Origin of the sequence: Flexithrix dorotheae DSM 6795 (assembly GCF_000379765.1) — a bacterium.
Lineage (GTDB): Bacteria > Bacteroidota > Bacteroidia > Cytophagales > Flammeovirgaceae > Flexithrix > Flexithrix dorotheae.
The window spans coordinates 1-57671 of sequence record NZ_KB903442.1 but is presented as its reverse complement, the minus strand read 5'-3'; the positions used below and the strand labels follow the sequence as shown (position 1 = coordinate 57671).

General features: G+C 35.4%; 37 protein-coding genes and 1 pseudogene (1 of these 38 running past the window's edge). 17 read left to right on the top strand and 21 right to left on the bottom strand.

Features of this window, described 5'->3' with window-relative positions; all coding sequences use genetic code 11:
- The 3 genes from A3EM_RS0115135 to A3EM_RS42515 form a co-directional block, all read left to right on the top strand.
- Positions 1-890, top strand: the 3' portion of a protein-coding gene (locus A3EM_RS0115135; RefSeq protein WP_020529069.1) for a sulfatase family protein. The gene continues 523 nt to the left of window position 1, outside the view; 890 of the gene's 1413 nt are visible here — the last part of the coding sequence; its start codon lies off the left edge, out of view; the stop codon is at positions 888-890.
- Between the two features lie 30 nt (positions 891-920).
- Entirely contained in the window at positions 921-2873 is a 1953-nt protein-coding gene (locus A3EM_RS0115130; RefSeq protein WP_083925240.1) for a sialate O-acetylesterase, read from the top strand.
- A 76-nt stretch (positions 2874-2949) separates the two neighbouring features.
- Positions 2950-4860: an MGH1-like glycoside hydrolase domain-containing protein gene (locus A3EM_RS42515; protein WP_020529067.1), complete on the top strand. Its 1911-nt coding sequence runs from the start codon at positions 2950-2952 to the stop codon at positions 4858-4860.
- Between the two features lie 194 nt (positions 4861-5054).
- Here the strand turns inward: A3EM_RS42515 and A3EM_RS0115120 are convergent, their stop codons facing one another.
- On the bottom strand, positions 5055-8633 hold the full coding sequence (locus A3EM_RS0115120) for a M1 family aminopeptidase (RefSeq protein WP_020529066.1): 3579 nt from the start codon (positions 8631-8633) through the stop codon (positions 5055-5057).
- Between the two features lie 50 nt (positions 8634-8683).
- Entirely contained in the window at positions 8684-9574 is an 891-nt protein-coding gene (locus A3EM_RS0115115) for an ABC transporter ATP-binding protein (RefSeq protein ID WP_020529065.1), read from the bottom strand.
- A gap of 53 nt (positions 9575-9627) precedes the next feature.
- On the opposite strand from A3EM_RS0115115, the gene A3EM_RS48045 reads away from it, so the two are divergent.
- Genes A3EM_RS48045 through A3EM_RS0115100 form a run of 3 tightly spaced genes read left to right on the top strand, consistent with a single transcriptional unit; the run spans position 9628 to position 11636 of the window.
- Entirely contained in the window at positions 9628-9774 is a 147-nt protein-coding gene (locus tag A3EM_RS48045; protein ID WP_157637906.1) for a hypothetical protein, read from the top strand.
- Positions 9775-9819: 45 nt separating this feature from the next.
- Complete coding sequence (locus tag A3EM_RS0115105; RefSeq protein ID WP_020529063.1) at positions 9820-10938, top strand: sensor histidine kinase; 1119 nt, start codon at positions 9820-9822, stop codon at positions 10936-10938.
- On the top strand, positions 10935-11636 hold the full coding sequence (locus A3EM_RS0115100) for a LytR/AlgR family response regulator transcription factor (protein WP_020529062.1): 702 nt from the start codon (positions 10935-10937) through the stop codon (positions 11634-11636). Before A3EM_RS0115105 ends, A3EM_RS0115100 begins: the two co-directional genes overlap by 4 nt.
- A 622-nt stretch (positions 11637-12258) precedes the next feature.
- Here the strand turns inward: A3EM_RS0115100 and A3EM_RS0115095 are convergent.
- The 5 genes and pseudogenes from A3EM_RS0115095 to A3EM_RS0115080 all read right to left on the bottom strand — a co-directional run bounded on the left by A3EM_RS0115095 (position 12259) and on the right by A3EM_RS0115080 (position 19991).
- Positions 12259-12945 carry an SDR family NAD(P)-dependent oxidoreductase gene (locus A3EM_RS0115095; RefSeq protein ID WP_020529061.1) on the bottom strand — a complete coding sequence of 229 codons (687 nt, stop codon included), beginning with the start codon at positions 12943-12945 and terminating at the stop codon, positions 12259-12261.
- 123 nt (positions 12946-13068) lie between these two features.
- A complete protein-coding gene (locus tag A3EM_RS0115090) occupies positions 13069-13962 on the bottom strand; it encodes a helix-turn-helix domain-containing protein (protein WP_026210312.1) in 894 nt (297 codons plus the stop codon).
- 75 nt (positions 13963-14037) lie between these two features.
- Positions 14038-15513 (bottom strand): efflux transporter outer membrane subunit, encoded by a 1476-nt coding sequence (locus tag A3EM_RS48510; protein ID WP_425402062.1) that lies wholly within the window; start codon positions 15511-15513, stop codon positions 14038-14040.
- Between the two features lie 15 nt (positions 15514-15528).
- A pseudogene (locus A3EM_RS42510) lies at positions 15529-18657 on the bottom strand (efflux RND transporter permease subunit); the annotation flags it as partial.
- Between the two features lie 104 nt (positions 18658-18761).
- Positions 18762-19991, bottom strand: a complete 1230-nt coding sequence (locus A3EM_RS0115080) for an efflux RND transporter periplasmic adaptor subunit (protein ID WP_020529058.1) — start codon at positions 19989-19991, stop codon at positions 18762-18764.
- 478 nt (positions 19992-20469) lie between these two features.
- On the opposite strand from A3EM_RS0115080, the gene A3EM_RS48505 reads away from it, so the two are divergent.
- Positions 20470-20604 carry a helix-turn-helix domain-containing protein gene (locus A3EM_RS48505; protein WP_425402061.1) on the top strand — a complete coding sequence of 45 codons (135 nt, stop codon included), beginning with the start codon at positions 20470-20472 and terminating at the stop codon, positions 20602-20604.
- Between the two features lie 88 nt (positions 20605-20692).
- Here A3EM_RS48505 and A3EM_RS0115075 read toward each other — a convergent pair whose 3' ends face one another.
- Complete coding sequence (locus A3EM_RS0115075) at positions 20693-23665, bottom strand: CheR family methyltransferase (protein WP_020529057.1); 2973 nt, start codon at positions 23663-23665, stop codon at positions 20693-20695.
- 335 nt (positions 23666-24000) lie between these two features.
- Between A3EM_RS0115075 and A3EM_RS42505 the strand changes: the two genes are divergently transcribed.
- Together A3EM_RS42505 and A3EM_RS0115065 are read left to right on the top strand one after the other, a co-directional pair.
- A complete protein-coding gene (locus tag A3EM_RS42505) occupies positions 24001-24408 on the top strand; it encodes a response regulator (RefSeq protein WP_083925238.1) in 408 nt (135 codons plus the stop codon).
- 307 nt (positions 24409-24715) lie between these two features.
- Entirely contained in the window at positions 24716-28330 is a 3615-nt protein-coding gene (locus A3EM_RS0115065; RefSeq protein WP_020529055.1) for a chemotaxis protein CheB, read from the top strand.
- A 241-nt stretch (positions 28331-28571) separates the two neighbouring features.
- Here the strand turns inward: A3EM_RS0115065 and A3EM_RS0115055 are convergent, their stop codons facing one another.
- The 11 genes from A3EM_RS0115055 to A3EM_RS0115005 form a co-directional block, all read right to left on the bottom strand.
- Positions 28572-30068, bottom strand: coding sequence for a nucleoside hydrolase-like domain-containing protein (locus A3EM_RS0115055; RefSeq protein ID WP_020529053.1), 1497 nt, complete (start codon positions 30066-30068; stop codon positions 28572-28574).
- A 2-nt stretch (positions 30069-30070) separates the two neighbouring features.
- Positions 30071-32254, bottom strand: coding sequence for a hypothetical protein (locus A3EM_RS0115050; protein ID WP_063745019.1), 2184 nt, complete (start codon positions 32252-32254; stop codon positions 30071-30073).
- 32 nt (positions 32255-32286) lie between these two features.
- Entirely contained in the window at positions 32287-33663 is a 1377-nt protein-coding gene (locus tag A3EM_RS42500; protein WP_020529051.1) for a BNR repeat-containing protein, read from the bottom strand.
- A 28-nt stretch (positions 33664-33691) separates the two neighbouring features.
- The gene (locus A3EM_RS0115040) at positions 33692-34813 is read right to left on the bottom strand and encodes a glycoside hydrolase family 88/105 protein (protein ID WP_020529050.1); all 1122 of its coding nucleotides are present in this window, start codon (positions 34811-34813) and stop codon (positions 33692-33694) included.
- Between the two features lie 35 nt (positions 34814-34848).
- Positions 34849-35862, bottom strand: a complete 1014-nt coding sequence (locus tag A3EM_RS0115035) for a hypothetical protein (protein ID WP_020529049.1) — start codon at positions 35860-35862, stop codon at positions 34849-34851.
- A gap of 151 nt (positions 35863-36013) precedes the next feature.
- A complete protein-coding gene (locus A3EM_RS0115030; protein ID WP_020529048.1) occupies positions 36014-37798 on the bottom strand; it encodes a RagB/SusD family nutrient uptake outer membrane protein in 1785 nt (594 codons plus the stop codon).
- A gap of 12 nt (positions 37799-37810) precedes the next feature.
- Positions 37811-41263, bottom strand: coding sequence for a SusC/RagA family TonB-linked outer membrane protein (locus A3EM_RS0115025; protein ID WP_245576511.1), 3453 nt, complete (start codon positions 41261-41263; stop codon positions 37811-37813).
- A gap of 185 nt (positions 41264-41448) precedes the next feature.
- Positions 41449-42462 carry a FecR family protein gene (locus A3EM_RS0115020; protein WP_020529046.1) on the bottom strand — a complete coding sequence of 338 codons (1014 nt, stop codon included), beginning with the start codon at positions 42460-42462 and terminating at the stop codon, positions 41449-41451.
- A 46-nt stretch (positions 42463-42508) separates the two neighbouring features.
- Complete coding sequence (locus A3EM_RS42495) at positions 42509-43153, bottom strand: RNA polymerase sigma factor (RefSeq protein ID WP_157637905.1); 645 nt, start codon at positions 43151-43153, stop codon at positions 42509-42511.
- Positions 43154-43447: 294 nt separating this feature from the next.
- Positions 43448-46192 carry a carbohydrate-binding protein gene (locus A3EM_RS0115010; protein WP_020529044.1) on the bottom strand — a complete coding sequence of 915 codons (2745 nt, stop codon included), beginning with the start codon at positions 46190-46192 and terminating at the stop codon, positions 43448-43450.
- 883 nt (positions 46193-47075) lie between these two features.
- The gene (locus A3EM_RS0115005) at positions 47076-47483 is read right to left on the bottom strand and encodes a winged helix-turn-helix transcriptional regulator (protein WP_211211974.1); all 408 of its coding nucleotides are present in this window, start codon (positions 47481-47483) and stop codon (positions 47076-47078) included.
- A 58-nt stretch (positions 47484-47541) separates the two neighbouring features.
- On the opposite strand from A3EM_RS0115005, the gene A3EM_RS0115000 reads away from it, so the two are divergent.
- The 4 genes from A3EM_RS0115000 to A3EM_RS0114980 all read left to right on the top strand — a co-directional run bounded on the left by A3EM_RS0115000 (position 47542) and on the right by A3EM_RS0114980 (position 52420).
- The gene (locus A3EM_RS0115000) at positions 47542-48369 is read left to right on the top strand and encodes an alpha/beta hydrolase (RefSeq protein WP_020529042.1); all 828 of its coding nucleotides are present in this window, start codon (positions 47542-47544) and stop codon (positions 48367-48369) included.
- A gap of 460 nt (positions 48370-48829) precedes the next feature.
- Positions 48830-51265, top strand: a complete 2436-nt coding sequence (locus A3EM_RS0114990) for a TonB-dependent receptor (RefSeq protein ID WP_020529040.1) — start codon at positions 48830-48832, stop codon at positions 51263-51265.
- Between the two features lie 26 nt (positions 51266-51291).
- On the top strand, positions 51292-51795 hold the full coding sequence (locus tag A3EM_RS0114985) for a DUF4625 domain-containing protein (RefSeq protein ID WP_020529039.1): 504 nt from the start codon (positions 51292-51294) through the stop codon (positions 51793-51795).
- A 127-nt stretch (positions 51796-51922) separates the two neighbouring features.
- A complete protein-coding gene (locus tag A3EM_RS0114980) occupies positions 51923-52420 on the top strand; it encodes a DUF4625 domain-containing protein (RefSeq protein ID WP_020529038.1) in 498 nt (165 codons plus the stop codon).
- A gap of 39 nt (positions 52421-52459) precedes the next feature.
- Here A3EM_RS0114980 and A3EM_RS48500 read toward each other — a convergent pair whose 3' ends face one another.
- Positions 52460-52600 (bottom strand): hypothetical protein, encoded by a 141-nt coding sequence (locus A3EM_RS48500; protein ID WP_020529037.1) that lies wholly within the window; start codon positions 52598-52600, stop codon positions 52460-52462.
- A 988-nt stretch (positions 52601-53588) separates the two neighbouring features.
- On the opposite strand from A3EM_RS48500, the gene A3EM_RS0114965 reads away from it, so the two are divergent.
- The 4 genes from A3EM_RS0114965 to A3EM_RS42485 all read left to right on the top strand — a co-directional run bounded on the left by A3EM_RS0114965 (position 53589) and on the right by A3EM_RS42485 (position 57213).
- Positions 53589-54440, top strand: coding sequence for an AraC family transcriptional regulator (locus A3EM_RS0114965; protein ID WP_020529035.1), 852 nt, complete (start codon positions 53589-53591; stop codon positions 54438-54440).
- A gap of 436 nt (positions 54441-54876) precedes the next feature.
- Positions 54877-55785, top strand: coding sequence for an NAD(P)/FAD-dependent oxidoreductase (locus A3EM_RS0114960; protein ID WP_020529034.1), 909 nt, complete (start codon positions 54877-54879; stop codon positions 55783-55785).
- 11 nt (positions 55786-55796) lie between these two features.
- Entirely contained in the window at positions 55797-56393 is a 597-nt protein-coding gene (locus tag A3EM_RS42490) for a class I SAM-dependent methyltransferase (protein WP_020529033.1), read from the top strand.
- 241 nt (positions 56394-56634) lie between these two features.
- The gene (locus A3EM_RS42485; RefSeq protein WP_020529032.1) at positions 56635-57213 is read left to right on the top strand and encodes a Crp/Fnr family transcriptional regulator; all 579 of its coding nucleotides are present in this window, start codon (positions 56635-56637) and stop codon (positions 57211-57213) included.
- A gap of 311 nt (positions 57214-57524) precedes the next feature.
- On the opposite strand, the gene A3EM_RS42480 is transcribed toward A3EM_RS42485, so the two are convergent.
- On the bottom strand, positions 57525-57671 hold a 147-nt coding region (locus A3EM_RS42480), incomplete at its 5' end, for an ATP-binding protein (RefSeq protein WP_020529031.1).

The window sequence follows — 57671 nt, the reverse complement described above, 5'->3', positions numbered from 1 at the left end:
AATACCCACCACTTCCTTTAATGGAAAATAAAAAGGTGATTGCACATGTAGGCGGAGATCAAAGTCAATTAACCACACAATATACAGAAAAGGCTAAAGCATTTATTAAAGCACAAGAAGACAAACCGTTTTTCCTGTATTTAGCCCATTCTATGCCACATCTTCCTCTATTTGTCTCTGATAAGTTTAAAGGAAAAACCGACCGGGGTTTATATGGTGATGTAATTGAGGAAATTGATTGGTCGGTTGGTGAAATCATGAACACGCTTAAAGAAGAAGGAATTGAAGATAATACACTCGTAATTTTCACCTCAGATAATGGGCCATGGTTAGTAAGGGGCTATGAACACGCAGGTTTGGCTGAACCACTAAGAGATGGGAAAATGACTGTTTACGAAGGCGGGTACCGGGTGCCTTGTATCATGAAATTCCCCAAACAAATTCCTGCCGGAATAGCAAACCATGAGGTTGTTTCAAGCATTGATTTTTTACCGACAATAGCAAATCTGACAGGGGCAAAATTACCAGAAAAAGAAATAGACGGAAAAGATTTTATGCCAACTATAACGGGTAAAGGGAATTCTACAGCACTTCACGAATATTACTATTATTTCCTTTGGGATCAGCTATTTGCGGTTCGCCATGGCAAATGGAAACTTATATTTCCACACAATAGCCTGGGAACAAAAAAAGATGAAAATGGTAAGTACATACCCGATTTCGGACCGGTTGATTGGCAACTCTACGATTTGGAAAATGATATATCGGAAAGTAAAAATCTTGTAGATGAATACCCCGATGTAGTAGAGAAAATTAAAACCCAGGGGGAAAGCTTTTTTGCCGAAATTAAAAATGATATGCGGCCATGTGGGGTATATCAAGAAAATTAAACGAGGTAGTTGCTATAGCATTAAAAAACTATGATGATAAAAAATATATTTTTTGCAGGCTTACTTCTAATTATCCAGTTATCGGCTAATGCACAACTGAAAGTTTCAGGAATGTTTTCTGATAACATGATATTACAAAGAGAGCAGAAAATACCTGTTTGGGGATGGGCGAATGCCGGGAATTTAGTGGAAGTAAAACTTAAAGGAGAAAGTTTCCCTACCATTACAAATAATGAAGGAAAGAGGATGGTTTGGTTGCCCCCTCAACCAGCAACCGAGCAACCATTAAAATTAGAGATAAAAAGCGATGGTCAATCTATCGAATTTAGCAATGTATTGATAGGGGAAGTGTGGTTTGCTTCAGGGCAATCGAACATGAATTTTCAGGTAAAAAAAGCCGATAATGCCGAAGTTGAAATTGCCAATGCTAACTTTCCTGCCATACGCATTTATACTGTGCCAAATGTAGTTAGTAAAACACCTAAAGCAGATGTTGATGGAAAATGGCTTGAATGCCATGCTAACACCATTCCTGAGTTTTCAGCAGTCGCTTATTTTTTCGGAAGGGAAATTCATAAGTTGGAAAATGTACCTGTAGGGATCATTAAAAGTGCCTGGGGAGGAACACCCTCTGAACCCTGGACAAGCCTGGAAATTATGGGCAATCATCCTGATTTTAAAGAAGAAATTGAAAGCATTAAGCATTCGCAGGATGATTTTATGCAAAAGTACCTGGAACAGGATATGCATTACAAAAGCCTAAAAGAAATCATTGCAAAAGTGCTTGAGGAAGACAAGAATACTTATGCCACCTTAAAATACAATGATGCTGACTGGCTGGAAATGGTGGTGCCTATCCATTTTCATAATACAGAAATTAAGGGATTTCACGGAATTGCATGGATGCGCAAACATTTTCATTTGACAAAAGAGCAAGCACAAAAAGACATTGCACTTACTTTAGGTAAAATAGAACAAACAGATAAAACCTACGTAAATGGCAAACCCATTGGAGAGGGCAATTATACACACAAACAAAGGGATTATCTTATCCCGGCTGCTTTGCTTAAGGAAGGAGATAATGTAATTGCTATTCGGATAAAACATATGCGCATTGGTGGTGGAGGTATTTATGCCAGACCTTTGCAAATGGTTCAGGATAAAAAGGTGATTTTAAACCTTGAAGGAAAGTGGAAATACAACCCTTCGCTGGAACATGAGTCAAAGCCTTTTTCCACAGTTTATCAGTATTTACCCGGGGCATTGTTCAATGGTATGGTTGCCCCGGTTATTCCTTATGGGATAAAAGGGGTTATCTGGTACCAGGGTGAAAGCAATGTCAGCAGGGCTTATCAATATAGAGAGATTTTCCCGCTATTAATCAATGACTGGCGAATCCACTGGAAGCAAGGAAATTTCCCATTTCTATTTGTTCAGCTTGCTAATCATAAAAGTCAACCTATAGCTCCAGTAAGCGATAAAACAGCCGAATTAAGAGAAGCTCAAAGTAAAGCACTTAGCCTTCCGAATACTGGAATGGCAGTAGCCATAGACATAGGTGATGCCAATGATATACACCCCAAAAACAAGCAAGAGGTGGGAAAACGGTTGGCACTAGCAGCCGAAAAAATTGCCTACCATAAGGACATTGTGTTTGCAGGACCAACTTTTAAGCATTACCAAATTAAGGAGGGAAAAATAGCAATTAAGTTCGATAATGTAGGTGCGGGATTAACCACAAATGGAGATGCAGAATTAAAAGGTTTTGCCATTGCCGGAGATGATGGAAAATTTGTATGGGCAAAGGCTTCCATAATCGATAAAAATACAGTAGAAGTATTTAATGAAAATATCGAAAATCCAAAAATGGTACGGTATGCCTGGGCTTCTAATCCTGTCTGTAACCTTTATAATGAGGAGGGTTTACCCGCAGTTCCTTTCCGGACTGATGATTTAAGAGGGGTGACTTACGGAAGAAAATAACCGCAACTTTATCAGTAGAGCAAAAATTTATAATGAAGGGTGGAAAAAAGCCCTTCCACAATAACTATTTACTATAATGAATATCAGATTATTAAACTTTATTTTATTGATGGTTTTTACATTGTTTTCATGTAATGAACCAAATACTGAAAAACCAGCTGAATCAGCAACCGCTTCAAATCCGGTTAGCCATATAAAAACCTCTATTCTTTCGGGCTGGAATAATTGGAACAATCCCAGTGTATTGTCTTATGTACACATGCCAGATGGATTAAACCTCCAGTTTAAAATGAGGAAAAAAGGTAAAGGACCTTACTGGTTGGATGAAACTTATGTGGCCAGCCCTAAATATAATTTTAAGGAGAAAATTAAACCAAAGGAACATGCTTATGATGGCAGTTATTCAGCCCTTCATTTGGAATGGGAAGGAACAAAAGCAAATATTGAGTCTGCTACTGATGGAGAGGATTTTGTGTTGCTTTATACTCCGGATTCTACTCAGGAAAATGTGCATATTTTAGTATTGGAAACAGGATTTTTATGGAACAAACCCGGAAGTTTAATGCTGGATAGCGAAGGTATAAAGGCTGAAACTGCGAATAGCAAATACCTTATTCAGGCTATAGGCCAACAGACGAGTATGCCTTTACCTATTTCTACACCTTATTTCACCTTCGATTCTGACAGGCAGGTTGCGATTTTTACCGGCAAGAAAAGAACCCTTCAGGAGGTACAGGAGATTGTGAAAAATCAGAAAAATAACTTAAAATCAAATGCTCAGAAATATGGAGATTTAGCCCCTGTTTATGAAGGTATTCAATCTCTGGTGGCCTGGAATCAGTTTTATGATGCTTTTAATGACCGTGGGATTTCTTCTGTCAGCCGAATTTGGAATGAAGCCTGGGGAGGTTACATCATTTTCGATTGGGATACTTATTTTATCGCCCTGGTAGCAGCTATTGAAAACAAGGCACTCGCTTACAACAATGTATTCGCCATCACCAAAAGCATTACCGATGGTGGTTTTATTCCCAATGTGGCTGCGACTTATAAAAAATCCAATGACCGATCTCAGCCACCTGTGGGTGCTATGACGGTAAAAATGATTTATGACCAATACCAGGAAAAATGGTTTTTGGAAGAAGTTTATGATGAGCTTTTGACCTGGAACAGATGGTGGGCCAAGAACCGGGATAATCAGGGATATTTGTCATGGGGTTCACATCCTCATCCAGAAGGAATGGAAGCTAATACATTGCAGGCTGCCAAATGGGAATCCGGCCTGGACAATTCCCCTATGTTCGATGAAGCCGTTTTTAATGAAGAAACCCATATGCTGGAATTGGCTTCTGTAGGCTTAATGGGAATGTATATTGCCGATTGCAAATACCTGGCGGCTATTTCAAGGGAATTAGGGAAAGGAAATGAGGAAAGGGAATTACTGGAAAGAGCAGAAAAATATGCCAAAAAGTTAAATGAGCTGTGGGATGAAAATTTGGGCATTTACCGGGATAAAGATCTGGTAACCGGGAAGTTTACAAATCATTTATCACCCACACACTTTTATCCATTATTGGCGGCAGTGCCCAATCAGCAACAAGCGGAAAGAATGGTAAACGAACATCTGATGAATCCCAAAGAATTTTATGGCGATTATATGATCCCTTCTATTTCCAGAAATGATTCTGCTTACCCCGATAACAGCTATTGGAGAGGAAGAATTTGGGCACCGATGAATTACCTGGTTTATATGGGATTAAGAAATTATGATTTGCCGGAAGCCAGAAAAACCATGGCTGAAAAATCTACCAAATTATTGATGCAGGAATGGATGGAAGAAGGCCACATTCATGAAAATTACAATGCAGAAAATGGAGAAGGGGATGACATGCGGAACAGTGACCCCTTTTATGCCTGGGGAGGATTATTAGGATATATTCCTTTGGTTGAGAAAGGTTTTATTGAAATTGAGACTTTAAAAAAGTAAAGACAACCAATGCAAAGGTTTAATATCATTTGATTAGCCCGGAACTGGCAAAAACTTGTATCAAGACTTCAAACCCTACTTTGATAAGATTAAGGTGGGATGTTGGATTACGTAAGATGTCTAAAGAAAATCCCTATACGATTATTTAATCACTTCCTGTAATTTATCCATATAACACCTTAGTGAAATTGAAATTATTGAATTTCAATTTCAAACACATTATCTCTTCGGTTTTTATCTATTCTGGTTCCAAAAGGATCTATGCTTATAAATTTTGGGTATGTATCTACAATTAAACTAATATCAGTGACATTTTTTTTAATCTTGTGAGGGGTCAGGGTTATAATGGCGTTTGGATCTTTTACCTGATTTGGATGAACAGAAAATAAGCCTATCGGAATAGCCTCATTAATTGGAATTTCTTTTTCTTCTCCATTTTCAACTTCAAACCTTTTAGCGAATACAGTAAACTTTACCTCATATCTTTGATTGCCTAATGCTTGAATGGCCACATTTTCAATCTTCAAACGATAGGTGATTACACGTTTGAACCAGTCGTTGATTAAATCATGATCAGCAGGGGAAGTAGTTTTATAAATTTCCTCCAAAAATTCAAGGGCTGTTACATTTGGTATCGGATTTTTTCGATGTCTCTCCAATAAAATTTTGATTACATGATTTACTTTTTCCTCACCAATCAGATCTCTAAGCGCTAGCATGACCGTGAAATTTTTACCATAGGACAAATAGTTTTCACCATTTGAAAAATACAAAGGGGGCTCTGGTTCACTGGCAAATGCCCTACCTTTAAAATATCTTTCCTGAGCCGATTCGCTTAATTGCCACACAGCCTTTTTACCAAATTGTTTATCCATTACCACCGCTTCTGTATATTTGGCAAAACCTTCGGTAAAAAGGCTTCCACCCTCTACGGATTTTGGAGCCAATAAATGACCAAACCACTGGTGGGCTACTTCATGGATGGTACGTTTGGCCACAAGATCAAATCCCCCTGGATTGGAATTGTCTATTAAATATAAATTATCCTCTACCATGGTGATGGTACCTGGTTGGGCATGACCGCCAAATGGCCAGTAATTTGGAATCTCTACTACCCGGACTTGCTCAAAAGGATATTTCCCAAAATTTTTGATACAATAATCCAATGCCCATTCTGAGCTTTGAAAAATTCTGGCAATATTTTCATCATGTGTGGGATGGAAACATTGCTCAATCAGGATTCCTTTATACTCTTTGGTTTGTCTGGCATACCGGGCAGATTCATACCCGATTATGGGAACAATTCTGACTGGTGTTTTGTATTGGAAATAATTCCTGCCATTTGATGACCATTTATCGATGAGGTCTCCTGGAGCAATGGCGACCTGATCAGTTGAAGTCGAAACTAAAGTTTCGAAATTAACCTTTTTATAATTTCTGGATTGATCAAAAAGCATGTGTTCATCACTTTTAGGCTCTTCCAGCCTTGCGGGTAATCCCCGTTTTTCCCTTTCAAACCGATCTTTTATTTCCAGACTTTTTCTATAGCCTAACACCGGTTCAAAATCCTGGAGTAGTATAAAGGAGCCATTCCTGGTTAGGGTTTTGTCAATTTCAAATCCTTTCTTTTTCTTATCAATTTTAAAAGAAAACGCCACTTTCTGATTTGGGGATATTGGAGAATTAAAAGCATAGAGAAAAGTATTAAATATGCTGTCGTGCTCAATAAGTTGTGCGTTCTCTATTGCTATGGAGGTTATTTTTTCCCTTTCAGAAATAAGTATGGTATCAATAGGACGATCACTAATATTTTCTAAAATATATTTTCCCTGAAATACATATTTTCCCTTCTCGGGATAAATATCCATTTGGGTTTTCAGATCATTTTTCGCCAATCTTTGGAGAGTCTCGTAACGCTTAAATTTTTTTTCATAACCTTCTTGAAAATCAAGTTTTTCACTTCTGGTTTGGTAATCATTCAGTACATTGGTATTATAATAAATAAGGCTTCCCATTCCTGTGAAAACCAAACCAGAAATCCCCAGGAAAACATTAAGCAAAGGAGTTTTGGCAAACCACAATTGTTTCATTTTAAATTTCAATTGATTTGTTGTTCCTCGTTGCCAGACTTTAAAGGAAAGCAAAGCCAGTATTAATCCTACAGAAGTCCAGTAAAGAGCGAAAAAATGAAAAGGATAAGAAAAGTCTCCGTAACCAGCCATGTTACTCAATTCAACTGTCGGCAATCTTCCAATTTTTAATAAAGGATGGTCAATGCCAATTAAACTGGTTAGGGGACTTCCAAAGAGGGCAATGATTAGCCCGGTAATTATCATTCCTGCATATTTATTAGGAGATAAACTCTGGATAAAAAAGGCTAATGATGTATAAAATACAAATCCGAAACCCTGAAAATAAAACATGGATAAATATTGGAATAGCTCAAATTCATCATACCCTTTTACCAACTGAAAACCCATTGCCATAACTATACTTGTAGCGATTAGCAAAATAGGAAGCAATAAAAAAGCTGCTAATTTTGATAAAAAAAACAAACTGTTTGGGGTAGGAGTAGCCGCTATAATTTCATTAAATTTCAAAGCATAATCCCGCCAGATTATTTCTCCACTGTAGTAGACCACCAGAATTAATCCGATAACTGGAAGTGGGTCTTTTATGAGCCAGATTAATATATCGGTTGAGGGATATAAACTATCATTATAGGCTCCTCCACTATAAATTCTGGAATAGATTTCTGTGAAAATGATAACTATCCAGACCAACAAAATGCCAATGAAAGGCAAACTTTTGAATACAGAAGTTAATTCTAATTTGAATAGGGATTTGAAGCTTTTCCAATAAGAAAATGAATAAAAGTTTAATCCATTTAGAGTTTGGTATTGATACTCTTTGTAGGCATTTTCCTCCGGTTTTGATTTTTTTCCAATCTGGTGTTTGATTTTTCGGAATGAAAATAATCGAAAAGTGACAAAGAGAATTATAAAACTAATTGATAACCAAATCAACCTATTCCACCTAAAATAACCCGAGAAACTTATTGAAAAATTGTTTTTCTCGAATGGCGTCCAATACTGGGTCTGCTCAAAAAATGCAGAAAGTCCAAACGGATCAGCCACTGCGGCAATTGCCAAAGTTTGAGCAGACGGATTAACCGAATTCGCCATAAGAGGAGAGTTCAGAAAATTTGCTGCTAAGAAGTATGCCGCATAGATAAAAATAGCACTGGCAAAAGTAGCGATATGGTTTTTTGTGATGGAACTGACTGAAAAGACCAGGGTGGAACAAACCAGTACATTTGGCAATGCCATCATCAGCCAAACCCAGGCATAATCACCAAATTGAAAAGCTGATACACGCCCCGGATCTAACTCCGGAGATTGCATTCCCAGAGCAAATCCCACCAGAGACATGCTAAAAACAATAATACTTGACAATAGGATTCCAGAGAATCGGCTAAAAAAGAAGCTGGTTTTTGAAATTGGAGTGGTATAAATTATTTCTTCCATTCGGAATTGCCTATCCCGAAGAATACCACTTATGGTAAAAAACATGATGGCAAACTGACTGCCAAGGGAAAGTAATCCAATTTTATAGAATAGCTGATAGGAAGAATTAAAGTTAATCTGGGCAGGAGTATTATTTTGGCTACCCAGTAAAAATCCAAAAGCCAGGAAAATGATACAAAAACTCAGGAAAGCTTTCTGTCTAAGTTGATACCTTATTTCAAAATTTAAAAGCTGGGAAAACACCATATTTAATAAAATTCAGGAATTGAAAATTGTTACTAAAAGAAGTTATACTTTCAGATATGAACTGGGTGATGGACTTTGGATAAAGTAGTGAAATATACACTTTCCAAATCCGGAGCAGCAGCCTGGAACCCGCCATCTGGCAATGAGTTGGAATAAACATGGATTTGGGTTTTTCCGGCTACCAGCCTGGTGGAAATGATCTTAAATTTGTTTTGATATTCAGGAAGTGATGCCCTATTAATTGTTTTTGTCCAAATCCTGCCTTCCAGCGATTTTGTAATTTCAAGAGGATTTCCATGATTAATAATTTCTCCCATTCCCAGAATAGCCATTTGGGCACACAATTCCCTAATATCCTCCACGATATGTGTTGACAAAATCACCACCTTTTTCTCTCCTATTTCACTCAATAAATTGAGAAATCTGTTCCGTTCCTCAGGGTCCAGACCAGCAGTGGGCTCATCCACAATGATGAGCTGTGGATTGCCTAACAAGGCCTGGGCTATGCCGAATCGTTGTTTCATTCCGCCTGAAAATGTATGGACCGCCTTTTTCCGGTACTCAAATAAATTAGTTTGTTGCAGCAATGCCCAAATCTGTTCTTTACGTTCATTTTTTTGGGAAATACCCTTTAGAATTGCCAGATGATCCAATAATTGTTCGGCACTAATTTTTGGATAAACCCCAAATTCCTGGGGTAAAAAACCTATTTGTTTTCTAATATATTCAGGATTTCTGATGATATCTTTTTCATTAAAAGTTACAGTACCAGAGGAAGGCTCCTGAATGGTGGCAATGATACGCATTAAGGAGGATTTTCCTGCACCATTGGGTCCTAATAGGCCAAACATTCCATCGTTAATGGTGAGGGAAATATTTTTCAAAGCATGAACACCATTCGGATATATTTTAGATAAATTTTGAATTTGTAATTTGTGCATAAACTCATTGGGATTAGCGTGAATGCAACAAACCTAAAAGGCCATTTATTGAATTGAAATTTAATTTGATGAACCAGGGTGATTTGGGGATAAATAATGATCATGTGGTTCAAATCAGATTGGACATGGAAATAGGCTGGTTTGTATGGAAAACCATGGTGTTGATCAAAAAAATTAGCAGATCATATCAATACGGCTAATTTTGGAGGAATTGGAGCTTTTTTATCAAATTCAATTGATATAAAATGAAGGTAATTTTTAAATATTACAAAGCAGCCGGGATTGCATTGTTGATCACCATCGCAGGTACCTTTGTACTTGCCGAGCTTCAACTTATTTTAATTGATAAAAAAGAAATTCTGGAAAACACCCTTATTTTTTTGTTTTGGTGGATTGCTCTTTCTTTTCTCATCTATCAACTCTTCAGAAAAAGAAGCAAAAGGTTTATCTTAAAAGGAACTGTACTTTTGGTAATTGCCGGTTTGGCAATAATAGTAGATAGCTTTTGGAGAATTCCTGATAATCCGGTGACTATACCCCTCATTATTCTATTTTGGCTTGGGGTATTAGAGCTTATTTTACCAGGGTTTTTCAAAAAATACAGATTGCCCATCCTTTCTGTTTATGGATTAATTACCATTTATTTTGTTTTTGCCAGGCTGGGTTACAGTTCTTCCTATTTTGAAAACCACAAGGAAAGAGTCATCAATTTTTTGTTAATCCCTATTCCATTTTTAATTGGGTTATACCTGTTTGAACAATGGAAATGGGTGAAATCTTTGCAAACCGAAAAGACTAATACAGAATTATCCTTATTAAAAAGTCAGATAAACCCGCACTTCTTTTTTAATACCCTGAATAATTTGTACGGTCTGACTGTGGAAAAATCTGATCAGGCACCGGAAGTAGTGCTCAAATTATCGGATATGATGCGATATACCATTTACGAAGGTAAAGAGGATTTTGTACTTTTAAAAAATGAGGTTACTTACCTTGAAAATTATGTTGAGTTACATAAGTTGCGGTTTCATCATGAAGTAGATATCCGATTCGAACAAAGCATCCGAAAGGAGATAAAAGTTGCTCCTTTACTATTTATTATTTTATTGGAAAATGCTTTTAAACATGGGGCTGAAAGTTTAACCAAAGGTGTTTTTATTCAAATTGAATTAAAAACGGAAGGGGATAAAATTCTGTTTTCCATTGAAAATAATTTTGATAGTAAAGCGGAAGTAAATCCAAAGGGTATTGGTCTGGAAAACTTGAAAAGAAGATTGAAGTTAACCTATCCGGAGAAGCATAAATTTCTCATGAAGAAAAGGAATGGTATATTTAAGGCAACATTAGAATTACCGGTAGTATGATAAAATTTATTATTGTAGATGATGAGCCCATTGCCCATAGAATAATTGAAAAGTATTGTAATGATTTACCTCACTTAAAACTGAAGAGAAATTGCTATAATGCTTTTGAAGCCATCCAGTTTTTAAATGAAGAAAGTGTGGATATTATTTTTTTGGATATCAAAATGCCAAAGCTGACTGGATTCGAATTTTTAAAATCGCTTTCCAATCCACCCAAAATCATTGTGACCACAGCCCATAAGGAATTTGCCTGGGAAGGCTATGAGCTTGATATTTCAGATTATTTATTGAAGCCATTTAGTTTTGCCAGGTTTGTAAAGGCAGTAAATAAAGCCACTAATTCTACTGCTAGCCCAACAATAGGAAACATCTCCCAGGAAGGAACAAATAAGCATTTCCGTTTTTTCATTAAAGGAGATAAAAGACAATATCAGGTTAATACCGAAGATATAATTTACATTGAAGCCTATGGAAATTATTCTAAAATCCATTTAAAAGAAAACCTGCTGGTTTGCCATGAAAAAATTTCCTCCTTTGAAGCCTTGCTACCAGATACCAGCTTTTTGCGCATTCACAAATCCTTTATCATTGCCATTGAAAAAGTGGAAATAATAGAAAATAATCAGGTGTTAATTGGCAAACAGAAAATTCCCATTGGGCAAACCTACAAACATAACCTAAGAAATTTGTTGGGATAGTGGGGAGCTATGGAAGTATAAAGAATCATATAGGCAAGTTTAAATTCTGTATCAGGTAAAACACAAGTACTTGTTAAACTTAGAAAAGTAGGCGCACTTGAAAACCCCTACGAAAGCTCAATGAAGACTTCTATCGGTAAGTGGAATGCTGCCCAGCCGGATGAGAAAACCTCAAGTCAGTTTTGATGCAGGTCGCCACATAATGAGGCGACTGTGATAGTCTGGAAAGTTCCATAATATTCGTAATGAAATTTGAGAGCTATAAATCTCTGCTTTCCTAAAAACGCTAAACAAATATTCTGCTAAAAGAATATTCCATATCAGACATTATTTTATCCAATCCCAAATGTAGAATGGCCGCAAAGACACGACTTTTATTCATTTGTTTGGTTCACTAAAAGCACATGAATTAATGCAAAGGCCTTTTTTGTAGCTAATTTCCATTTTAGTATTTTTCAGAAAAATGGTAATATGGTGCTATTTCTAAAGTAAAAACGGAAAGGGAAGCATAGGAAACATTCCCCAATATTAAGAATAAGGAAGTCAACGGCAGGTATTCCCGAAGAAGCTAAAACAGTAAGACTACCCTGGCTCTATTTCCTTGAGCTCCACAAATAAAATATTAATGATGATCTGGATTCAATGATTTACTATTTATTAGAGAAATAAATTCTTCCTTGACTCCTTCACAGATTGACACCGAATTGTGCGTACAGTTTTTTAAGGCAACGGGATCAAAATTCTTAATGCTAATTTTTGAAGGGCTAAACTCTTTACCTTGCAAATGTGTATACATATTTAAAGCCGCCTTAGAGCTGGCATATGCCATCATACAATAGTTAGAGTAGCAGAATGACTCGTCCATCATTTTATTAAGGTCGCCCAGTGCGCTGGTTATATTAATAATTTTAGGTTCTTCACTTTTTTCTAGTAATGGTTTTAGCGTTTTGATTAATCGCATGACCCCAAATACATTCATATCATATAAAGCCTTCACTTCTTCAATATCAATTTGCTCAATTTTTTGCCCAAAGCCATTCGCAACTTCTGCATTATTAAGCAATAAATCTAAATGACCAAAAGTATGGACTATGGTTTCTCTTAATTCTGAAACACTTTTGTCTGAAGTAAAATCAGTTTTTACGAGTTTATATTTGTGTAAGTCATCTGTTTCTACAGATAAATTATCAAAACTATCTTGGGTAGCAGCAAGAATGACATTATATCTATTTTTGAGTAAAATATTGGCAAAAGTTCTACCTAACCCATTGCCAGAATCCGTAACTACTGCTGTTCTATTTACCTTCATGAATTCTAAATTTTATAATCAAATTTAATCATAAATTAACTTTTAAAATAACCACTTTCTTTACTCAAATGTCCAGAATTAATACTTTGTCTCATAAGTTTTGGTAAGTGATTAAAAGATTCTTTATATACCTTGTTGTCTAAATTGGTTTGGTGTGGTACCACTTAACTTTTTGAAAAACCTTGTAAAATGTGTAGGTTCCTGAAAATTTAAACGATAGCCTATTTCCGCAATATCTAAATCTGAAAATTTCAACAAACTTTTACTTTCAAGCAATAAACGCTCTTGAATAATGTCTTTAGCACTTTTGCCAGTTTGTAGTTTTATCATTGTAGTCAGATAACTAGGGGTAATATTAAGTACATCGGCATAATCGCTTACGTTTTTAGTATCTATGTACATTTTTTCAACCAGGTTTTCAAACCTTTGCGTAATGACCTGGCCACGTGATAAATTGTTTTCTGTGGATTTATGGCGTTCGTAAATTGCCTTGCAATAATATAGTATAGAAACCAACATGCCCTCCAGCATTTTTTCTTGATAGGGGTGAGGGTTTTGAAAAACTGAAACCATTCGTTTGGCATCATACAATAAATAATTCAGCTCATCCTGAGTCATCATCAACACTTGATTTTCGGACATTTTTAAAAATGGAAAATCTTCGATCAGGTTTGGTATAGCTTTCATTAAAAATTCCTTTTTAAACGAAATGTTATAGCCTGCAATATCCTGATCTCTGACCCAGGAAACCACCTGTCCTGGTACAATAAACCATAGTGGATGTTCGCCCAGTTCTAACCAATCGGTATTGATGTTTATTCTACTTTTTCCTACATAAGTTAACAAGGCTATTTGAAAAAAATCTTGTCTGTAGGGTGGCATACATCGGCTTGACGATGGTTCTAATTTATCTAGAGCATGAATATCGAAATTAGGTATGTGACTTCGGTGAGGGAATCCGATAGCTTCATACAAATCGTTACTATTTTTAAAAACAGGTATTTGCTTTTTTTGCATGCAGTTAAATTATCTTCTTTTGGGTATAACACAGAACGACAACTTATTGGTCGTTCTGTGCAGAGTTTTTTTACATTAATTTAAAGCAGATTCTTTTTGCTTCATTTGATTAATTTTTGAGTCAATTTCTAGATCTGAAATGATTTGCCAACCGCCACCTAAAGCTTTATAAATTGCAATTAAATAGGTTGTTGTAGAGACTTCGCTTGTTGCCAATAAGTTTTCTGAAACCAACATGGTGTTTTCGGCACTTAAATAATCTATAAAATTATCTAAACCAGCTTCGTACCGTTTTTTTGCAATAGCGGCAGCTTTTGCACTAGTTTCGGATGAGGCTCTTAAATTTTCGCGTCTTTGAAGCTCATTTGCATAATTAGCTAAAGCTGTTTTGGTTTCTTCTAAAGCTTTTAAAACCGTTTTTTCATACTGATTTAAAGCCATAAGGGTCAAGGCATCATTTTGTTTTATTTGCTGTTTAACACGACCCAGATTAAAAGCTGCCCAGGAAATATTAGGCATAATACTCCACATAAAAGACTTTTTTTGGCCAAAGTTAGAAAAGTCTACCGCTGAAAACCCAATAGAACCACCAAATTGAATTTTTGGATACAAATCGGCTACTGAAATATTATATTTCGAAATTTGAATTTGTAAGGCTGCTTCAGCTTTTCTAACATCAGGTCTGCGATGTAACAGCTCATTTACATCGCCTAAGGCTACAGATTCTGGCAAGCTAGGTAATTGTTGATCTGTTAAAAGGATTTCATCAATTTCACCGGGAACTTCACCTACAAGAACATTCAAGCTGTTTTTTAAGGCTTCTATTCTGGCTTTAAGTGGAAAAATAGTCGATCTTGTATTTTCTAATTGCGCCAATGCTCTTGACACATCGAGATCATTACTAGTTCCGGCTTCTAAAAGTTTTACAGTTAAATCATAGGTGTTTTGTTGTCCTTCTAAATTACGTTCCGCAATGTCTAACATATGTTGTGTGCCTCGTAATTCCATATAATTCCTGGCGGTTTCAGCAAAAATACTAATGTAAACACTTTGCATATCAGCAAGTGCTTGCTGACTTGTAGCGTACGCCCCTTTAATTCGATTGGTAACTCTCCCAAATACGTCTGCTTCCCAAAATGCATCAAAACTTCCATTAAAATTGTTAAAGGTTGGGTTTGCTCCAGGTACAAATACATTTTCACCTAACCGTGTTCTTGTATAATTGCCATTTAAAGTAACCGTAGGAAATCGATCTAACTGTGTTCCTTTTAAAAAGGCGCGTGAGGCTTCAAAATTGGCAACAGCAGTATTAATATCAAGGTTATTTTGGACTACTTTATTAATTAAAGTATCCAATACAGGATCGTTAAACTCTGTCCACCAATTTTGAGCGATTTCTACATTACCATAAATTTCTTCTTGTAAATTTTCTTCAAAAAATTCATTGGTCACTGTAACGCCTGATTGTACATGGTAATCTCTCTTTGTAATTCCACATGAAGCTAAAAACAATAGAAGTATGAAAAGTGAGCTATACTTCAATTTATACATTTTAAAAATTGTCAGCCTTGTGGTAGTCCATTTTCTACCGAGGTAGTAAAAAACAGGCGTTAAGAAAATACCAAAGATGGTTACACCCAACATTCCGCTAAACACAGCAATACCTAATGACACACGAAGCTCTGCGCCTGCACCAGTTGAAATGGCTAAAGGTACAACACCTAAAATAAATGCCATGGCCGTCATCAAAATAGGACGCAATCGTAATTTTGAAGCTTGAATTACTGCAGTTTTTAAATCAGTTCCCTGATCTTCTAATTGCTTCGCAAACTCTACGATAAGAATCGCATTTTTACTGGCTAACCCAACTAAAACGATTAGACCAATTTGTACCATGATGTTGTTGTCTAATCCAGCTAAATCAATACCTACAATTGCCGAAAGTAAAACCATTGGTACAATAAATATTACTGCAAGTGGAAGAATTAAACTTTCAAACTGTGCTGCCAGCAATAAAAACACAAATACTACGGCTAATAAAAAGGCTATACCAGCGGTGTTACCTGTTTGTTTTTCCTGATAGGCCATTTCTGTCCACTGATAGGAAATACCTTGTGGTAAAATTTCATCAGCTAAAGCTTCCATTCTTTCTAGTGCTTGTCCGGAACTGTAACCTGCTGCCACATTACCATTTAAAGAGGCTGAAGGGTACAAGTTAAATCTAGGTATTCTTGAAGGACCAGAAATATCTTTTTGAGCTGCAATAGTTCCCAAAGGTACCATTTCTCCTTTGTTATTTCTAACTTTTATGCGGGAAATATCGTCAGGGGTTAATCGGTTTGGAGAATCTGCTTGTGCAGTAACCTGAAAAGTTCTTCCCAAATAATTAAAATCATTTACAAAAGCAGAACCCATATATATTTCTAATGATTGAAAAATATCGTTCACCTTTACCCCAAGTTGTTGCGCTTTATTGCGATCAATATCTAAATACAACTGTGGTGTTCTATCATTAAAAAAGGTAAATACGTTACTTAAAACTGGATCCTGGTTTGCAGCAGCAGCTAAAGCATTAGTCGCTTCAATTAGTGCTTTAGTACCAACATTAGCACGGTCCTGAACCATCATTCTAAATCCTCCTGCATTCCCAATTCCACTAACTGAGGGTGGCGGAATAATAAATACAACTGCATCATCTACCACACCAACTTTGCCTTGAAGTGTGTTTAATAATTCGTGATAATCAATCCCTTTTTCAGTTCTTACATCAAAATCTTCCAGAGTTAAGAAAATTGCTGCAGCATTAGATGAATTGGTGAATGAAGCGGCATCAAAACCAGTGAATGATACTGCTGTTCTTACACCGTCTGTATCTAAGGTTAAATCCAAAATGTTTTTTACCACTTCATCTGTTCTACTTAATGAAGATCCTGGAGGCAATTGCACGACAGTAATAAAATACTGCTGGTCCATAGCTGGGACGAAACCTTTTGATACCCTATTAAATTCAAATCCTGTTAAAGCAATTAATCCACCATATACTGCCATGACAATAGCACTGGTCCTGATGAGTTTCTGAACACTTTTCCCATACTTTTCAGAAATAAAGTCCATAAAACGATTAAAGGCATTTCCCAAAAAGGCTAAAGGTTTTAAAACCAAAGGTGTTTTTTTAGTCTTGTTTTTGTCTTCGTGTCTCATTAAAAGAGCTGCCATTGCCGGACTTAAAGTTAAAGACACAAATACAGAAATAGCTGTGGCTACGGCAATTGTAACACCGAATTGCTTGTAGAACTGACCTGAAAACCCATCTAAGAAAGCCGTAGGAATAAATACTGCGATCAATACTAACCCAATAGCGATTAACGCACTACCAACTTCATCCATGGTTTTTAAAGCTGCTTCTTTGGGAGATAAGCCTTTTTCGAGATAACGTTCCATGTTTTCAACCACTACAATAGCATCATCAACCACAATACCAATGGCTAGCACTAATCCAAAAAGAGTTAAATTGTTTAATGAAAAACCAATTCCCTGCATTATGGCAAAGGTTCCCACCAATGACACCGGAATGGCTAAAATTGGAATAATAGCAGCACGCCACGACTGAAGAAAAAGTAAAATAACCAGGATTACCAGGATTACCGCTTCAAAAATGGTACTGTAAACTTGATCCACAGATTTCTGAATGAATTCAGTTGGGTTATATTCAATTCTATATTCTAAATCCTCTGGAAAGTTTTTGGAAAGTCTTTCCATCGTTTCTTTAATGCTTGATGCTGTTTCTAACGCATTACCACCCGGTTGTTGAAAAATAGGCATTGCAATAGCAGGTTCTTTTCCCAAATAACCTTTTGTCGCATAATTTTGTGCACCTAATTCTGCCCTGCCTACATCTTTTAGTTTTACAAGTCTATTGTCTTCAGCAGACTTTATAATCACATTTTCAAATTCTTCAGGTGTAATAAGTTTTCCCTGGGTTTGAATATTGATTTCAAAAGCGGATTGCCTGCCTGAAGGTAAGGTGTTTAATGTTCCACTAGCTATCTGAACATTTTGAGCTCTTAAGGCAGCAACTACTTCACCTGCTGTCATATCTAAATTGGCAATTTTATCAGGATCCAGCCATATACGCATAGCGTACTCTGCTGCACCAAAAATTTGAATGTCACCAATACCTCTAATACGCGCCAACTCATCTTTAAGCTGAAGTGCGGCATAGTTACCCATGTAAATTTGATCATAGGTTTTGTTAGGTGAAAACAAGTTGACTAGTAATAAAATATCTGGTGATATTTTTTTCGTGGTAATTCCTAAACGTCTTACAGATTCAGGAAGTCTTGGTTCTGCAATCGCAACACGGTTTTGCACCTGTACCTGGGCTCTGTCCAGGTCTATGCCTAATTCAAAAGCAATTTGTAAAGTAACTCTACCATCTGCTGATGATTGGGAGGTCATATAAATCATTCCTTCTACACCATTTATCTCTTTTTCAAGGGGTGCTGCTACAGTTTCAGAAAGTGTTTTGGCATTAGCACCAGGATATGTTGCGACCACTTCTACGGTGGGTGGAGCTACGTCCGGAAACTGTGATACAGGTAATGAAAAATAAGATAAACCGCCCACAATTAGTATGAGTACACTCAGTACTGCTGCGAATATGGGTCTTTTTATGAATGTGTGACTAAATTTCATAATTCTTATTAAAATTTGAACATAACACTGCCTGTTTCTTTATCATTTTATTGATAAGAAACTGAAGGCGAGTGTTTTTTCAATTGGGATTTGCGAATAACTTGTTATTGATTTATAGCAAGTTCTTTGTTGGTCTCTAAATTGGTTTGGATGGGTGAAACTGCTAAACCAGGTCTTATTTTTTGAATGTTATTTACGATTAGCTTATCAGATTCAGTTAAACCTCCTCTCACGATACGCAAACCATTAGAGTGCAATGGTCCTAAGGTTATGTTTTTAATTGTAACCGTATTGTCATCGCCTAATACGTATACATATCGAATAGATTGATTGGTACCAATGATGTCATCAGGAATCATGATAGCTTTGTGCTCAGCACTTCCGCTAATTTTTGCCTTACCAAACATTCCCGGCTCCAGTAACAGATCTTTGTTGGGTAAAACAGCTCGATTTTCAATAGTACCTGTGCTGTTGTCTATTTGATTATCCACAAAATCGATGGTTGCCTCGTGTAAAAATTCATCTTCATCCTGAAGTTTAATATGCACAGGAAGTCCTTTAGCACGCACAGCTTTTCTTTCGCCATTATTAGCCAAACGTACGTACCTTAAATAATCAGATTCACTACTTGTAAAGTAAAAGTGAATAGGACTTGTAGCAACAATGGTGGTTAATAAGGTAGAGTTTGAAGTACCTCCATCAATTAAGTTACCTTCATTCACGCGATCTCTACTTACCAAACCGGTAATAGGGGCTTTCACTCTGGTAAATTCTAAATTAAGATTCGCATCAGCTACACGCGCTTTGGACAATTGAATACTTGCTTTAGCATATTCTAACGCTTGTTTTCTGCGGTTAAACTCTTCAATAGATACTGCACCAGATTCTTTTAAATCCTCAACTCTTTCAAAATTATCCTGAGCGATATCCAGATTTGCTTTTGCTTGAGCATAATCTGCATTTGCCTGATCCAATGCTATTTTAAATGGTCTGTCATCAATAATAAATAATACATCTCCCTTTTTTACGATTTGTCCGTCTTTAAAATTGACTCGTTCTAAAAATCCGCTTACTCGCGCTCTAACCTGTACTTTGTTACTTGCTTCAAAGCGTCCTGTGTATTCGTCCCATTCGGTAATGCTTTCAAAAACCGGAGATGCAATTTCTACAGGAAATGCTTGTGGTTCGTTACCAGCTTGAGTTTCTTCTTTTTGCTCAGATTCAAATATGCCAGTCTCTGTAAATGCCGATACAAAAATTACGATTGCTAAAAGACCAAATACAACTAAGCTTAATCTTTTTATTCCTTTAATGTTCAAATTAACTTTTGTCATTTTTTGTTACTTTTAAAGATTTTTTGTTGAGGCAAAATTATTTGGCTAGCCTAGATTACTTGTAACCATAATAATCACATAAATGACCAAAATGTAATATCCACCTCTAAACTGTTAATTCGCAAGACAAAGCAGTATGAATTTTCATGGTTTTCTTCCAAAATTAAGGTTTCGGTATTTTCAGATGAAGGTTGGTAATTTTTCTTTTTGAGTATTAAAATCTAACCAGGTAATTTAGAACTAAGAAGGTAAGGTTGTTTATGATGTGAAGCGTTTAGTAAGGAAGTTTCAGTGACGAAAAGTGAAGGGTTTCCTGATTTTTTTATTCAAAACCAACTTAGGGATTTAGGAGAATAATTTAAAGTGTATGCATTTGAATCTATACCACAGCGATTTCAGGGAAAGACATGAGCCCATGCCTTTCCCCAACTTTGGAAAGTACTTAATTTTAATCACAAGAATGGATTAAAAAGCCGCTATTTTAATTAAAAAGACCAAAATGAATTTCGGGCAGATAGTTTATGAAGTTGGTTTTACTGATCCAAAATACTTTAGCAAATGTTTTCAGAAACAATTTGGATGCACGCCATCTCTTTACAGAAATAATTCCTAAGGTTGCTTTTTATTTAATCTACTTCCCTTAAATCATTTTTAATGAAGGAATATCATACCAATTCAGAAGAATTGTCGGGCTTCAAAGTTTAATACTCTTTTAAATAAACATTAAACTGAGTACCTTTCTCGAGTTGACTTTCAACAAGTATTTTACCTCCATTTTTCTCAACCATATTTTTAATTATATTTAAACCAATGCCTTTACCAGGCCGATCTGTGGTAAACCGCTGAAATGGTTTAAACAATAGATGTCCATATTTTTCCAGATCCATCCCAATCCCATTATCCTTTACCTTAACTACTACAAACCCGTTTTCTTTTTGAGCTGAAATATTAATATATGGATCTCTTTCTGGGCTGCTATATTTTACAGAATTACTAATCAGATTCAGCAAAATACTGTGTAAATAGGTTACATTATATTTAATAGATGGTACTTGCTCAATATCAAGATTAATTTTAACCTTTGCCTGGGTAATTTGAGAGTCAATTTCATTGATCACTTCTTTTGTGAAATCCCTTAATGAAATAAGAGTGGCATCTTTGTTTTCATTTTTTTGGGTATCAATTATTTCTATGAGCCCATTCAATGTACCCTCTAATTTATCAATAGAATATTTAATTTTTTCATTTACAGATTGTTTCATCTCCTTATCTGTAATATCATTAAATAGCCCAAACAGGTTTTTTAGGTTGATAATTGGTGCCCTGAGATCATGTGCCGCAGTATAAACAAAACTATCAAGGTATTGATTAGTCTTTTCTAATTGTATATTAATTTTCTTTAAATTTTCTTCTGCTTTTTTTATATCGTTCACATCAGTAAGGGCCACAAACCACTCCCTTATTGTATTATCCTTGTTTAGGAAGGGAACAGCATTCACTACAAAATAGTGATAATCGTTTGTCTGTTGATTATAAATTCTGGCTTCCTTGCGGAAAAATTCTTTGTTTCCAATTGCCCCTTTCCAAATGTTAATGAACAAATTTTTATCATCAGCATGAAGAGAATTAATCCAGCCTAAGTCTTGATATTTTTCAAATTGCTGACCTGTAAACCCTTCCCATTGTTTATTTTTCCCATTCATTTTACCCGAACCATCTGTTCGCCATGTCAGTGTCGCACTTTTTGATATAAGGGTTCTGTGGAGTTCTTCGCTTCTCTCAAGTCTTAGCTTTAATTTTTCAAGTTCAGTAATATCTACAAATGTGATGACAACCCCTTTTACATTATTTTTCTCGGTTAAAAAGGGGTTAATCCTCATTAAATAGTAATTTCCTTCATTATTTAAAATTTCTCGCTGAATGGGATTTTTTTCTGCTAATACTTTATTGATATCCTGCCTTAGAGATGCATAACCAAAATTAGTACTGAAATGATAAATTGGCCTGCCTGTATCCAACTCTGTTATGTGGAATTGGCGATTGATGGCAGGGGTAAACTTTCTGATTTTCAATTCATTATCTAAGAAAATAGTCCCAATATCTGTTCCCAGCAACAGGTTATTAATATCATTATTTAGATTTTTAAGCTCTTTATTCTTTTCCTGTAATTCTGCATTTACAGTATAAAGTTCCTCATTCAAAGATTGAAGTTCTTCATTAGTGGTTTGCATTTCCTCATTGGTGGTCATCAATTCTTCATTGGATAAATTTAACTGTTCGTTTACAGTGTTTAATTTTTCTTCTGAAACTTCCTTTTCCTTTTTTAATTGAAAAAACATTTGTTCCAGGGAGTGCAACTGTTTACTCGTATAATTATCCAGATTAAAAACTTCAGGAAGATTTTTTAAATCAAAATTTGAGACTTCTTCACTAATAAATTCAATGAGAATTACTCGGGAAAGAGTCTCCTGGTGCCATTTTGGAATGAAATTAATTTTGGTTTTAATATTTTTATCCCGTCTTATGATTGGAACATCTTTTATGCGGTAAGTGGCTTGTTGATCAATCGCATAATTCACCCCCTCCATAAACATTGGTATCAAGTATTTTGATACCATATTTTTCAAATTAAATTGCTGAGCATTTTGTGGGTAAATCAGAAATTTACTGATTTCACCTGCTGAGTAAATAATATCAAGATTCTGATTTACAATAATGCACGGGGAAGCAAAATGGTCCAGTAATAACTCTTTATAAGATTCCGTAGGATATTTTTCAGTTTTATGCTTGGATTCTAAAACATCATTCTGATTTGGTAATAATTCCGGAGATTTTTTTTCTTCAACAACAATATTTTTGAGGTATTTAAACACATATTTTTCCCCTTTAAAAAAAGCCTCCTGGTTAAATTCTGAAATTATTGAAGATTCTTCTTCTCCCAGGAACAGAAACCCATTATTATTTAGTGACTTTTGGAAAGTGATTAAAATCTTCTTTTGAGCACTATTCAATAAATCCTTTAATATATTCCTGCATGAAATTAAATCTACATTAATGAAATAAGGATTAGAAATTAAATCATGCCGGACAAAAGAAATTTTATTTCTGACCTGTCTATTAACTTCAAAAAAATTATCTCCTTTTATAAAATATTTGTCTATCAATCCTTTAGGAATATCAATTAAAGCCTTAGGTTTAAATATTCCTTTTGTAGCAAAAGCTATCCTTTCGTCTAAAACATCCGAAGCAAAAATTTTAAAATCGATTTGAAGGTTATGTTTTCTTTGGTACTCTAATAATAAAATCGCAATAGAATAGGCTTCTTCACCCGTTGCACATGCCGGTACCCAAATTCTTAAATTACTATTATTATTTTGGAATAGATTAGGGATAACTTCTTCTAATAACTGATCAAATGCCTCTGCCTCCTGAAAAAATCCAGATGATCCATCTAAAATTGTATTTGAAAGTGCAATTTTTTCCTGATGGTCTTCTTTTAGAAATTCATAATAATTTGACAAATCAGCTTCGCCTCTAGCCTCCATTCTGGAAGAAATACCTTTGTGTAAAAAGGAGCCCTGATACTGGTTTAAATTTAACTGATTACTACTACATGCAATATCAATAATGTGATGAAATAATTTAAGGTCAACATCTATTTGGTTATTATTCATTTTTTTTCAGAAGTCAGTACTATGGGTCTTTGCAAATTATATCTTATTTAACCTTTAAATTATCCGATATTTTAAATAATTAGTAAGTCAATTAGAATTTAGTAAAAATAAAAATTCATTCAATTATTTAAAATTTTTATAACAGCATTAGTATTTATCATTCTCCCAGAGTAGGGTTTGTATATAAATAGATTAAACTATTAAGTATCTGGCAAAGAAAATTTCCCTTTTCGGTAGGATAATATTGTAAAATGAAATTTATCTCTTTAAATATGCATAATGCATATTGCTTATCACTAACTACCCTAAAAATCTAATAAAAACCCATAAAGCAAATGACAGCATTAAGCCATGTTTTATCAATTGATGACGATCATATCAATAATTTTTTAATGACTCAGGCCTTCCAGAGAGTTGTTAGCGATGAAATTAACTTCAAAGCAGTTACCAATGTAGATGATGCTTTTCAGGAATTAAATCTTTACGAAAAAGATAATGAAACATTTCCAGATTTAATTTTAGTTGATATAAACCTGCCATTAAAAAATGGATTTGATTTTTTAGATGAATATGAAAAACGTTTTTTCCCGGAAAATAAAAATTGCAGGTTAATTATGCTTACCTCTTCCATAAGGGAAAGTGATGCTGAAAAGGCTAAATCTTATAGTGCAGTTACCGGTTTTTACTCTAAGTCTGAAGTAATTTCTTTGGTCAATAAGATTGTAGAAACCCATTTTTCATAGTTTAAGAAATATATTTCCTCTGAATTATATAAACAAGACTTATTTTTACATCAACAATGTTTGTTTATATAATATTTTATACTGCATATTGCAATTATTACTTCCTTAAAACATTGAGCCTTTAATTCAAAAGATTCGAATTACTTCAATATAAAATATTTATCTTTAGGCGATTGTTGCTTAAAGTAAGCTGGATAGTATTCAATTCCAGGAAAACTTACAAATAATAGTAACTAGAATATTTTTGGTAAAAAAGGATCCCTGGTTTAGTAAATAATTTCAATATTTATTTTCCTACAAACAAACGATGTCAAGCAAATCAAAGAATTTTTATATAGTGGGAATTGGTGCTTCAGCAGGAGGATTAGAACCAATACAGAAATTGTTTGATAGAATTCCCAGATACTCTGGAGCTGCTTATATTATAATTCAGCATTTATCCCCTGATTTTGTCAGTTTGATGGATGAATTATTAAGTAAGCACACTACTATTGAAGTCACTACAGCTGTTCATGATGAGATAATCAGGCCAAATCATGTTTATTTAATACCCAGAGGAAAAATATTAACCATCTCCAATAACAAATTTGTAATTACCGAAAAAGAAAAAAATACAATCACACTTCCAATTGATATATTTTTTCATTCATTAGGTAAAAATCTGAAAGATAGAGCTATTGGAATAATATTATCAGGATCAGGGACTGATGGCTCAAGAGGTATCCGAACCATAAATGAAGAAGGAGGTATTGTCCTGGTTCAGGATCCTGATTCTGCTCAGTTTGATGGAATGCCAAATGCTGCTATCGCTACCAATCTATATGATTTTCTTGGGAACCCCACCCAATTGACAGAACAGTTACAAAAAATCTGTGGCGATAATAAATACCACCTTCCACTGGGTTCGGAGGTGGAATTCGGAGGACAATACCACAAAGCTTATAATAATATTCTATCAAATGTATATGCTCAAAAAAATCTCGATTTCAGACATTATAAACCGGCTACTTTAGAGAGACGAATTACCAAAAGGCTTAAATTAGTTGGTTTAAAAAGCTTGGCTGAGTATGCAGATTATATGCAAAGTAATCCAGAAGAAAATGAGATTTTAGCAAAAGAGTTTTTAATTCATGTCACCAAATTTTTTAGAGATAGAGAAGCTTTTGAGGTTATACAACATCAGGTGATTCCTCAATTATTTAAAAACCCTGACAAAATAATTAGGATTTGGGTAGCAGGTTGCTCTACTGGAGAGGAAGCCTATACTTTTGCCGCTATTCTTCACGAATTTTGTACGATTAATCATCTGAAACAAGATTTCAAAATATTTGCTACTGATCTTTCCAAAAATGCAATAACGAAAGCTGGTACCGGAAGATTTGGTACTCATATAGAATCAGATATACCTCATGCCTTATTAAATAAATATTTTTTTAAGATTGGGGATCATTATGAAGTTGCCAAGGAATTAAGAGAAAGGATCGTTTTTGCCCATCACAACCTGCTCAAAGATCCTCCATTCATCAATATGGATCTCATTTCCTCTCGAAACCTGTTAATTTACCTGGACAAATATGCTCAGGAAAATATTATAGAAAAGTTTACATATGCCCTCAATCCTAATGGATTTCTATTTCTGGGGCCGAGTGAGTCTATAATGAATATGGGTAATGAATATAATATTTTTGATAGTAGGTGGCGAATTTTCAGGCTTAAAAGTGTGCGAAAAAAACGTGTTTTGCCATTTAACTTAAAAGTCCATGAACAAGAATATCGGGAAAGGGACCTGGATTTTCACTCAATAAAAAAGGAAGAACCACTCCATGTAAAAACTTATCCTGGTGATTTAAACGAACGATTTGGAGAATTGATTTTAGACCATTATGCGCCCACCTGCATGATTGTTAATAAGGAATTGGAAATCCTACAATCAGTTGGAGACATGGATGAGTTTTTGGTTTTCCCCAGAAGTATTTCTCAATTCAATCTTTCAAAAGTATTACCAAATGACGTATTGGTAATCTTTAAGGATGGTATAAAAAAAGTATTAAAAGATAATATTACCTACGATTATAAGGAAGTTCCATTTTTTAAAAGAGATAGGAGTTTCAAACTGGATATTCGATTTATTCCCAAATGGTTTCATAGTACTAGTGAAAAACTAGTTTTAATTGAATTTTTGACAAAAACAGATGAAAATAATGAGATAGTTTCAAACTTTTTTTCAAAGGATAAATATGATGAAACCAGAGAGCAAAACCTTGAACTTGAGCTATTAGAAACCAAAGATCTCCTCAAAACAACTCAAGAAAAGTATGAAACTGCCAATGAGGAATTGCAGGCTACAAATGAGGAACTTATGTCCTCTAATGAAGAAATGCAAAGTACTAATGAGGAATTACAATCGGTAAATGAGGAATTGTATACTGTTAATTCAGAATTGAATGCCAAAGTAACAGAACTTACCGAATTGAACAATGATATCAATAACTTGCTTTCTTCCACTGATATCGGGACCATTTTTTTAGATATCGAACTAAAAATCAGGAAATTTACACCTGCAATAAATCATCACTTTAACTTGGTGCATAGTGACAAGGGCCGGCCGATTTACCATTTTGCTACTCATTTCGGATTCAATAAATTCAAAGATGAACTAAGCCATGTTTTAGAAACTTCCTCACCCACTCAGCATGAAATTACAAATGAGAAAGGAAGACATTACCTCATGAAAATAAATCCCTTTTTCACCTCAACCCAGGAAGTGAAAGGGATTGTGATTTCCTTCATTGATATTGAAAAAGTTAAAAAATTACAGACGAATGAAAAAAGGCTAAAAATACTCACTGAAACGGCCCCGGTAATGAAATGGTTGGTAAATGAAAAAAAACATTTCCATTTCTTTAACAATGCCTGGCTGGATTTTACAGGAAAGGAAATCTCCGATGTTGAAGGACAACAATGGTTTGAATTAATTCATCCTGATGATTTCGAAAAAAGTCTCAAAATTTTTGATGAGGGTTTTGAGAAAAAAGAGAAATTTGAGGTTGTTTACAGGTTAAGAAAAAAAGGGGGAAATTATAAATGGATGCTTAATAAGGCGGTCCCTTATTTTCATTCTTCAGGAATTTTAGAAGGATTTGTAGGTATTTGTATAGATATAACTGACAGGATTAAAGCGGAAGAAAAATTAAAGAAAAGTCAGCGAAAATACCGTTCCTTGTATAAAAAAACACCCGTGATGATGCATTCTATTGGGAGTGATGGAAAAATTATAAGTGCAAGCGAATATTGGTTGGAAAAAATGGGTTATCAGGAGGAAGAAGTAATAGGGAAATACTCTACTGAATTTTTGAGTAAAAGAAGTGCTGAATATGCTAAAATAACCCTACCTGAATATTTTAAAAAGGGATATTGTACAGATATTCCTTATGAGTTTATCAAAAAAAATGGTGAAACAATGGATGTACTTCTCTCTGCAATAGCCGAAAAAGATAGTACAGGTAAATTTTTGCGATCAGTAGCGGTAATCAAAGATGTGACGCTGGAAAATCAAACAAAGGAAAAACTAAAACTTATAAATGAAGTAGCAGAAATTGGTACCTGGGAGTGGAATTTTGAGGATAATAAGCTTACATGGGATAAGCATATGTACAAAATATTTAATCAAAATGAGAACTACCCCATTACAATTGAAAAATTTATGGACTTAATAAATCCTGATAAAGATAAATCAATTGAGAAAAAAATAGTTGCTACATTTAAAAATGAGGAAAAATTCAGTCTGAACTTTAAAATAGGAGGGGCAGGAGAAAATGATCAGGTTAATTTAAGAGGAAAAGCTTACAAAAAAGGAAATGTTTCCTCTAATGGCCACATAATAGGCATTTGTTTCAGGAACACAGGAAGTAGCCTTACTTGAAAGAGTATGGTATTGTTATTACAAAATTGAAATTATTCCTAAACCAAAACTTAAGTTGGAATATGAAGGGTATAGTTCAATTTTTTAATCATTCCTAAAACCAATTTTCGTTTTGGTATCGATCAATTAAGTTTGAAAGAATTTCCAATTCGTGTCCTTTTCCAGTTCCTTTTTTTGCATCAAAAACCTCCTCAAGTCTTTCCATTTATTCAACACTTCCAACACTTCTCTATGGTCCAAATCAGTCCACATTAATCACAATCCTTCTGTAATCGGTTAGGTTGGCTATGTCATTTTCATCTGTGACTTCCAGAATCAGATGAATTTCCTTTCCCTTGGCATCTTTTGGAATTTCAAGGGAAAATTGAGACTGGTTTGGATTTTCCAATGTGATTGGGTTTTCATAAGTCCCTGCCTCTTCATAAATCCACCATATAAAATTTATAGGATCTCCATCAGGATCTTTTGAAGCTGAAGCATCAAAATTGATGATTTCTCCCTGCTTTGTTTTTATATGATGAATCTTTTCGGTTTCATCACCATTAATAGCAGCTATTGGGTTATGGTTGGCCTCTTCATACTCGGCAACACACCAATCCATTCGGCATTTAAAATCATCAAAATAAGCTCTTCTCCATCTCCATACCGGAGTATAGGTATTTTCATAAAGCTTATTGTTAGAGGGGTCAGTCCATTTGTCTGCAACATCAATAAAGACCTCAAAATCCTCATAGTTTTCTTCATCTACTTTTACATTCTCATGCTTTGACCATGCATTTTTCTTTTTATCCCTGGAATATCTTCCACTCCATCCACCCCAATGTGGTTGACTTATATCAGTGAGTCCCCGGTGAATTAATCCCATCCATGGAATTGTACCTCCTCCTTCCAGGAAAACAATATTTCCTTTATGCATCTGGCGTAAAGGATATACTTTCCCAAGATATCCATGGTTTCCTATAATGTGAGTAAGTGTCCAGTGATGTTGACCCATGCTCGAATATTCGTAAGGCTCCCAGGTATATGGACCTAATTGAGTGGTGCTACCTTCTTTCCCTTCATTTGAATCCCAACTTGGCCCACCATAACAATAAGTCTGAAAATTGCTCCTTATCCAGTGGATTTCGGGAAATTTAGCGCAAATCCAGGCTCCTGCATTGTCCTGAGCTCCGTTTTCAAATACCCTTATTTTTTTAATCATGGCCTTAAATGCAGCATCCGATAATTTTGCCTTCAAATCGATTAATGCCTGTGCCAAGGTGTTTGAGCCTGCATTAACGACAATGTAGACCAGTCTGGAATCATTTTTTGTAAGGCTTTTAGCGATTAAATCCGAACCCTCAGAATTTTCACCTTCTCCCACACCATCAATTCCATACTCAGTTTGTCCATTAACCACAATAGAGCGCAAATAATCAGCCTGAGGCCAGCCTTCAGCATGTTTTAATAAATTAGGTCTAACCAATTCATACCCATCAATAATTTCTAAAAATAATTCAGGATGTAAAACTCGTCTGTAGGGCCTTTTTTCCTGAGGGTTGAGGTATTTACCCGTAACAGCAATTAATCCTTCCAGATCAAATTCATTGCTATACATGATCATATGCACCATTTGTTGCACCTCATCGGGTTCATTTCCCATATCTGCCAGAATAATAAGGCGGTGTTTTTCGGTCTGCCCATAAGTCAACTGAAAACTTAGGATGAAGGAAAACAGTAATACCAATCTCATTTTCATTTTTAGTTTTGTTTTGCTAATTCAATGTCCTTCTTTACTTCTTTAGTAAGTTTTATCCAATCAACATAACCCACCCTGTTTGTCCAGATAGGATTAATATGATTTTCTAATGCGATATCAATGTATTGTTCCCAACTTTCCAAAGCTTTTGTCAATTCTTTAACAGCCTCTTCCTGGTACTTTTTATCTCCCGAATTTCTATAAAGCTCAACATAAGTTGATCCGGCAATTTTGTGGGCATAATATTTACCCATATAAGAAATTGTTTTTATATCATTAAGGGTTGAGGATAACTCCTCGTTGCCCTCTGGATTTAAAGTAGCCTGCAACTTTAAGGCTTTATTGGCATGATCGTGCAGCATTTCTGATACTTCAACAGGACTTCTAAGCGAGCTGCTTTCCTCATTTAAGATCATCCTGGCATAATCTTGAATAGTTTGGTTGCCAGACTTCGGATGAACAGGGAAATTAATAAAAAGGTCCACATCATGAAATCCGGTTTCATTTTTTGCAGAGCGGGTAACATGACTTCTACAGCCTTCTATATACCACTGAAAATCTAAACTCCCCCAATGAAAGCCAGTTGTTACGGGATAAATCATAGAAGCTTCATGCCAGGCCTCAAATAACGTATTGGTATTGATATTTGGAAAATGCGTCTGTAAAATGGCGCTAAATCGTTGATCATCTATTTCCGGATTGTAACTCAATCTGCCCCAAATTAGCCAATGGTACCAATGCTTTTTTATTTCTAACTGGCGGGGCTCTTCTACATTTTTAGAGGTAAATTCTCTTCCCCAAACCCACTGATCAGAACCATAATACATTCCATTTGAAACTTCATAGGGGATATTTTTGATGAACTCTCTTACAAATTTTGGAGATCCCCACCTAAAATAATAAACATCGTCATTTCTGAGGGTCCAAATAGTTTTGAGCGAACCAATATTTTTTACAAATTCTTCATGATAAGGTTGGGTGGTTGAACTAAATACATGGGCTTTCGCATATTTAAAACTATAGATAAAATTAATATTTTTATGTTTAATAAGAGGTTCAAATTTTTGTTCAATGTATTCAGGATCAGCCTGATGCTGGCGATGAATAAAGGTAATCTTACGATCCGGCATTTCCTTGGCTGCATCCAAAACGCCTTCTGCATAGGTATCAAAAGCCCAGTTTTCCTTTTCCTCGAAGCTGACACCGTGCATATTTTCCCCAGTAGTAAGACCAATTCCAGCCAAATCAGGATAAGTTCTAAAAAGTTGGATAATACTTTTTCTAAAATAATCTTTGGTGACAGGATTATCAGCTTTGTCGGTAATACCATATTTCCCGTTTGTCCCATTCACAAAAATATTCCAGGTAACAAAGTAAAAATCTACATTTCTGCTTTTTCCATATGCCATTACCTTTCGCCAAAAGGCTATTTTTTCATCAATTGTAATCTTTTTCAATACTTCATAATTATCTAATATTTCTGGTGAATCAAGCCCTTGAGCACCAAGACTATAATACTCATCCCATTCCACTGTGGATCGATGTACGTTATCTAAGGCAATGTCGGGATATTCAGGGACTTTTATCAGTGAAGGAAAGGGATGAAGGCTCCAGCAGGAAATAAAGTTATATCTATCTTTAGCGATGTGGTCGATGTATGCTTTCCAAAAATCGAAATTCCACATTTCAGCAATATTATTCTGGGCGGCATCACTGGCATGACTATAACTTGGGGTTCGCAAATCAAGGGGAATATTAAATTTTGTGCCCCTCATTTTCATATAAGGATTTTCCCTTACTTCTTTTATGCCCTCCCATCCATAAAGTTTAATCTGCTCGGCTAGTTCAAGCTCTCCGTACATACTTCCAGCCGCATCAGAAGCGGTTAATCTAATTCTTGTTTTTCCTGACTTTTCAATTTTAAAGCCTTCCTGTTTTATCTCATTTTCTTCTGATAAAATGGAAATGATTAAATCAGCCTGATTCCCCTCAATTTGCTTCAATTGAAAGCCTTTTTCCAAAAGTGCTTCTTTAATTTCACTAACACCAAATTTGGTTTTATCATCCTGATTATCAATAGAATAAGTGATTTCATTTGTAGAAGAAGTACAACCGAAAATGATAGTACTTAGGGATAAAAAAATCAAAAAAAATGAATGTTTACAGGTATAGTTAGTAGTTCTCATATTTACCCTAATAGAAGTTGTTTTTAAGGTTATCACTTTTCCCTGGAAAAAGTGTACAACCTTAATACAGAAGGAGGAACAACTGTTTCTGGCTGTTTATAAAATCTTTTTTTACCTTCAGTCTCCCATCTAAGCACATAAAAAAGATCATCATTTTTATCTTTTAAAGAAGGTTTTAACCAGTGGACTGTCATTCCTGGTTCACTTCTTTGAGGCATTAGGAGTTCTTCCGGATATTCCGCTTTCTGGACTTCATTTACTTTTTTATCCTCAACAACATTGAATGGGTCCTGATTTACCAAAATTTCACCATTTCCTCTATTAATATGCCAATATTCTACTTTTATTCGATTGTTATGATCAATCTCCGCCTTTTTCAGTCTGATTTCGAAGGTTATGGAACCCGGTCCTGAAAATGCCCATCGGTAATCCCAGTGGGTAATTTGTTTTGTTATCCATTTGCCATTTTCCGTTTTGGCAATAAATAATTGATTATTCCCCTCCTCATCATATTTCATATACACTATTAACGGGTTTCCATTTTTATCAAAAAATAGGCGATAGGCTCCATTAATAAGCCCACCTCCCGGAGGTGCAGGATCAACGGTGAATTGTTTTGAATTTGGGGTAATGGGTAATTCAAATGTCTCCCCGGCAACCGTTTCCCAATTAATCAGGTCCTTACTTCGGGCATACGAAAGGTGATGATTGGTTTCGCAATGAGGTGTATTCCGCCAGAGCCAGGCGACATGAAAATTTCCATCGGGATCTAATCTGGGACCACTGGCATAAGCGCTCATTTGATTCAACCCATCGAATAATGGATTATTGGTTAACCTTTTGAATGATTTAGTTGATTCCTGGTAGATATTGGTAATGGTAATGCCATTCCCGCTCCCGCCTTTTCTGTAGGTAAAAACAAGTTGATTTTCCGCTGTTTTGATAAAGGTTGGATAAGTGGATTTCAATTCATCCGATACACTAACCAATGGAAATATTTTCGCAAATGAAGAAATGTCATACGGTTTTTTGGTAATAAAATAGGTCATGGAATCATTGTGCATATTTGCCGCAACATGAATACAATTATCCCTATCCAGCGCCATCACAATTCTGTTATGGCTATCCCAGCCTACTTTGGTAGGTAAGGATTTCCTTTTCCATTTATCCTCAGAAAGTTTTCGGGTAGCAACTGTTAAACTTCTGTCTTTGTTATAATAAGCCACAATCTGCCAGTCCCCATCCGAAATAAAACTAAAACTCACTGGAAAATCAGCTGGAACCGAATCAATATCTACTATTTCCTTAGCTTTATAATTAAACTTTTTTTCACTTACCTGGGCAAAAAGTATGTTTGAAAATACCAGAATGAAAAATAGATTAATTGTAGTTTTGATAAGGTATGTCATGGTATTTAAATTTTTGCCCAATTTGATTTTAGTTTTTATGCAATTTTATCATTTCGCTACCCGCTAATAAAAAAGCACCTGTACCGTAATTCTGCCAGCTGTCTTTGTTTGCGGGTTTTGGGGAATCGCCAATGTTTTGTACCCAGCCCACCATTCCATTATCCTGCTGGCATCCTCTCAGCGCTTTCCAGGATTTCTGAACTACAGGTTTATAAGTATTTTCTTCCAACAAGCCATTGTTAATTCCCCAGGCAATGGCAAAAGTGAAAAATCCACTTCCACTTACTTCCCCATGATTATAGGATTCTGGTGACAATAAACTGGTTCTCCATAGCCCATCCTCATGTTGGATTTCCTTAAGCCGTCCTGCCATGGTTTTAAACAAATCTTCATAAAATGGCCTGTGCTTGTAATCTTTTGGCATATTGTCCAGAATTAAAGCTAATCCGCCTATTACCCAGCCATTGCCTCTCGACCAGAATATTTTCTTACCATTTTCCTCTTTTAAATCGCTACTATCTCCCTTCCACACATATCTTAAATCTCTGGCAAACAATTTTTCTTTCTGATCAAAAAGTAATTCATATGTTTCCAGATAATATTTATGCATCATATCAAGATAGGTAGAATCATTTTTCAATTTGGCGTAAGCTGTAAGTACAGGAGGAGTCATAAATAAAGCATCACACCACCACCATAATATAATTTTACCTCCTTTTGCGGTTCCTTCTTTCCAGGCATGAGGCTTGTACAGGTGATCTTTAATGATGCTACCGGTGGGTTGTAGATTCACACCATCTATGCCAATGGATTTTAAGTAAAGGTAAGAGGCACAAATTGTCAGGTCATCGGCATGATAGAAGCGTTCCCAGGGTTTCCATTCGTTTCGAATACTCATATCTTTGAGCGCATTGAGGAAATGCTCATCCTTAGTGACTTTGTGGGCTCGGTAGACCCCTGTGTAATACGCACCATTTGTCCAGTCGGTGGGCGCTTTGGCAAATATTGGATTGGCTTCCTGCCATTCAAGGGCCTTAATCATGGCACTTTGATCATCTAGACCCGTAATACCCTTTTTAGGGGTATTACAGCCGGCTATAAAGCCTAAAATGATAATTAAAAATGGTATAGGTTTTAAACAATTATTCATACGGTATTTTAAAATTTATTTCTTTAAATTTCCAATCACTCACAAATCACCTCGCTAAATTCTGCAGTATTTGTTACGGTGGATTCATCCAGTGATTCTAAGAATAAGGCGAACTTATCTATTCCATGACCATAGGATCTGGCTGAAATTTGCATGGTATAAGTCCCGGCTTCATCAAACATTACATAAATTAAATGAGGATCGTTATCATAGGTTCTAGCCTGCCATTTGAAATCAACATCATTTCCGCTACGATATACCTTAAACCAGCCATCTTGTGAAGCACCTTCGGGATTAGGAGTCTTGCCACTTCCTTTTGGATACACTTTAGTACCATTTTTTTCTGCATAGAAATCGCTTGCATCCGGAAATTTGAGCCAGGTATCATTATGCTCTGTGCCATTTGTTCCTATGGTAACAGCCGAATTCCAGATAAACTGGTAAGTCCCTGGAGTAGAAATTTTAATTTTAAATGTGGCAAGATCGGAACCTGGCCTAGGAAAAAAATCTCCATTGTTCCAAACCATATAACCCCTCCCGGAAGTATTGACATTTCCTGTTTTAAGTTCCCAGCCATTGCCAAATTTCGCATTTTCAAATTCAACTTTTACTACGCCATCTTTTTCAATAAACACAAATTTTGAAGGGTCATTACAGGCTATAGCCTCAGCAGTTACAGCTTCAATTACATTGGAATTTTCAGATGTTTTTTCGCCTTCAAATAGGCCACGAGCCCTTATAAAATAAGTTGTGGATGGAGTTAAATCCTGAATGGTAATTTCAGAATTCGATGCTTTGAAGCCATTGTAATCCGGTAGGATCTCCGTAAAACCTTCATCCAAAGCCACATCGATTTGGTAATCGGTCGCATCTTTCAGGTCTTCCCAATCAATCTTTAAATCTGTGCTATTCACAGTAATTAATCTCAATTCCGGGATAGGTAAACTATTGTCTGGTTCGGGTTCATTTTCATTGCAACCGGAAAAGTTTAAGATTAAAAAGCTGGTAATAATAAGTTGAAAGACTTTGTTGGTAGGTATTTTTCTCATTTATGAATTTAAATTAAAATAATGAATAGAAAACTTCTTCATTAATATCATGCTTTTAAAAACATGGAAGTCAGGATCATTTACTATTCGTTCTAAAAAAAATAAAGAGGAGGAATTAAACATTGAATTCCTCCTCTTTCAAAACTGCAATTTACCAGCCTGGATTCTGGCCTAAATTCGGGTTTTGGGATATGGCATTAACCGGTAATGGCCATAAATAATGTTTATTTTCATCAAAAACCGGAGGCCAATATGGTCCGTTTTTCCTCACATCAATATAAGGTACGCCATCTACTGTGGTTACTTCTACATTATCATCTGCTCCTGCATATCGGGTTTTAGCTGCCTCATCCCACCGAATTCCAAGGTCAGACTCGGTCAGTTTTTTACCCCATTTCCATCTTCTGAGATCGTGATATCGATGACCTTCTAAAAATAGCTCCACACGTCTTTCTCTCCTGATTTCAATAATGATTGAAGGTAATCCATCATTAGCATACCTGGGATCCATCGGAGGGTTAATATTTAAGGGTGCCATAGCAACTCTTTCTCTTAAAAGGTTAATACTCATATCCAAATCAGCCTGAGTAATCGTTCCCAATTCCGCCTTTGCTTCGGCAAAGTTTAATAGGGTTTCGCCCAATCGGAGTGCCGGAGGCGCACAATTATGCTGATCTCTTGGCGAGCCCTCATCTTCTGCATTCCAGTGTTTTACCACATGATAGCCTGTATTGGAGCGGTTTCTTCCTCCCCCGTCTTGACCGGTAATAATCGGATAGGCACGATCAGGGTCCCTTGCATAGTCCATTTTTGCCTGATCTTCCGGATGTAATACACATTGTCTAAGGCGTAAATCCCGGTTCATAAAAGTAGTTTCAATGGAATCATCTCCCACATAAAGTGGTGAAAGGGAAATGGGTAACCCATCTTCACAAAGTACATCATCTACAAAGCTTTTTGTTGCTCCACCATTATAATTCCAAAACAGCCTGGAAGCGAAATGACCATTTATAAGCGGCTCATATTTTCTCCAATAAATGACCTCCGGATTTCCTACCTGCGATTGGGTAGAGAGTAAATACCGGTAATCTTCATCTGGTTTTCCTGTATTATAGAGCGTAAAACCGCCATTATTCATCAATTCCAAAGATGCATTTACGCATTCTGTCAGCCATTTGTCCGGATCACTTCCACCGTGGTATTTTCTCCAGGTTCCTTCAAAAAGACAAATTCGGGATTTTACAGCCAATGCTACCCACTTGTCCACTCTTCCGGGGTCTTCACCATCACCCCAATCTTCCGGCAGGTGAGCTACAGCAAAGTCAAGATCAGCTAAAACTTTATCCATTACCATTTCCCGGTCATCGCGCCCTGCATAAAGTTCTTCTGCATCGATATTAAGGGATCTGTCAATCCATTGCATATCTCCAAATCTGGAAACTTTATCTGCATACCACCATCCTCTAAAAAGTCTGGCTTCGCCTTTATATTTATTGATGGTCTCTTCCTGTAGTTCCGCTCGATCATAATTTTCCAAACCAAAATTGATTGCTCTTAAAAATGCCCACCCTTCTGAATTATAACCTTGTAACCTTGCATTATTTTCTACTACATGGTATCCCATCCTTATTTTGGTGAATTCATTTGATCTTGCATGAGTAGGAGCCAGGTTATCACTGAACTGATCATTCCACCATATTCCACCTTGAAACTTTACACCTTCGGTATTCAGGCCATCTAAAATAGGAATTTTTTCGTCATCCTTGGCTCGGTTATACAGCCCATTATTGTAGTTCTTCAAGTCAGTTTCCGTTCTCCAATAGGTTTCATTACTCAATTCGTCTAATGGAGCCTGTTCCAAAAAATTATCATCACAACCTGTTGCAATCAATAACAACAAGAGGGAGATTATATATTTCATCAAAATATTTTTCATGATTCTTCGATTTTAGAAATTAAAGTTTAAACCCATGGTGTAGCTCCTGAATAGCGGATAGTTTATGGAATTATCAAAAACATATTCAGGGTCCAATGGTTTCCGGATTTTGGTTGCCTCCCACAAGTTTTCAGCCCCAACATAAGCTCTCAAATTCGATAACCCGATTTTACTCACCAAATCTCTAGGCAGGTTATAACTCAGGGTAATATTCTTTAACCGGATATAAGAAGCATTCTGCAAATACCTGGTTTGTGACACAAAATTCTTTGCATCATATTGCATCTGGGGGAAATAGGCATCTCTGTTTTCAGGAGTCCAAGAATTTTGTGGCCATGAAATATCTCCATTTCTTGACCTCCATGGGAAAAACCAGGTCCAATTTCCTGCACTTGGGTAGTAATCTCTTTTGGCAACTCCCTGAAAGAATACACTTAATGAAAAACTTTTATAAGTTGCCCCTGCATTTAATCCCAGGGTATACCTTGGACTGTTATTTCCAATAATTTTTCTATCACCCGGATCACTGGTTGTATTTTCTCCCTGGCTGATGATGCCATCATTATTCAAATCCGCAAACTCAAGATCACCAACCATAAAATTATTCCCTAACCGAGATTGATCAGGAATATTCGCCAGTTGCTCTTCATCCTGAATCATTCCTACAGTCTCGTATCCCCATATTTCCCCAAGTTTCTGTCCTACATAATACTCAGAAAGGGCTCCTGTAGGATTATCATATTTGGTGATTTCAGCTGTCCAGTCGGCCAGGTTTAGATCGGCAAAGTAGCTGAAATCTGTGCTTACATTATCTTTCCATTTTATGGCCAGCTCCCATCCTTTTGTCCGAAGGTCTGCTCCATTTTCAGCCGGTGGAGCTGTACCCAGAGCCATTGGATATTCTCGTCTTAATAACATATCCTTGGTATCCCTGGCATAAATGTCAAAAGAAACCTGGAATTTACTATTGAATAGCGCCAGATCTATCCCTATGTTTTGGGTCACTACTTCTTCCCACGTCAGTGTTGGACTTACCAGCCCAGGAGGATTAATGAAGGGAATCTGACCAGAACCGAGAATCACAGATGAAAATCCGCTATTCATGGTAGGGATATATGGATAATAATCCTGCGCCTTACTTCGGTATTTCCTAATGTTCTGATTTCCCAATGATCCATATGAGGCTCTGATTTTCAGATTATCAATAAAGGATCTGGTAGAAGCCATAAATCCTTCTTCAGAAATTCTCCAACCTACTGAAACGGAAGGGAAAAATCCAAATCGATCATTTTGGGGAAATCTGGAAGTACCATCATATCTACCATTCGTTTCAAATAAATATCGGTCTTTAAAAATATAGTTGAACCTGTAAAAGACTCCTCTGATCGTTGCCCTATTCTGGCCTCCTCCAATAGTTTGCAAGCCACTAGTAGCCCCAATATCTGTTATTTGTGGAGAGATCACCGTACCTGAAGAACCATTTATTGTTGAGTTATATCCCCACTCCTGGTTATAACCTACCATTGCCTTGATATAATGATTGCTCCAATCTTCAATTAAATATTCTGCATAGTTATTCCAGACATAATACTGATTGTATTGTTTTCGAATACTTATTACATCATCACCGGTAGTAAACAAAGGGTTTGCCTGGTCCAATTCAAAACTCACCAATTGGTATGGCAATTTCGAACTTTGGAAGTTCTGATTGAATATATTATAGGAAAAATTACTTTTTACAGTTAACCTTTTTATGGGTGTCAGGGTAACTCCTGTATTCATCCATAGATCCTGATTGGTATAAATTTCCCTGCCTCCCTGTGCCAAATCGGCCTTTATGGTAAATGGGTTATCCCAAAACATGCCTTCATATTGTTCGTATCCTTCAATTTTTGGTACCACAAAAGCCCGAATTGGTTCGGTTCTGATTAAATCATTGATACTGGATTGAGAAGGTTTATCGGATTTCTGAATATTTACTGTTACCTGTTGGTTAATTGCAAACCAGTCCGCTACCTGGAAGTCTCCTTTCAAAAGGATATTGTAGCGTTTAAAATTATCATTTCCTTCACTGTTCAGGTATCCGTCAGTATTTAAATATCCAAAAGAAGTGTAATAATTGGCTTTATCCGATGCACCTGAAATAGATACATCATACTTCTGTCTTGGGGATACATTATCCAATAACTCAGTATTCACTCCAGTTAAACCATACTGTTCAAACCTTCCGTCCACTACAGCATAAGGATCATTATTGGCAGGATCATCCCAATATTGTTTTAGCCTGATCATATAATCCTCACCATAATAAGGGTTTTGTCCCTCTCTTTCCTGAACTAAGTTTCTATCCAAAGCATACTCATATCCATTGGTATATGGTTCAACATGCCATATAGGTTTATTCCAGGAAAACTGAGACCCTACACTTACATTTATTCCCTTTTTGCCTTGCTTTGTTTCTACTAAAACAACTCCAAAGGCCGCACGAGCTCCATATATGGCGGAAGCAGCACCGTCTTTTAGTACGGTAATATTTTTGATATCCTCAGGATTAATTCTATTAATATCCATTGGAACATTATCAACTAAAATCAAAGGGGCACCTCCATTGATAGATTCGTACCCTCTAATATTGAATTGAGCACCTTGGGAAGGATCTCCATTAGGAACTGTAATATTTAAGTTCGGAATTAATCCTTGCAGGCCCTGACCCACACTGATAATAGGCCGGCTTTCCAGTTTTTCCCCTGAGGCAACATCCACTGCACCTGTAAGGTTTACTTTTTTTTGAGTGCCATATCCGACTACAATTACTTCTTCAAGTTGCTCCAGATCCTGTTCCAAAACTATATTGATCTCAGATTGCGTTCCGACCACAATCTCCTGAGAAGTAAATCCAATATAACTAAACTTTAGTGAACTACCTTCAGGGACAGCTAAAGAATAATTTCCATCCATATCACTGGTAGTTCCAGTGGTAGTCCCTTTTATTAGTACACTCACCCCGGGAAGTGGCTCTCCATCTTCACTCGAAGTAATTTTACCCCCAACTTTTATTTGATTAATATCAATGTCAATAAAATTCTTGGGAGCTTTTTTCAAAATGCCCACATCCTTCACATGGATTGTATTATCTACTCTTTTGAATCTTAGCCCTGTTTTTTTTGAAATCATCTTTAAAAGGTCAGCTACAGAAACGTGCTCTGAATTGATATTTATCATTTCAGCATTCTGCAAAAGATTTCTCCTGTAGGAAAAATTAAAACCTGTCTGGTTTTCAACTTTTGTAAAGGTTTCTTCTAAGTTGGCACTCTGAAGATTAATGCTCACATAAATCTCTTCTAAACTATTTTGAGCCTTACCTTCTCTGGCCATGAGCAGGCTACCCAAAAGAGATTGAAGAAAAATTCCAATTATGGCGTATTTTGACATCATAATTATTTGCCGTATAATTTTCAATTTCATATTTTTACTATGTTTTTGGTGATAAACTTTCATCAATTTCAAGTTTCAACTACTTTGATTGCCCTCCCTCTTCCCCAAGATTGAGGCAATCAGGTAGTTTTTGTCAGTAATCCTTTACTGATATGTTCACTTGTTTTTTATGAACTATTTTGATAATTATATTCCATATTGCATTGAATTATTTATTAAAAAATTACTACTGTGTCCTTATCTATTTCAAATTGAAAGTCCAATGAAAAACTAATACCTTCCAAAACACTTTCCAGGGACCTGTTTTCAAATTTTCCGGTAAAGTCATATTCTATTTTGACATCTTTTTTAAGCAAAAAATTAACCCCATACCATCTTTCTAAAACATTCCTGATTTCCTCAAAGTCAGCATTCTTAAAGTATATAATGTTGTCTTTCCAGGCCAATTCTTTTTCCATGTCAACTTTTGCATGTTTAACTTCTGATTCCGATTTGTTATAAATTGCACTTTCATTGGGTAATAAAACCAGGCTCTCTTTGGAAGGAACTTTTACCCCAACTTTCCCACTTAAAACAGCAACTTGTACTTTGTTATCTTCAGGGTATGCCCTTACATTAAAAGAAGTTCCTAATACTTTTGTCCGGATTTTTCCAGAAATTACAGTGAATGGTTTTTTAGGATTTTTTGCCACTTCAAAAAAGGCTTCCCCCTCTAAATACACTACTCTTTCATCATTGTTAAATACCTTCGGATATTTTAGGGTGCTTCCAGAATTTAACTTTATCACAGTTCCATCTCCAAGAAAAATAGTAGCTTTTTGCCCTAATTGGTTGGTTTTTTCCAGGTAGACTACTGCTGTTTTATTCTCCTCTTTTTCATTCTGAATAAACACCAGGTAGGCAAAGGCACACACTAAAATCGCAGTAATTGCCGCAGCATATTTCCACCATAATGGATTTGAAGATGTTTTTACATGTACAGGGTATGGTTCCTGAACTCCCACTTTAATTTTGTTCCATAAAACATCCACCTCACGCTCAACCATGTTTTCTTCCTTAAAACTGATGGAAAGAAGAACTTTTTTAGCCAAATCAACAGCCTCTACTCTTTCAGGGTTGTCACCCATCCATTCTTCCCAATATTTATCCGATTGGGAATCTGGATTTTTTACCCATTGTTGAAATTGAGGATGCTCAATGAGTTGATCAACATGTTTTTCTTTATTCATGGTTTTAAATGCTCTTTTAATTAAAAGAGAGGCACTTATTTAAAACCTACTCACTTAGATGGAAAAAAATATAAAATAAAATCAGAATAGAGATAAGCAACCTCTTTTTTAAAAGATTAATCGCCCGATTGAGTAAATTATAAACAGATTGAGGATTCATTTCAAATATTTCTGCTATTTCCTGACAAGAGAGCCCCTCATAATACCTTAAGTATAATGCTTCTCTTTGCCTTTCCGGCAAACTATTAAGTTGATTTAATAAATTTTGATTTTGTTCTAACTGTCTTTCCTCATTAATCTTGGTTCGTTCGGGAGAAAAAACTATTTCGAATCGGACATTTTTTTTATTAATTTCAGTTAACCGATTAGCCTTTTGCAACTCTGGGATAAGCTTTCGTCTAAAAGAAATTAATAAATATGATTTAAGATTTTTTACAGATCCCAATTTTTCTCTATACTTCCATAGCCCTGTAAATAGCTCTTGCATACAATCTTCTATTAATTCCCTTTGATTGGTGAATTTCTTTCCATAGTTAAACAGAACCTGCACATACCGCTGGTAGATTTGGTGAAAAGCAATGCTACTTCCTCCCTGAAGATCAGTCCAAAGTTCTTCATCTGAAAGTATATTGTTATTTAGTTGATCAGAATTTTCATCACCAGAAATGTTGTTAAATAGAGTAGTTTTCATTTTCATTACTTAAGGGAGTTTCCTAAAGTACCAAAAATAAAATTCTAAACAAAGCTTGTCGATTAGATTCAAAGTTGAGGAGGTAAAAAAAATTGGAGGTGCAGGTTACGAATGTCTTCATAAGAAGGCATTCATAACCTACTCTTCCTTATACCACACCTAACCTCCATTAAATTTTTTCAAGGCTAACAAAAATTCCGTAGTGTTCACTATCTTCCAGTGAGGTATGATACTTAAGTTTACTGATCCTGTAAAACAAATGATTTATTACCAAATCGGATTTAATACAAACTGTTATTTCATCAACAATTTATGCGTTTTCGTTACTCCACTAAAATTATCCCTTACTTTTATCAGATATAAACCTGAGGTAAATAGATTACCGGCCTGAATTTTTATGGTATTTTGGTTTGTTTGAGTTCTATATAGCAAACTTCCATTCGAATTAAAAATTGATATTTCGGCATTGGAAATATTTCCTAAACTAATATTGAAATAATTATTTGCTGGATTAGGATAGACCCAAATATTTTGCTCTGAGCTTTCTTTTTTTGTAGGGGTAACTTTAGATTTTGAGACCGCAACTCTGGAAGAAGAAGTGTTTACCTTTGAAAAGTTTATCCAGTTAAGGTTATATCCATTTCCAGTAGAATTAATTTTCATTATCTGAACCCCGGAAGACGGAATATTGATGTTTCTGGAAACAGTGGTATAAGAAGACCAGTCACCGGTAGCCGCTTCACTTACATTATCAACCGTAACCCCATCAAATTGTAATTGAAAATTTAAACCATTCAATCTAGAAGCATAGCGAATTTCCACAATATAATCCCCAGGCTCCAGTACGTTTACATCGTATTCCATCCAATCTCCTGTATTAATATACCCGACAATGGCATCGTCATGAGTATCCCCTGTACCAATTTGTACCCCATCCTGACGATCAAATTCTTCCGCTTCTATTTGTCCTGAAATTATTTTATCTACTGGTGAGGTTACTGTAATGGTAATGGAAGCCTCTCCTATATTTCCTTCATTATCTGTGGCAATTGCTGTCATCGTATGTACTCCTGGGGTTAATCCTAATAATTCGTCAGGATTGGGAGAATTTGCATGCCCCCAATCATAAGTGGCAACACTTTCACGTCTGATTAAATTGCCATCGATAAATAATTCAACAAAAGAAATTGATCCGTCAGCATCGGAAGCACCCACTTGCACAATGAGTTGATCATAGCCCGCCTCCAATGTAATATCTCCCGAAGGTGAATTAAAACTAACAATAGGGAGAATGGCCGGGCTTCCTACAGTTACGGTAATACTTTCTGAAGCAGAATTTCCAGCAGCGTCTTTTGCTACTGCAGTAAAGGTATGATTCCCCTCCGATAAACCTAAAGTTTCGGTTCTGCCTCCATGCCCCCATTCGTATGGATCTACCGATTCTGTCCTAATGAAGGTACCGTCAATATACAATTCTACATTTTCTACACCTGTATTATCTGTAGCATCTACAAGCACATACAAATCGCTATAATCAACATCTACATTTATATCCCCACTTGGTTGGTTAAAAGAAACCACAGGTGGAGTAACATCTTCTGTAGAACCAGAATCATCAGGCCCATAATAAGGCCATCTATTAAGGTAAGATGGTTTGTTTGCCAAAAATAAAGAGGCCGGAATATCAGCGTCAGAGGCTAAATCACCCCACAGGGTATTACCATTTCCTCCCTCGCCATCAATATCTACAATATTTGCTGCTGTAAAAGTATTTTCTCCAGGATTACCCTCTTTAATTGCAGATGTTCCACCAGTCAGTTCATTGCCAATAATGCTCATATATTCCACATAGGCATTTTCGCTACCAACTTTACTGGTTGCATGATTTCTAAACCACATGGTATACCTGGTACCCCAACTCTTTAAAGGATTGGCATCATCGTAAATCTCACTTCCATAATTTCCTTCAAAAAGATTATTATGACAACCTTTGGAGTTATGTTGACCGAAATCTGCGTAATGGTTATAAGGCGGAAGCGCTCTGTTATATGCAATTACACAGTGATCAGTACCATATTGGGTAGCAAAATGGTGACGTAAATCAGAAGCAACATTATTAATGATATGGCAATTGGTACTAAAATTTATTTTAATTCCATATTGATAGCCACCGCCACCTCCATAATTACCATATAAATTATTACTGTGCAAAATTACCTCTCTACCTCTAAAAATCTGAATATGTGTAGCATAGGCCTTATTACTTTCTATATTAGAAATTTCTACATTCTGCACCGTATTTAAAGCCATATTATCCGCTTTTCCAGATGAAGATGGATCAGTGGTCATTTCCATATAAAAGTTATGAAAACGAAGGTTTTTCTTATAATTACATTTTTCAATTCTAGCATGATCTTTTAAAAAGGGGATACCAAATTTCATATCTAATGTAAGTGTATTACCGGATTTCCCGATAATCTTAAATATCTGTGTTTCATCTCCGCTTGCACCGGGCCTGGTTACGGAACCTGCCTGGTAAATAATAAAATAATCTCCAACATTTAAATCACTTGTTGAATTAAGAGTAGCCGTATTATCGCCTCTTGACACATTATTTTGCAAAGTGTAGTTGCCTGATCTTGAGCCTCCAGCAAATATTTTCCCAGGTGTACTGCCTCCCTCAAGCATAAACTTAGTAGCACTTCCAGCTCCAACAATTTGAATGTCACCTTTAGAAATATTTAATGTGGATTTGATCTGAAAAGTCCCTGCAGGAAAATTCAGTATTCGTTTTCCGCTGCCCCCATCAATAATTGCTTCCACTTTGTCTACGATATCTTGTGATGAACCTGGAGTAATGCCATGATTGGTTACATCAATAGTGGTCCAACTTCCAGAATCATCCCATTCCAAATTTTGCCATCCATTTTCAGCTATTCTATTGGCAGGAATGTCTCCGTAATCGGTCACTTCAATTTGAGCAAATAATTGCTGTAAGCTTAATATTAAAAAGAAAAAAAACGTAAGTGAATGTTTCATAATAATGATAAGGTTTTAGTTAAGTTTTAATTCAGGATCAATAAGTTATAGTCGTTTCTATCTGTAATACTTTTGTGCTTTGTAAAAGAAATCTCACCAGAAATGGTCCTCACAACACTCGGAAGTAATAGGCATATTTATGATTTGCATTGGATTTGAAATATCATTAAATGTGCTTACCTTAAAAACTATATTACCAATCAATTAAAGGCAATCTTATATACTGAAGCTTCTTCTTATGAATTCCTGCTGACCTAATATTTTTCTGTTTACCTTAGCCTGTAACTCGAGTTTCCACTGTTCTCTTTTGGGTTACCTCCGCCTGGTAAATCATAAATATTTGTTCATCAAAATTTTCAAAAAGTTCTGAGTTCCTTGAGTTTTGGCAATATCTTCCCCAGGTCGAAAGTGCATGTTTGGCTCCACTTTTACCTTTTTATGGTGGCTATCCGATCTTTCAAATATTTGTTCTATTTAGAGCCCGGATTTACGACCTATTGTATGGTTTGAGAAATCTTAATAAGTTGATCAACTTATTTGTGTTTATTCATAGCTTTAATCTAAAAGAGAAAAGCTTTTTTAAAACCTACTCACTTAAAAGAGGAAATAATAAAAAATAATCATTAGGTGTTGATGGGTGAACAGAAAATTCCCATTGGGCAAACATATAAACATAACCTCAGAAATTCGTTGGGGTAGTGGGGCTATGGAACTATAAAGAATTTTTTGGGATGGGCAGTTTTACTTGAAATAAAAAGACTACCCAAACGCTATTTAACATTTTACCACAAGACTTACTAAATACCCAAATTCAAGATCCGGGAGGCAACGGAAGGAGGGACTTATCAATGCGAAAAGTAGGAAAGATTAATAAAATGGAAAATTAAATTTCCGAAATAATACGAGCTGAAATTTCTTTGCCCTCAGAATACAGTTTTCCCCAATTACAAAGGCTTTCAAGAATAGGAACTAAATCCCAACCTTTATTAGTCAAAACATATTGAATTCCAACAGGAACTGTATTTGGAATTTCCTGCTTCAGCAAAATGGCGTGATTTTCTAATTCCTTAAGTTGCCTTGCTAAAACTGCTTCTGAAATATTAGGCAGTTCTTGCTGTAATAAATGAAACCGATGATTTCCCTGAGAAATGGAATAGACAATCTGAGATTTCCAACGACCACTTATCATCGCAATTGCTGAATTCAACTCACAGACTTGAAATAAAAATTGTTCATTTGCAAAATTAGTTGATTGTTTCTTCCTCATAATCAATAGTTTAAAGACTAACAATTTTGTTAGTTATTGTTTCAAAAACAGTGTTTGAAGACCTTTGTCAAAAATACAAAAAATGAAAAAAATCGTATTAGTTCCATTAATTATAGTTTTGACACAATCACTTTTTGCACAAGAAATTTTCAGAGTTTCATCAGAAAACCTTGAAAGAAAAGTTCCAATTCTTGTACAAAAACCAAATAATTATCAAACTTCAAAAAATTATCCATTGGTTTTTATGCTTCACGGATATAGTGAAAATTATAAACAATGGAACAAAACAACCAATTTAAAAAAATTGGCCACTGATCACCAAATGATTTTAGTATGTCCGGAGGGCTTTGCCTACTATTATTTAAATAGTCCAAATGTTGAAAACTTGCAATATGAAGATTTCTTCTTCAAAGAACTTTTCCCAAAAATCTTGAAAAAATACAACATTGATGAAAAGAATATTTTTATCACAGGCTTGAGTATGGGGGGGTATGGAGCTTTAAGTTTTTTTATTAAACATTCCTCCCTTTTCAATACCGCAGCCTCAACAAGTGGAGCATTGGAATTAGAGTATAATAATTTTAAAAAAATCAGTCTGAATTTCTTTGGAAGTGAACGAATGATAAATGATTTGGAAAAGACCCTAGGTAACCAAAAGGAAAATGATTGGAAAAAATTTAGTATTTCGTTTTTACTTAAAAGCCATAAGAACTTTGCTAAAGGATTTTTTGTAGACTGTGGCTTGGAAGACCCTTTGCTTTCTAATACTCTAATAATTAAAGATTTAGCTTTGTCGAAAAAACTGCCTATTAGATATTCAATTCAACCTGGAGAACACAACACGGAATATTGGGCTAAATCTATTGAATATCATTTTGTTTATTTCAAGCAAAATTTAATAACGGAATAAAAACAGGTATCCAAAATGTAAGAAAATACAATCGCTTTTGTCCAAATCAGACACCTTTGTTAAATCAGCCTTTGCCGTCAAGCTGGTTAAATGCTTTATAAAATAAAAACAAATATTTCCCTGAAAGAATATTCCATATCGGACATTATTATATCCAATCCAAAAGAAAAATTTTTCTTGATCGGGATTTTGAAGGGAGAGAAGAGCCAATGGAGAATGGCCGCCCAAACACGACTTTTATTCACTTGTTTGGTTCACGAAAAGCAAAGAAATTAATGTAATCAATTTTCTAATCCATGATGAGTTAGTTCACGCTCAATTTTATCCATATTCGGAAGAATACTTAAACTAATTGAAATAATAATTTATTTCGATTAGCTCATAATAAATTTAATTTATACTTTTGCAACACTGTTGCATTAATATTTGCTATGCAGAAGTTGAAGAAGCATTTGCGTTCATGATAAAAAGTTATAGTATAAAAATTTTAGTGTTTGCTTTAGGTATGGGTTTTCTGTACAGCTTTTCATACGGGCAAACATATTACCAGTTCGAGGGTGTTGTGGTTGATGAAAACAACCAGCCTATAACAGGTGCTTCTGTAATGGTTTATGCCATCAAAAGAGGTGATGTAACCGATGCTGATGGTTATTTTAGGATTGAAAATTTATTGGAAAGTACGCACAATGTTGAGGTTTCTTTTTTAGGGTATGAAACATTAGTAAAGGAGGTTTCTTTTAAAAAAAACAAAAAATTTAAATTTCAATTAAAAGAATCTTCGATTAAGTTGGAGGAGGTTGTGGTTGAAGATAATTATGCAGAACATAAGAAAAGGGAAACATCACTAAATATTGATGTTGTTGATGATGATTATTTGAAACAAAATCTGGGTGGGAGCTTAATGAAATCCCTTGAAAGACTAGCAGGTGTAACCACTATTGATATTGGTTCGGGACAGTCAAAACCTGTTATTCGAGGTCTTGGTTTCAACCGTGTGGTCGTAGTGGAAAACAACATTAAACATGAAGCCCAACAATGGGGTGCAGACCATGGTCTTGAAATTGATCAATATGCAGTGGATAATATTGAGGTGATTAAAGGCCCATCCTCCCTTATGTATGGTTCTGATGCAATTGGAGGGGTTGTTGACATGAAAAACAAAAGCGTTCCGGCAGAAAACTCGTTCGGTGGAATTATAGATTTATCAGGTAAAACGAATAATAATTTCTTAGGTACTTCTGTTTCGTTGTTTGCCCGAAAAAAGCACCTTTTTGCTATTGTAAGAGCTACTTTACTTGATTTTGGAGACTATAGAGTCCCGACAGATAGTGTAGATATTTATAATTTTCGTGTGCCCTTGTATAAAAATCATTTACGTAATACAGCTGGTAAGGAGCAAAATCTTCATACTTCATTCGGAGTTATTAAAGATCGATTTCAAAGTAGATTTTATGTAAGCAATGTCAATAGCAAGGGGGGATTTTTTGCGAATGCTCATGGTTTAGAACCTCGAAATGTGGATCACGAAGAGCATGACAGGTCAAGTCGAGACATATTGTATCCGTATCACAAGGCAAATCATTTTAAAGTTATCAATAGGAGTTCCCTTTGGTCGGAAAACTGGGAACTTGAGTTGGATTTAGGTTTCCAAAACAATTTTAGAGAAGAGTGGAGTGTTTATACACAGCACGGTTATATGCCTGCGGTTTTTCCTGAATCTTTGGATTTTAATCCGGAAATTGAACGTCAATTTGATAAAGATATATATTCTGCGAATATAAAATTCCTTTATAGATTATCTAATAAAATAGAGCTAAATACAGGGATTAATTCTGAATATATGGATAATGAAATTGGTGGACGTGGTTTTATTATTCCCTCCTTTGAACAATTAAATCTAGGTGGTTATTTTGTTGCAAAATATAATTTTTCTGAAAAAAGTCTTCTTCAAGCAGGAGTTCGATATGATTATGGCAACATAAATACTGCTCAATACAATGATTGGTTTGCTTCGCCTATTTTGGAAAATGGTGATACCACCACATACGAATATTTACAGAGATCAGCGAATTTAAGCCGCAATTTCTCCAATTTTTCATGGTCCATCGGATATAATTACAATCCCGATAAGTGGTCCTACAAGTTTAATATTGGCAAAAGTTTCCGGATGCCCATTGCCAAAGAGCTTGCTGCGAATGGGGTGAACTATCATCGTTTTAGCTATGAAGTGGGTAATGCGGATTTATCGCCAGAGATTTCTTATCAGTTAGATGCAGGAATAGAATATGAATCTAAAAAATTTGGGGTTGGTGTATCTCCATTTATCAATTATTTTTCAAATTATTTATATCTAAATCCAACATCCAGATTTGATAGACTCTATGGATTTGGAAATCAAGTTTTTGAATATACCGAGAGCGAAGTTTTCAGATTTGGTGGGGAAATACATGCCAGATACGAAATTACTAACTATTTACAGCTTGGTTTAATAGGGGAGTATGTGTATGCAGAGCAGTTGTCAGGGGAAAAGAAAGGTTTTACTTTACCATTTGCACCTCCGGCCTCTGCTATTTTCAATATAAAATATCATAAACCACAATTAGCATTCTTAACCAATACGTTCGTATCTCTAGATTACAGACTTACAGCCACTCAAAATAACATTGTACCACCAGAAGAGCCTACAGATGGTTTTCAGGTATTTAATCTTGGTTTGGGAGGTGACTTATTATTGAAAAATCAAACCATAGATATTTCTATTCAAATTCAAAACTTATTGAATACTAAGTATTTTAATCATATGAGTTATTACAGACTTATAAATGTACCGGAACCAAGTAGAAACTTTGTCATTAATGTTTCTATCCCATTTTCGGTAATAACAAATGCAAACTAATTTTTTTAACAATAAATTTCAATCCCATGAATTTCAAATTTAACTCAGTTATGTTTTTTCTTGCCATGGCGGCAGTTGTATGTTTTTCCTCTTGTAGCGATGATGATGAAGCAGTTCCTAACCCTACAATTTCCAATCTTGAGTTAGGAGGTCATGATCATGACGATGAAGATGAGGATGATCATGACGATGATCACGACCATGAGGATGGTTTTGTAGCTCATATTGGTGAGGATATGCATATGGAAGCTGATATTTTAGCTGAAGGCAAAATTGATAAAATCACGATTGAAATCCATCTGGAAGGAGAACATGACCATGAAGATGAAGACGAAGATCATATCGATGAAATTGAATTGGAATATACTACAAAATATGAAGGACAAAAAAATGCAGAGTTCCACGAGCATATTGATATTCCGGAAAATATGGAAGCGGGTGAATATCATTTTCACATGACTGTAGTCGATCAACTAGGAAACACCGGTTCAATTGATGCAGACCTAATGATAGAAGAAGAGGAGGAATAAGTTTGTATTCGATGTAGCAAAAGAGTAAATGGAAACTCTTTGTTTTCACATTGTTGCCATTTAAGAATATCTTAAACTCATTTAGGGCAGACTAACTAAATGGTCTGCCCTTTTAAATCTTTTTGAAATGAAAACATTAAAGTTATTATCTGTAATCATTGGTTTATCAATAATACTTTTTTCTTGTGGGGATGACAACGAGATAGATACCGAAAAACCCGAAATAGACATCACCATTCCTGAAGCTTTCCCTACAAGTTGTAATGATACAATATATTTTGGTGAGTCCTTTACTATAAAATTTAGATTAACTGATAACATCGAACTAGGCTCGTATAGTATTGATATTCACCATAATTTTGACCATCATTCGCATAGCACAGAAGTAATGGAATGTAACCTTAACCCTAAAAAGACTCCGGAAAACCCTTATATCCTAATCGAAACTTACGATATTCCAATAGGGAAAAATGAATATATCACAGATTTACCCATTACTATTCCTTCTTCTAATACTAGTGGGGAATTATATGATGAGGGTGATTACCATTTTAATCTAAGTGTTACTGACCAGGAAGGATGGACAACACAGTTTGGAATAGGAATAAAAATGATGCATCGGTAAAGCCTAGCATTTTATATATTTTGGGGCGTGTTTGTATTTTTAAACCCATCCATACAAAGTGGTATAATCTACTTCCAAACCTCTTTCCCACATCATTTCTTCTAAATTCCAATAACTCATTCCATGTAGAAAGTTATGTTGCACACTTGGATGAAAGGCCTCTCTGGAATTTAAAAACACTTCCAGGTTTTCATGTAAATAAAAATATCCTTTAGTGGAATTTTTATTAAGGTGTTCTTATCAATTATACTAAACAAAATAAAGCTTGTTAGGTAAAAGATTGGAAGAAATTGATGACCTTAATTACCAATAACAAAACTAAGCTCACCACTGGAAAGTTCAAGCCAAATAATTTTGATTTAATTATTGTTCTTAAGGTAAATATTGCAACTGATAAGTTGGTTACAAGCAGCGGGGAGATGGGGGAGGAGAATTGTAAGCAAGATGGGATCGGGCAACCCCCGAGTCTTGTTTTTTATAAATTACTGTAAACCAGTAAATTAACTTGTTTTTATAGACCATTAAATGTTCCCATTTTTTTCGAAATATGGTCCATAATATGCTTTATGAGACTGTGATAGTGGTTTTTATGGTCCATTCTATGGTCCATTTGTAGGACCATATTCGCTTTTATCAGCCAAAAACTCCATTATAATTTAGTGACAACCTGGATGTATTATTATATATGTAAGCCAGGATCGAAAACTGCCTTAAAACATGGTAACATTACTCATTGTAAGTTATATGTTAGTCAGGATGGTATAGAAAATTAAGAAGTTGAAGAATAATGAAAATAGGTTTGATAACAGAACTAGCTATTTCGGTTTAAAAATTTTAAATGCTCTTCTAAAAGATAGTATTTCTGTCTTTAACTAATGAACCTCTTCCCTGTAGTTTGATCACCAAAAGCAACAAAGAATCAGCATCGATCATAATACACAGACACAATTATCCATAAACTCACTGAGCTATTTGTAAAATTTGTTTGATTGGATACTTTAGCAGAAATTTTAAAAGTCCAGCTTACGGAGGATAGTTGGGTATTAAGCACTCGTGCTATTATTTCCGAGAAATAAAAATCTCTCTATCAGTATTTTATGGCAAAATAATACACGATTAATTTTGAATTACTACTTCGTAGTCATTACAAAAATCAATAGAAAACTTAATGGAAAAAATTCCTGTAAGACAGATTAAAGAACCTAACCCATCAAAAAGTTTTAATATCATAAAACTCGAAGACTTACTTTTTGAAAATGACATGGTTCAGGAACTTCACAGGCACAATTTCTTTTTTGCTTTGTTTATAGAAATCGGAAGTGGTGAACACGTCATTGATTTTACTCCATATTCCGTTAGCGACCATTCTGTTTTTTTTATGCGCCCCGGACAAGTACACCAACTAACTCTCAAAAAAGGGAGTAAAGGTTTTTTAATACAATTTAACCGAGACTTTTATTCACCCAAAGAAACACCCACAAACTTATTATTGCGAAAAGTTAGCTATAAAAATCACTGTCCTCTCAATTCTGAAAAGTTTAAAAAATTACTTTCCCTTTTGTCTTACATCTATGAGGAATACACCCAAAAACAGGACAGATATAAAGAAGTAATCAAAGCAAATTTGGAAATTCTTTTCATCGAAATTGTAAGACAAAGTCAAAGCCCGAAAACGATTACAAACAATGAAAACCAATATTCCCAGCAGCGAATTGAAGAACTTTTTGAACTATTACAAAACCACATTTTAACCCACAAACAAGTCGCTGAATATGCTGAAATGATGCACCTTTCTTCCTTTCAAATCAACAAAATAACCAAAGAAACTGTTGGGAAGACCTGCTCGCAAATCATCAACGAACAAGTTTTACTTGAAGCCAAAAGAAACTTATTGGGAACAAGCAATCAAGTTAATAATATTGCCTACAATCTGGGTTATGAAGACACTTCATACTTTATCCGATTTTTCAAAAAACACACTGGAGTTTCACCCGAAACTTTTAGGAAGAACTTCAAGTAATCCCCTTTCTATCCGACTTTCGTCTTACTAAACCTATTTTCCATTCTTTAATTACAGGTCTGTTATTACCTGCATTCTTAGACTTTTACAGTGCAAAAAAAATGTAGCGCATTTTAAAGCTGAATCTTTAAATAAGTCCTGTTCGACTTGGTTTTTGTCCTACACACTACCCTAAAAACCGAAATAACTTTGCCGAAGAAATAAACAAAAAAAAATAAAAACTAGAATCGTAGGTGCATTGGGTATCAAAGTATAGCATTTTACAAATGTTTAAGAAAAGGAAAACTTTGAAATAAATAAAGCCAACCGCTTATCGGGCAGTAACCATCCATGAATTACTGGTTTTTATTAGTGAATTGAAAAAACCTTAACCAAAATTTCAGTGTGCTTATGAATAAGCATATTCGGATTCAAAGAACTTCAAAAATCTAAAAATATGACAGAAACAAAACATTTTGATGTAATAATCATCGGTGGAAGTTATTCGGGGCTTGCCGCAGCAATGGCATTAGGAAGAGCACTGAGAAAGGTACTTGTAATAGACAGTGGAAAACCCTGCAACAGGCAAACGCCACATTCTCATAATTTTTTAACCCAAGACGGAAAAACACCACATGAAATAGCAACTATGGGTAAACAGCAGGTCGCTGAATATGATACGGTTCACTTTATTGGCGGACTAGCAATCAATGCAACAAAAACCAAAAACGGTTTTGAGGTTCAAATCTCATCGGGGGACAAGTTTTCTGCTACCAAATTGATTTTTGCAACAGGTATTAAAGACATAATGCCAAAAATCAAAGGTTTTGAGGAATGTTGGGGTATTTCGGTTCTTCATTGTCCTTACTGCCATGGATATGAAGTGAAAAATAAACCTACTGGCATTTTAGGAAATGGAGCATATGGGTTTGAGTTTTCAAAACTCATTTCAAACTGGACAAAAGATGTAACGCTTTTTACCAATGGAAAATCCACTTTGACCGTAGATCAAAGTGAGTCACTTGGAAAGCATGAAATCAAAATTGTTGAAAAGGAAATTGAAAAATTTGAGCATAGAAACGGATATGTCCAAAATATCCTTTTCAGGGACGGTTCAAAAATGGCAATCCAAATTTTTTATACTAAAAGGCCATTTGAGCAGCATTGCCAAATTCCGGAAAAATTAGGTTGCGAACTGACAGAGGAAGGTTACATCAAAACCAACCATTTACAGCAAACAAGTATACCAAACATGTATGCTTCTGGTGACAACACCACCCGAATCCGTACGGTTGCAAATGCAGTTTCAATGGGAACTACTGCAGGTATGATGTTGAATAATGAATTTGTATTGGAACAATTTTAAAACTGATAATTATGATAGACAATTGGCTAAAACGATGGAATGAAAGGTATAAAGAAAAGGATTATGCCTATGGCACAGCGCCTAATGAATTCTTAAAAGAACAACTTAGTAAATTGAAGACAGGCACTATCCTTTTTGGTGCCGATGGTGAAGGTAGAAATAGTGTTTTTGCTGCCAAACTTGGATGGAATGTTCACGCCTTTGACATCAGTATCGAAGGGAAAAATAAGGCATTGAAACTTGCAAATGAAAATAATGTATCTATTGATTATAAAGTTGGCTTACTTCCTGACTTAGAATATCAGGATGAATATTTTGATGGAATAGCATTAATCTATGCCCATTTCCCACCCAATATCAAATCAGAATACCACAAAATTCTCGACAAAAAATTAAAAAAAGGAGGAATAATAATATTTGAGGCCTTCGGTACAAACCACCTTGAATACCGGAATGAAAACCCTGGGATTGGAGGACCTCCTGACTTAGATTCCTTATTTTCAACAGATGAACTGATGTCGGATTTTAAAAATTATGAGATTATTGAATTGGAGGAAAAAGAAGTAGAATTAAACGAAGGGCTTTACCATATTGGAAAGGCTCTGTAACCAGATTTGTTGGTCAAAAAAAATAATAGTAATAACTACCGCCAATTGAGTCCTACCTGAATCCTAATGACTCTGGTGCTGAAATTTATACACCTATAAGAGCATGTTTATATTTTAACTGTTTCGCTTGAAAACCTAAATTTTAAACACGCTCTTATCAAAAAAGGACCAGAAAAGATTGTGAGTCCATAAGATCATTTAGATATTTGATCCTGGAGATATTTGAAAAATAAACTCCATAGTGGATGGTAGCTCATTTGAATTAAAATTGGAACTATATAAAAACTTACTCGAAAACATAAACAGATTTGTCACACTAACAATGGATGAACAGGAAAAACTAATATCCATTTTCCAAGTCAGTAAAATCAAAAAACGACAATTTATTGACCAGCCGAATTATGTAAGCCGATATAGAAATTACGTACAGAAAGGCTCGTTTAGGTCTTACTTCATTGATAATGAAGGTAAAGAACATACCGTTCAAATCGCAATGGAAGATTGGTTTGTCAGTGATTTTTACAGCTACATAACTCAAACACCAGCTACACTTTTCGTTGAAGCAATGGAAAATTCTATAATTCTGCAAATGGCTTATGATGACATTGAAGGACTTTGTAAAGAGATTCACGCCTTGAGTGAATATTTTAGAATTACCACAGAAAGGGCATTCGCCTTCTCAAGAATGAGAGCTTTATCAAATTTAAGCAAGACAGCAGAAGAAAGATATTTAGAGTTATTGGGGTATTACCCAAATATGATTGAACGAGTCCCTCAAAAGGTAATCGCTTCCTACCTGGGTATGACCCCAGAGTTTTAGTCCAAAATTCGGAACAACCTTTCCGCAAAAACTTAATCTAGTTTAAGAGTTTTTCTTAATACAGTTCATTTTTTTCCAGGCAACCGAGATTGACCTTTGTATTATTATTAATTCAAATTTTACAAAGATGAAAAAAATCATTTCGGTGCTCACAATTATTTGCGCACTATTTATTAATCAATCTCTTAAAGCACAAACTTGTAAAATATTACGATACTGACCCGTGTAATTACGATAGTGATCCACCCTTTTTTAGCAGCTCTGTAGTTTAGGTTAAAAAATTAGGCTGAGGTTTAACAAATTTACATAAATCATTTCATTTTTCTTTTTCTCAAAGATTCTCCTTTTAATTCGATACGATGGGCAGTATGTATCATTCTATCAAGTAGTGCATCGGCCACGGTACTATCCCCTATGATATCATACCAATTTGCCACTGGGAGTTGTGAACTGATGAT

Bases quoted from the DNA above. Each gene is read 5' to 3' on its own strand.
- A3EM_RS0115115 (WP_020529065.1), bottom strand. From the start codon at position 9,574: ATGCACAAATTACAAATTCAAAATTTATCTAAAATATATCCGAATGGT.
- A3EM_RS0115010 (WP_020529044.1), bottom strand. From the start codon at position 46,192: ATGAAACATTCACTTACGTTTTTTTTCTTTTTAATATTAAGCTTACAG.
- A3EM_RS0115090 (WP_026210312.1), bottom strand. From the start codon at position 13,962: ATGCAAAAAAAGCAAATACCTGTTTTTAAAAATAGTAACGATTTGTAT.
- A3EM_RS0115100 (WP_020529062.1), top strand. From the start codon at position 10,935: ATGATAAAATTTATTATTGTAGATGATGAGCCCATTGCCCATAGAATA.
- A3EM_RS0115095 (WP_020529061.1), bottom strand. From the start codon at position 12,945: ATGAAGGTAAATAGAACAGCAGTAGTTACGGATTCTGGCAATGGGTTA.
- A3EM_RS42495 (WP_157637905.1), bottom strand. From the start codon at position 43,153: ATGAAAACTACTCTATTTAACAACATTTCTGGTGATGAAAATTCTGAT.
- A3EM_RS0114980 (WP_020529038.1), top strand. From the start codon at position 51,923: ATGAAAACATTAAAGTTATTATCTGTAATCATTGGTTTATCAATAATA.
- A3EM_RS0115080 (WP_020529058.1), bottom strand. From the start codon at position 19,991: ATGACAAAAGTTAATTTGAACATTAAAGGAATAAAAAGATTAAGCTTA.
- A3EM_RS0114960 (WP_020529034.1), top strand. From the start codon at position 54,877: ATGACAGAAACAAAACATTTTGATGTAATAATCATCGGTGGAAGTTAT.
- A3EM_RS0114965 (WP_020529035.1), top strand. From the start codon at position 53,589: ATGGAAAAAATTCCTGTAAGACAGATTAAAGAACCTAACCCATCAAAA.
- A3EM_RS0114990 (WP_020529040.1), top strand. From the start codon at position 48,830: ATGATAAAAAGTTATAGTATAAAAATTTTAGTGTTTGCTTTAGGTATG.
- A3EM_RS0115065 (WP_020529055.1), top strand. From the start codon at position 24,716: ATGTCAAGCAAATCAAAGAATTTTTATATAGTGGGAATTGGTGCTTCA.
- A3EM_RS0115035 (WP_020529049.1), bottom strand. From the start codon at position 35,862: ATGAGAAAAATACCTACCAACAAAGTCTTTCAACTTATTATTACCAGC.
- A3EM_RS42505 (WP_083925238.1), top strand. From the start codon at position 24,001: ATGACAGCATTAAGCCATGTTTTATCAATTGATGACGATCATATCAAT.
- A3EM_RS42490 (WP_020529033.1), top strand. From the start codon at position 55,797: ATGATAGACAATTGGCTAAAACGATGGAATGAAAGGTATAAAGAAAAG.
- A3EM_RS0115075 (WP_020529057.1), bottom strand. From the start codon at position 23,665: ATGAATAATAACCAAATAGATGTTGACCTTAAATTATTTCATCACATT.
- A3EM_RS48510 (WP_425402062.1), bottom strand. From the start codon at position 15,513: ATGTATAAATTGAAGTATAGCTCACTTTTCATACTTCTATTGTTTTTA.
- A3EM_RS42515 (WP_020529067.1), top strand. From the start codon at position 2,950: ATGAATATCAGATTATTAAACTTTATTTTATTGATGGTTTTTACATTG.
- A3EM_RS0115000 (WP_020529042.1), top strand. From the start codon at position 47,542: ATGAAAAAAATCGTATTAGTTCCATTAATTATAGTTTTGACACAATCA.
- A3EM_RS0114985 (WP_020529039.1), top strand. From the start codon at position 51,292: ATGAATTTCAAATTTAACTCAGTTATGTTTTTTCTTGCCATGGCGGCA.
- A3EM_RS0115120 (WP_020529066.1), bottom strand. From the start codon at position 8,633: ATGGTGTTTTCCCAGCTTTTAAATTTTGAAATAAGGTATCAACTTAGA.
- A3EM_RS0115020 (WP_020529046.1), bottom strand. From the start codon at position 42,462: ATGAATAAAGAAAAACATGTTGATCAACTCATTGAGCATCCTCAATTT.
- A3EM_RS0115030 (WP_020529048.1), bottom strand. From the start codon at position 37,798: ATGAAAAATATTTTGATGAAATATATAATCTCCCTCTTGTTGTTATTG.
- A3EM_RS42500 (WP_020529051.1), bottom strand. From the start codon at position 33,663: ATGACATACCTTATCAAAACTACAATTAATCTATTTTTCATTCTGGTA.
- A3EM_RS0115040 (WP_020529050.1), bottom strand. From the start codon at position 34,813: ATGAATAATTGTTTAAAACCTATACCATTTTTAATTATCATTTTAGGC.
- A3EM_RS0115025 (WP_245576511.1), bottom strand. From the start codon at position 41,263: ATGAAATTGAAAATTATACGGCAAATAATTATGATGTCAAAATACGCC.
- A3EM_RS0115050 (WP_063745019.1), bottom strand. From the start codon at position 32,254: ATGAGAACTACTAACTATACCTGTAAACATTCATTTTTTTTGATTTTT.
- A3EM_RS0115105 (WP_020529063.1), top strand. From the start codon at position 9,820: ATGAAGGTAATTTTTAAATATTACAAAGCAGCCGGGATTGCATTGTTG.
- A3EM_RS0115130 (WP_083925240.1), top strand. From the start codon at position 921: ATGATGATAAAAAATATATTTTTTGCAGGCTTACTTCTAATTATCCAG.
- A3EM_RS0115055 (WP_020529053.1), bottom strand. From the start codon at position 30,068: ATGAAAATGAGATTGGTATTACTGTTTTCCTTCATCCTAAGTTTTCAG.